General features: G+C 71.4%; 47 protein-coding genes and 1 pseudogene (1 of these 48 only partly in view). 24 read left to right on the forward strand and 24 right to left on the reverse strand.

Translation table 11 applies throughout. The features are described from left to right. A partial coding sequence (locus tag AC0680_RS04045; protein ID WP_478624696.1) for a molybdopterin molybdotransferase MoeA occupies positions 1-1,477 on the forward strand: 1,477 nt, incomplete at its 5' end. A 304-nt stretch (positions 1,478-1,781) separates the two neighbouring features. Beyond that, entirely contained in the window at positions 1,782-2,189 is a 408-nt protein-coding gene (locus tag AC0680_RS04050; RefSeq protein ID WP_478624697.1) for a VOC family protein, read from the forward strand. 52 nt (positions 2,190-2,241) lie between these two features. Here AC0680_RS04050 and AC0680_RS04055 read toward each other — a convergent pair whose 3' ends face one another. Then, complete coding sequence (locus tag AC0680_RS04055; RefSeq protein WP_478624698.1) at positions 2,242-2,652, reverse strand: VOC family protein; 411 nt, start codon at positions 2,650-2,652, stop codon at positions 2,242-2,244. 214 nt (positions 2,653-2,866) lie between these two features. Between AC0680_RS04055 and AC0680_RS04060 the strand changes: the two genes are divergently transcribed. Beyond that, the gene (locus tag AC0680_RS04060; protein ID WP_478624700.1) at positions 2,867-3,913 is read left to right on the forward strand and encodes a helix-turn-helix transcriptional regulator; all 1,047 of its coding nucleotides are present in this window, start codon (positions 2,867-2,869) and stop codon (positions 3,911-3,913) included. Between the two features lie 40 nt (positions 3,914-3,953). On the opposite strand, the gene AC0680_RS04065 is transcribed toward AC0680_RS04060, so the two are convergent. From AC0680_RS04065 to AC0680_RS04075, 3 genes are all read right to left on the reverse strand, one after another. Continuing rightward, positions 3,954-4,277, reverse strand: coding sequence for a TfoX/Sxy family protein (locus AC0680_RS04065; RefSeq protein ID WP_478624702.1), 324 nt, complete (start codon positions 4,275-4,277; stop codon positions 3,954-3,956). Between the two features lie 112 nt (positions 4,278-4,389). After that, positions 4,390-5,508: a potassium channel family protein gene (locus AC0680_RS04070; RefSeq protein WP_478624704.1), complete on the reverse strand. Its 1,119-nt coding sequence runs from the start codon at positions 5,506-5,508 to the stop codon at positions 4,390-4,392. Positions 5,509-5,601: 93 nt separating this feature from the next. Then, positions 5,602-5,796 carry a hypothetical protein gene (locus AC0680_RS04075; protein WP_478625109.1) on the reverse strand — a complete coding sequence of 65 codons (195 nt, stop codon included), beginning with the start codon at positions 5,794-5,796 and terminating at the stop codon, positions 5,602-5,604. 21 nt (positions 5,797-5,817) lie between these two features. Between AC0680_RS04075 and AC0680_RS04080 the strand changes: the two are divergent. The 4 genes and pseudogenes from AC0680_RS04080 to AC0680_RS04095 all read left to right on the forward strand — a co-directional run. Next, positions 5,818-6,558: pseudogene (locus AC0680_RS04080) on the forward strand (potassium channel family protein); the annotation flags it as partial. 92 nt (positions 6,559-6,650) lie between these two features. Continuing rightward, positions 6,651-7,628 (forward strand): NAD(P)H-quinone oxidoreductase, encoded by a 978-nt coding sequence (locus tag AC0680_RS04085; protein WP_384484635.1) that lies wholly within the window; start codon positions 6,651-6,653, stop codon positions 7,626-7,628. A 138-nt stretch (positions 7,629-7,766) separates the two neighbouring features. Then, complete coding sequence (locus AC0680_RS04090; RefSeq protein ID WP_478624705.1) at positions 7,767-8,666, forward strand: hypothetical protein; 900 nt, start codon at positions 7,767-7,769, stop codon at positions 8,664-8,666. Between the two features lie 171 nt (positions 8,667-8,837). Further along, positions 8,838-9,389 carry a bacterial proteasome activator family protein gene (locus AC0680_RS04095; protein WP_478624707.1) on the forward strand — a complete coding sequence of 184 codons (552 nt, stop codon included), beginning with the start codon at positions 8,838-8,840 and terminating at the stop codon, positions 9,387-9,389. A gap of 81 nt (positions 9,390-9,470) precedes the next feature. On the opposite strand, the gene AC0680_RS04100 is transcribed toward AC0680_RS04095, so the two are convergent. Continuing rightward, positions 9,471-11,135 (reverse strand): protein kinase domain-containing protein, encoded by a 1,665-nt coding sequence (locus tag AC0680_RS04100; RefSeq protein WP_478624709.1) that lies wholly within the window; start codon positions 11,133-11,135, stop codon positions 9,471-9,473. A 320-nt stretch (positions 11,136-11,455) separates the two neighbouring features. On the opposite strand from AC0680_RS04100, the gene AC0680_RS04105 reads away from it, so the two are divergent. Continuing rightward, on the forward strand, positions 11,456-13,072 hold the full coding sequence (locus tag AC0680_RS04105) for a protein kinase domain-containing protein (protein ID WP_478624711.1): 1,617 nt from the start codon (positions 11,456-11,458) through the stop codon (positions 13,070-13,072). Between the two features lie 18 nt (positions 13,073-13,090). Here the strand turns inward: AC0680_RS04105 and AC0680_RS04110 are convergent, their stop codons facing one another. The 3 genes from AC0680_RS04110 to AC0680_RS04120 form a co-directional block, all read right to left on the reverse strand. Then, the gene (locus tag AC0680_RS04110) at positions 13,091-14,134 is read right to left on the reverse strand and encodes a phosphotransferase (RefSeq protein WP_384424171.1); all 1,044 of its coding nucleotides are present in this window, start codon (positions 14,132-14,134) and stop codon (positions 13,091-13,093) included. Between the two features lie 52 nt (positions 14,135-14,186). Beyond that, the gene (locus tag AC0680_RS04115) at positions 14,187-14,606 is read right to left on the reverse strand and encodes a pyridoxamine 5'-phosphate oxidase family protein (RefSeq protein ID WP_478624713.1); all 420 of its coding nucleotides are present in this window, start codon (positions 14,604-14,606) and stop codon (positions 14,187-14,189) included. 118 nt (positions 14,607-14,724) lie between these two features. Further along, a complete protein-coding gene (locus AC0680_RS04120; protein WP_384424169.1) occupies positions 14,725-15,384 on the reverse strand; it encodes a response regulator in 660 nt (219 codons plus the stop codon). A gap of 327 nt (positions 15,385-15,711) precedes the next feature. Here AC0680_RS04120 and pdhA point away from each other — a divergent pair, with 327 nt between their 5' ends. Genes pdhA through AC0680_RS04135 form a run of 3 tightly spaced genes read left to right on the forward strand, consistent with a single transcriptional unit; the run spans position 15,712 to position 19,429 of the window. Then, positions 15,712-16,929, forward strand: a complete 1,218-nt coding sequence (gene pdhA / locus AC0680_RS04125; RefSeq protein ID WP_478624715.1) for a pyruvate dehydrogenase (acetyl-transferring) E1 component subunit alpha — start codon at positions 15,712-15,714, stop codon at positions 16,927-16,929. A 2-nt stretch (positions 16,930-16,931) separates the two neighbouring features. Continuing rightward, positions 16,932-17,915, forward strand: a complete 984-nt coding sequence (locus AC0680_RS04130; protein ID WP_478624716.1) for an alpha-ketoacid dehydrogenase subunit beta — start codon at positions 16,932-16,934, stop codon at positions 17,913-17,915. Between the two features lie 23 nt (positions 17,916-17,938). Beyond that, complete coding sequence (locus AC0680_RS04135) at positions 17,939-19,429, forward strand: dihydrolipoamide acetyltransferase family protein (RefSeq protein ID WP_478624717.1); 1,491 nt, start codon at positions 17,939-17,941, stop codon at positions 19,427-19,429. Between the two features lie 121 nt (positions 19,430-19,550). On the opposite strand, the gene AC0680_RS04140 is transcribed toward AC0680_RS04135, so the two are convergent. Then, complete coding sequence (locus AC0680_RS04140; RefSeq protein WP_468976098.1) at positions 19,551-19,727, reverse strand: hypothetical protein; 177 nt, start codon at positions 19,725-19,727, stop codon at positions 19,551-19,553. A gap of 208 nt (positions 19,728-19,935) precedes the next feature. On the opposite strand from AC0680_RS04140, the gene AC0680_RS04145 reads away from it, so the two are divergent. The 3 genes from AC0680_RS04145 (at position 19,936) to AC0680_RS04155 (ending at position 22,981) form a co-directional block, all read left to right on the forward strand. Further along, positions 19,936-20,808 (forward strand): GNAT family N-acetyltransferase, encoded by an 873-nt coding sequence (locus AC0680_RS04145; protein WP_478624719.1) that lies wholly within the window; start codon positions 19,936-19,938, stop codon positions 20,806-20,808. Positions 20,809-20,945: 137 nt separating this feature from the next. Continuing rightward, a complete protein-coding gene (locus tag AC0680_RS04150) occupies positions 20,946-21,629 on the forward strand; it encodes a GntR family transcriptional regulator (RefSeq protein WP_478624721.1) in 684 nt (227 codons plus the stop codon). Between the two features lie 98 nt (positions 21,630-21,727). Beyond that, positions 21,728-22,981 carry an MFS transporter gene (locus AC0680_RS04155; RefSeq protein WP_478625074.1) on the forward strand — a complete coding sequence of 418 codons (1,254 nt, stop codon included), beginning with the start codon at positions 21,728-21,730 and terminating at the stop codon, positions 22,979-22,981. A 70-nt stretch (positions 22,982-23,051) separates the two neighbouring features. Here AC0680_RS04155 and AC0680_RS04160 read toward each other — a convergent pair whose 3' ends face one another. Together AC0680_RS04160 and AC0680_RS04165 are read right to left on the reverse strand one after the other, a co-directional pair. Then, positions 23,052-23,876, reverse strand: coding sequence for a maleylpyruvate isomerase family mycothiol-dependent enzyme (locus AC0680_RS04160; protein ID WP_478624723.1), 825 nt, complete (start codon positions 23,874-23,876; stop codon positions 23,052-23,054). Positions 23,877-24,028: 152 nt separating this feature from the next. After that, entirely contained in the window at positions 24,029-24,559 is a 531-nt protein-coding gene (locus tag AC0680_RS04165; protein ID WP_478624725.1) for an LURP-one-related/scramblase family protein, read from the reverse strand. A gap of 64 nt (positions 24,560-24,623) precedes the next feature. Here AC0680_RS04165 and AC0680_RS04170 point away from each other — a divergent pair, with 64 nt between their 5' ends. Continuing rightward, positions 24,624-26,432 carry an NHL domain-containing thioredoxin family protein gene (locus tag AC0680_RS04170; RefSeq protein WP_478624726.1) on the forward strand — a complete coding sequence of 603 codons (1,809 nt, stop codon included), beginning with the start codon at positions 24,624-24,626 and terminating at the stop codon, positions 26,430-26,432. A 182-nt stretch (positions 26,433-26,614) separates the two neighbouring features. Here the strand turns inward: AC0680_RS04170 and AC0680_RS04175 are convergent, their stop codons facing one another. From AC0680_RS04175 to AC0680_RS04200, 6 genes are all read right to left on the reverse strand, one after another. Then, positions 26,615-27,499, reverse strand: a complete 885-nt coding sequence (locus AC0680_RS04175) for a helix-turn-helix domain-containing protein (protein WP_478624727.1) — start codon at positions 27,497-27,499, stop codon at positions 26,615-26,617. Positions 27,500-27,676: 177 nt separating this feature from the next. Then, complete coding sequence (locus tag AC0680_RS04180) at positions 27,677-28,699, reverse strand: hypothetical protein (RefSeq protein WP_478624729.1); 1,023 nt, start codon at positions 28,697-28,699, stop codon at positions 27,677-27,679. A 312-nt stretch (positions 28,700-29,011) separates the two neighbouring features. Then, positions 29,012-29,797 (reverse strand): DUF4232 domain-containing protein, encoded by a 786-nt coding sequence (locus AC0680_RS04185; protein WP_478624730.1) that lies wholly within the window; start codon positions 29,795-29,797, stop codon positions 29,012-29,014. 128 nt (positions 29,798-29,925) lie between these two features. Beyond that, the gene (locus AC0680_RS04190) at positions 29,926-31,962 is read right to left on the reverse strand and encodes an AfsR/SARP family transcriptional regulator (RefSeq protein ID WP_478624731.1); all 2,037 of its coding nucleotides are present in this window, start codon (positions 31,960-31,962) and stop codon (positions 29,926-29,928) included. A gap of 1 nt (position 31,963) precedes the next feature. Further along, positions 31,964-33,259 (reverse strand): M18 family aminopeptidase, encoded by a 1,296-nt coding sequence (locus AC0680_RS04195; protein ID WP_478624732.1) that lies wholly within the window; start codon positions 33,257-33,259, stop codon positions 31,964-31,966. 279 nt (positions 33,260-33,538) lie between these two features. Beyond that, a complete protein-coding gene (locus tag AC0680_RS04200) occupies positions 33,539-35,365 on the reverse strand; it encodes an acyl-CoA dehydrogenase (RefSeq protein WP_478624734.1) in 1,827 nt (608 codons plus the stop codon). A gap of 167 nt (positions 35,366-35,532) precedes the next feature. Here AC0680_RS04200 and AC0680_RS04205 point away from each other — a divergent pair, with 167 nt between their 5' ends. The 3 genes from AC0680_RS04205 to AC0680_RS04215 all read left to right on the forward strand — a co-directional run bounded on the left by AC0680_RS04205 (position 35,533) and on the right by AC0680_RS04215 (position 38,353). Continuing rightward, positions 35,533-36,006, forward strand: coding sequence for an SseB family protein (locus tag AC0680_RS04205; protein ID WP_030411509.1), 474 nt, complete (start codon positions 35,533-35,535; stop codon positions 36,004-36,006). Positions 36,007-36,135: 129 nt separating this feature from the next. Continuing rightward, positions 36,136-37,089 carry a pirin family protein gene (locus tag AC0680_RS04210; protein ID WP_478624736.1) on the forward strand — a complete coding sequence of 318 codons (954 nt, stop codon included), beginning with the start codon at positions 36,136-36,138 and terminating at the stop codon, positions 37,087-37,089. A gap of 109 nt (positions 37,090-37,198) precedes the next feature. Beyond that, positions 37,199-38,353 (forward strand): AI-2E family transporter, encoded by a 1,155-nt coding sequence (locus tag AC0680_RS04215; RefSeq protein ID WP_478624738.1) that lies wholly within the window; start codon positions 37,199-37,201, stop codon positions 38,351-38,353. Here the strand turns inward: AC0680_RS04215 and AC0680_RS04220 are convergent. Then, positions 38,275-40,446, reverse strand: coding sequence for an ATP-binding SpoIIE family protein phosphatase (locus AC0680_RS04220; protein ID WP_478624739.1), 2,172 nt, complete (start codon positions 40,444-40,446; stop codon positions 38,275-38,277). The two genes, AC0680_RS04215 and AC0680_RS04220, sit on opposite strands and share 79 nt — an antisense overlap. 280 nt (positions 40,447-40,726) lie before the next feature. On the opposite strand from AC0680_RS04220, the gene aspS reads away from it, so the two are divergent. After that, the gene (gene aspS, locus AC0680_RS04225; protein ID WP_478624741.1) at positions 40,727-42,490 is read left to right on the forward strand and encodes an aspartate--tRNA ligase; all 1,764 of its coding nucleotides are present in this window, start codon (positions 40,727-40,729) and stop codon (positions 42,488-42,490) included. A gap of 143 nt (positions 42,491-42,633) precedes the next feature. Beyond that, positions 42,634-44,379, forward strand: coding sequence for a hypothetical protein (locus AC0680_RS04230; RefSeq protein ID WP_478624742.1), 1,746 nt, complete (start codon positions 42,634-42,636; stop codon positions 44,377-44,379). A gap of 141 nt (positions 44,380-44,520) precedes the next feature. Here the strand turns inward: AC0680_RS04230 and metG are convergent, their stop codons facing one another. The 3 genes from metG to AC0680_RS04245 form a co-directional block, all read right to left on the reverse strand. Then, positions 44,521-46,236 carry a methionine--tRNA ligase gene (gene metG, locus AC0680_RS04235; protein WP_478624744.1) on the reverse strand — a complete coding sequence of 572 codons (1,716 nt, stop codon included), beginning with the start codon at positions 46,234-46,236 and terminating at the stop codon, positions 44,521-44,523. A 52-nt stretch (positions 46,237-46,288) separates the two neighbouring features. Next, positions 46,289-47,767 carry an MFS transporter gene (locus AC0680_RS04240; RefSeq protein ID WP_478625077.1) on the reverse strand — a complete coding sequence of 493 codons (1,479 nt, stop codon included), beginning with the start codon at positions 47,765-47,767 and terminating at the stop codon, positions 46,289-46,291. 240 nt (positions 47,768-48,007) lie between these two features. Further along, the gene (locus AC0680_RS04245; RefSeq protein WP_478624746.1) at positions 48,008-49,465 is read right to left on the reverse strand and encodes a vWA domain-containing protein; all 1,458 of its coding nucleotides are present in this window, start codon (positions 49,463-49,465) and stop codon (positions 48,008-48,010) included. 667 nt (positions 49,466-50,132) lie between these two features. On the opposite strand from AC0680_RS04245, the gene AC0680_RS04250 reads away from it, so the two are divergent. Next, positions 50,133-51,422 (forward strand): alpha/beta hydrolase, encoded by a 1,290-nt coding sequence (locus AC0680_RS04250; protein WP_478624748.1) that lies wholly within the window; start codon positions 50,133-50,135, stop codon positions 51,420-51,422. 146 nt (positions 51,423-51,568) lie between these two features. On the opposite strand, the gene AC0680_RS04255 is transcribed toward AC0680_RS04250, so the two are convergent. Then, complete coding sequence (locus AC0680_RS04255) at positions 51,569-52,396, reverse strand: polysaccharide deacetylase family protein (RefSeq protein WP_478624749.1); 828 nt, start codon at positions 52,394-52,396, stop codon at positions 51,569-51,571. Positions 52,397-52,674: 278 nt separating this feature from the next. Between AC0680_RS04255 and AC0680_RS04260 the strand changes: the two genes are divergently transcribed. Genes AC0680_RS04260 through AC0680_RS04270 form a run of 3 tightly spaced genes read left to right on the forward strand, consistent with a single transcriptional unit; the run spans position 52,675 to position 55,051 of the window. Next, the gene (locus AC0680_RS04260) at positions 52,675-53,424 is read left to right on the forward strand and encodes an ABC transporter permease (RefSeq protein WP_478624751.1); all 750 of its coding nucleotides are present in this window, start codon (positions 52,675-52,677) and stop codon (positions 53,422-53,424) included. Then, on the forward strand, positions 53,421-54,095 hold the full coding sequence (locus AC0680_RS04265) for an ABC transporter permease (protein ID WP_478624753.1): 675 nt from the start codon (positions 53,421-53,423) through the stop codon (positions 54,093-54,095). The genes AC0680_RS04260 and AC0680_RS04265 overlap by 4 nt, the downstream gene beginning before the upstream one ends. Further along, a complete protein-coding gene (locus tag AC0680_RS04270) occupies positions 54,092-55,051 on the forward strand; it encodes an ABC transporter substrate-binding protein (RefSeq protein ID WP_478624754.1) in 960 nt (319 codons plus the stop codon). Before AC0680_RS04265 ends, AC0680_RS04270 begins: the two co-directional genes overlap by 4 nt. A gap of 156 nt (positions 55,052-55,207) precedes the next feature. On the opposite strand, the gene AC0680_RS04275 is transcribed toward AC0680_RS04270, so the two are convergent. Both AC0680_RS04275 and AC0680_RS04280 read right to left on the reverse strand, forming a co-directional pair. Then, positions 55,208-56,365, reverse strand: coding sequence for an ABC transporter ATP-binding protein (locus AC0680_RS04275; protein ID WP_478624755.1), 1,158 nt, complete (start codon positions 56,363-56,365; stop codon positions 55,208-55,210). A 411-nt stretch (positions 56,366-56,776) separates the two neighbouring features. Beyond that, positions 56,777-56,803, reverse strand: partial view of a response regulator transcription factor gene (locus AC0680_RS04280; protein ID WP_478624756.1) — the final stretch only. The gene runs 651 nt beyond the window's last position; the window shows 27 of its 678 coding nt (coding positions 652-678); its start codon lies beyond the right edge, outside the window; its stop codon occupies positions 56,777-56,779.

Here is a 56,803-nt window from a genome sequence, read left to right on the forward strand (position 1 = left end):
AAAGGACGTCCACGAAGAGGGGGAACCGAAAGCACGGGCAACCGGCGGATGCGCGGGCACCCCGCCCGACGACGCCCGCGCATCCGCCGCCAAGGGCCGCGGCACCGGCGCAGACCACCACTGCGGCCCGGCCGGCCCCGAGGAGTCGTCACCCCGGCGTACTCCGGGCGACCTGCCCTGGGACACCGCCCGCCGGATCGCGGCGCACGCCGTGTCCGGCCCGCCCCCGCCCACCACGACGGCGCTCGGCGCCGCGCTGGGCCGTACGCTCGCCGCGCCGCTGGCCGCGCTCACCGACCTGCCGTCGTTCGACACCTCGGCGATGGACGGCTGGGCGGTCTCCGGCCCCGGGCCCTGGCGTGTCGACCACCCCGCCGACGAGGCCACAACCGGCCCGCATCACGGAATCCTCGCAGGTCACGCCCCCACCGAGGCGCTTCCCGACGGCCATGCGATCCCGATCGCGACCGGCGCGCGCATCCCGGCCGGAGCCACCGCGGTGTTGCGCAGCGAGCACGGCGAGGTCCGCCGGCTGGGCGACGGCGGGCTGCGGCTGTACGCGCCCCGGCCCGCGCCGCCCGGCCAGGACATCCGCCCCCGAGGCCAGGAGTGCCGCCGCGGCGACCAACTCCTGCCCGCCGGGGCCCTGGTCACTCCGGCCGTCCTCGGCCTGGCCGCGGCCGCCGGCTACGACGAGCTGACCGCCTACCCCCGGCCGCGGGCCGAAGTCCTCGTCCTGGGTGATGAGCTGCTGGAGAGCGGACTGCCCCGGGAGGGCCGGATCCGGGACGCGCTCGGCCCGATGCTCGCCCCCTGGCTGCGTGCGCTGGGCGTCGAGGCGGCCGCGCCGCGCCATCTCGCCGATGACGCCGACGCGCTGTACGCGGCCATCGCCGAGTCCACCGCCGATGTGGTGATCACCACCGGCGGTACCGCGTCCGGCCCGGTCGACCATCTGCACCCCGCGCTGCGCGGCCTGGGCGCCGAGCTGCTGGTGGACGGCGTGGCGGTGCGCCCCGGCCACCCCATGCTGCTCGCCCGGCTCGCCCCGGGGCGGCACCTCGTCGGCCTGCCCGGCAACCCCCTCGCCGCCGTCTCCGGCCTGTGCACGCTCGCCGAGCCGCTGCTGCGGACGCTCTCCGGCCGCCGCCCGGCGGCCACGTACCGCACGCCGGTGAGCGCCGCCGTCCAGGGGCATCCGCGGGACACCCGCCTCGTTCCGGTCGTCTACCGGGACGACGCACACCGGGGCCTGCTGGTGGAGCCGCTGCGTTTCCACGGCCCCGCCATGCTGCGCGGGATCGCCGCCGCCGAGGCGCTGGCCGTCGTCCCACCCGGTGGCGCGGAGCCCGGCACCGAACTCGAACTACTGGAACTTCCCTGGTCGGCGGGCTGGTCGACGGACTGGTCGGCCGACTCGACAACGGACCGGACCGGCCCCGGGGCCCCGCACGAACCCACTGGAGGCGCCGCGTGAAGGTCGGCACCACACTGGAGTGCTGACCGAGCGGACCCGCGAGCAGTGGCGAGGGAAACGCTGGAGCCGAGGCTTCGTGGAGGTACCCCAGCTCCGTGCTGGTAAGGGGTGGGACCGGTCTCGAGGCGGCCCGGCTCCGGCTGCATGACGGTTCGAGCACGTGTCACTGCGCGGAAGACAGCACCCCGCCGAAATCATCCGATCGGCCCTGGTCAGGTTGCCGGGCACCGGTCACTAGACCGACATGGAACACAGCACCCTGACCGGCAATCGGCGGGCCCGATCCATGCGGAGGAGACAGAGCATGCCGTTCGTCCCGTGTCTGAGCGTCAAGGACACCGCTGCCAGTATCGAGTTCTACAAGAGGCTCGGCTTCGTTGTGGATTCCAGCACTTCCCGCCCCGGCGACGACCTCCACATGCTTCTGTACAAGGGCGAGTTCACCGCGATGCTCTACGCCAACGCGGACCTGAAGAACTGGCTTCCTGTCCTGGCCGACACCCCCATCGGCTTCGCCGGCATGTTCTACCTCGGCGTCGACGACTTCGACGCCGTCCACGCCCACATCGCCCAGCACGCCGAGATCGTCAAGGACCCAGTCACCGACCACAACGGCCAACGCGAGTTCTACTTCCGTGACCCCGACGGCTACACCATCGGGATCAACGACAACGTGGCCCTCCGCGCGAGCGACCTGGGCAAATACGCCTAGCAGACCTTCCGGCAGCGGGACGATCGGGGGTCTCGCCCGCTGCCGCGTCGCGCTAGTTGTGCGGCTGCAGGAGTTCGTGGCAGGTCCCGGAGTCGTCGCGGAAGGTCGCGGAGACACCCCACGGCTTCGGCTGCGGCTCCTGGAGGAAGGCCACCCCCCGCGCCGACAGCTCCTTGACGGCCGCCTGGCAGTCCTCGACGGTGAACGTGCAGCCGACGAGCGCACCCTTGGCGAGCAGCGACCTGAGCTGCTCGGCGGACTCCGCATCCTGCGCCGGCGCTCCCGGAACCATCAGGCTGAGCTGCAGCTCCGGCTGGTTCTCGGGGCCGACGGCGACCCAGCGCACGCCCTCGCCGAACGGCACATCCACGCGCGCCTCCAGGCCGAGCTTCTCGGTGAAGAAGGTCTTGGCCGAGTCCTGGTCCAGCACCCAGACCACGGCCGTGTTCACTCCAGTGATCATGTTCTCTCCCGTTGTGCGGGGCACGTCGGATTTCACGCTCGGTGAGGACGTGCGTTCTTCGTCGGCGAGGTGCCGCGGGCTGGGACAGCCGCCGTCCTCTCACAGTGGAGTGGCTGCTGCCGCCCGCCGAGGCGGCCCCTCGACGCTTGGACGTTTTCGACGGTAGAGCCCCTTTAGGACAGCACACGTCACTAACCCCTGGCAGCCTGGAAACATGACCCAGGACCTGCCCGGCCGCATGCTGCGCCTGCTCTCCCTGCTCCAGACGCGCCGCACCTGGACCGGCGACGAACTCGCCGGACGGCTGGGGGTCACTCTGCGCACCATCCGCCGCGACATCGACCGGCTGCGCGCGCTCGGCTATCCCGTCGAGGGCACCACCGGTCAGGCCGGCGGCTACCGCCTCACCTCCGGCGCCGACCTGCCCCCGCTTTTGTTGGACGACGAAGAGGCGGTCGCCATCGCCGTCGCCCTGCGCACCGCCACCAGCGGCGTCGCCGGCATCGAGGAGACCGCCGCGCGCGCCCTGGCCAAGCTGGAACAAGTCCTGCCCGTCCGGCTGCGCCACCAGGTCACCGCGTTCCAGAGCACTGCCGCCCCGCTCCCGTTGCCCTGGAGCACCGGCCCCACCGCCGATCCCTCCACCCTCGCCACCCTGGCCGCTGCCTGCCGCGACCACGAGATCGTCACCTTCACCTACCGCACCAGCAGCGGCGACACCGGGCAGCGCCGTGTGGAGCCGTACGCGCTGGTCGCTGCCGACCCCGTCTGGTACCTCGTCGCCTACGACACCGAACACGAGCAATGGCGACTGTTCCGCGTGGACCGTCTCACCGACCCGGCCCCCACCGGCCACCGCATCACGCCCCGCGAGCTGCCCGCCCCGGACGCCGCCGCGTACGTCGCCGAGCGTCTGGCCGCCGCCCCCGCCCGCTACACCTTCCACGCCACCGTCCCGGCCGACGCCGCCACCGTGCGCGCCCGTACCTGGTCCCTGCCCGGCCGCGTGCACCCGATCGACGACCACACCAGCACCCTCGACCTGGCCGCCGACGACCCCCGCCACATCGCCGAGCAGCTCCTAGGCATCGACCTCGGCTCCGACGACACGATCGACGGCACCCCCGAACTCGCCCCGTACCTGAAGCAGTGGGGCGACCGCCTGCTGCGCGCCGCCCGTGCCCTTACCCGGCAGGAGGACAGCAGCGGCGGTGAGGAGGAGGGGGACGGCGGGAGCGCTGACGGCGCTGGAGGCCGATGAGCACTGGTCCTCGGCGACGCAGGCGCTCGGGCGGGCCGGGCTACTTGGGCGGAAGCTCCGCGGTGACCTCCATCGCCCACTTCAGCCAGTCGTCCAGGACGTCATCGTCGAGGGTTTCCTCCGCCAGGACCACCCAGCCGTTCTGCTCCTTGCCACGGAACACCAGCTGCTTGGTGCCGGGGCGGGACAGGGCCTCATCCATCCCGTCGGGCCCGACGCGCACCATCAGCCCCTCTTCGTACAGGTTCGCCAGCGCGTTGCCGTTCAGGAGGAAGGTGAGCCCGCCGAACATCTTCTTCGCGGTCACCCCCTCCGGCTCCAGCCGCTCCTTGACCCGCTCCGCCAGCACCTCGTCAAAAGCCATGGCCCCACGCTAACCACTGGCCCGCGCCGCCCTGCCTGCCCTCAGGTTCAACTGGCCGACTGTTTAGGGCCGTAAGGCGTAGTGCTGCCCGCCCTCCTGCGATGTCAGGGATTCAGTCCGCGCGCTCCCCGGCCGGTGCCCGCTGAATGGTGATGAGCCGGTCCGTGAGCTGGAGCTTCGCGGCTTCCGGCTCGGTGTAGTCCAGCACCTTGCCCCCGCGTACGACGGCCACGACCAGGTCACTGCATTCACGGGGCGACTTCCCCGCCTCGGCCGCCGACACGGGACGTTCGGTGAGATCCAGGTCGCTGCCGTAGGTCATGAGGCGTTCCAGGACCGCGCCCGCGCTGGGGCTGGCCACCGCCACACCGAGCAGCCGGCCCGCGGAGCTGGAACTCGTGATGACGGCGTCGGCACCGCTCTGTTTCAGCAGGGGGATGTTCTCGTCCTCCCGGACCGCCACCACGATGGAGGCGCGCTTGTTGATCTGGCGCGCGGTGAGCGTCACCAGGGCGGCGGTCTCGTCCCGGTGGGTGGCGACGACCACTTTCGACGCCCGGTGCAGTTCGGCCCTGCGCAGGGTGTCCGAACGCGTCGCATCCCCAAGGATGCCCACGAGCCCGTCATTGCTCGCGGCGTCCAGCGTCTGCTTCTGAGGGTCGACCACGACGATCTTCTGCTTCGAGACGCCCTGGCCGATCAAGCTCTGGGCGGCGTGGCGGCCCTTCGTCCCGTACCCGACGACCACGACGTGATCCCGCATGCGGGACCGCCACCGATGAACCCGTACCTGTTGCCGGGTGCGCTCGGTGAGCACTTCCAGAGTGGTGCCGACCAAGATGATCAGGAACAGGACGCGCAGCGGCGTGATGACGAAGATGTTGGTCAGCCGCGCAGCATCGCTGACCGGGGTGATGTCCCCGTAACCCGTGGTCGAAAGGGTCACTGTCGCGTAGTACGCCGAGTCGAGCAGACCAACGGGCCCGCCGGCGTTGTCGTGATACCCGGCGCGATCGATCCACACGATGAACGTCGTGAACGCCAGCACCAGAAGGGCCATGACGAGCCGGCGCAGAACTTGTTGAAGTGGCGGCCTCACGCCTTGTACGGGCATGACGACGGACCGGCCGTCCTCGGCGTCCTCCCTGGTCTGGGCGCGTGAACGCGACCACAGCGAGCGGAGGATGGAGACCTTTCCGGGCCTGCGGGGCGGCCGCTGCTCTTCGCTCATGAGGTCGGCCCCTCTTGTGCCGCCAGCGCTGTAGACGTCCGTGCGTAAGGCATACGGCCATCCTCGGGGATCAGGCTTTTGTTTATGTCCCGGTCAGGGAGTGTCGCGGCCCTTGACATCCCGTCCGGTCATGGGGCGGAAGGCGGGCCTGGCCTCTGTGTTGTCGGTAGCGTCGTTCTCGGTAGTGGTGGGCACCTCGTCGGCCTCGAAGGACAGACGGACGAGGCCGGCCCAGTTCTGTCCCTTGAGAGCACCCCAACGGGCCCGCTGTACAAGCTCGTTGTCCATGGACTCAGGTTACGTTCGTCAAAAAGCTGGAGAAACGCCTTGCGCGACCACACCGTCATCGTCGGCTTCGGGACCAAGGGCCGCTCCGCCGTCCAGACCCTTCGTGCGACGGGGCTGAGCCGCGACCGCATCGTCATCGTCGACCCCAGCTCCAAGGTGATCGAGGCGGCGGTGGCCGAGGGCTTCGCCGGGGTGGTCGGCGACGCGACCCGCAGCGATGTGCTGATGCGGGCCGAGATCCAGCGCGCGCACCAGGTCGTCATCGCCACCCAGCGCGATGACACCGCCGTGCTGGTGTCCTTGACCGCGCGTCAGCTCAACAAGAAGGCCAATATCGTCGCGGCGGTGCGGGAGGAGGAGAACGCCCCGCTGCTGCGCCAGTCCGGCGCCGACGCCGTGATCACCTCGGCCAGCGCGGCCGGCCGGCTGCTGGGCCTGTCCGTCCACAGCCCCAGCGCGGGCACCGTCATGGAGGACCTGATCCAGCAGGGCAGCGGCCTCGACCTGGTCGAACGCCCCGTGGTGAAGGCCGAGGTCGGCAAGTCGGTACGGGAGACCGACGACCTCGTCGTGTCCGTACTGCGCGGCCACCGGCTCCTGGGCTACGACGATCCGGAGGCCAGCCCGCTGCAGAGCACGGACCGCCTGATCACCATCGTCCGCGCGGCGCCGACGGAGGAGCCGGACCTGCCCGGCAAGCAGACCATGAAGCCGACGCTCCCCGGCACCAGCGTCTCCCCGATGCGCCGGGCGGATGAATAACCGGACTCCGTGGGCGGGGGAGGCCGCCCCGGCCGTAGCCGGCGGCCCCCGCACCGTCGCTCCGCGCGCGGACGGCGAGTAGCCTCGCGCCCATGCGAGCGATCACTATCCCGGAGCCCGGTGGCCCCGAAGCACTTGTCTGGGCGGAAGTTCCCGATCCGCTGCCCGCCGAGGGCGAGGTCCTGATCGAGGTCGCGGCCAGCGCCGTGAACCGTGCCGATCTGCTGCAGCGTCAGGGCTTCTACGATCCGCCACCCGGCTCCTCCCCGTACCCCGGGCTGGAGTGCTCGGGGCGGATCGTCGCGATCGGCCCCGGCGTGCACGGCTGGGCCGTCGGCGACGAGGTGTGCGCGCTGCTGGCGGGCGGCGGCTACGCGGAGAAGGTCGCCGTCCCGGCCGGCCAGGTGCTGCCGCTGCCGACCGGCCTGGACCTGGTCACCGCCGCCGCGCTGCCCGAGGTGACCTGCACGGTCTGGTCGAACGTCTTCATGATCGCCCACCTGCGGCCCGGTGAGACGCTGCTGGTCCATGGCGGCGCCAGCGGCATCGGCACGATGGCGATCCAGCTCGCCAAGGCGGTCGGAGCGCGGGTCGCGGTCACCGCCGGCGGCCCCGAGAAGCTCGCCCGCTGCGCCGAGCTGGGCGCGGACATCCTCATCGACTACCGCGAGCAGGACTTCGTCCAGGAGATCCGCAAGGCCACCGACGGCAAGGGCGCGGACGTCATCCTCGACATCATCGGCGCGAAGTATTTGCAGCGGAACGTCAAGGCACTGGCCGTCAGCGGACGACTGGCGATCATCGGGCTGCAGGGCGGGGTGAAGGCGGAGCTGAATCTCGCCGCGCTGATGGCCAAGCGCGCCGCGATCACCGGCGCCGGATTGCGGGCCCGCCCGCTGAACGAGAAGGCGGCCATCGTCGCCGCCGTGCGTGAGCATGTCTGGCCGCTGATCGGCAACGGCCAGGTCCGCGCGATCGTCGACCGGACGCTTCCGATGGCGGAGGCCGCCGAGGCGCACCGCGTCGTGGACGCGAGCGTGCACGTGGGGAAGGTCGTGCTGACGGTCTGAGCCGTCGCCGCCCGCCGCCTGCGCCCGCCCCTCCCGCACGGCGGCGGCTCCCCCCCGCCGACAGTCTCGAGATGCCGTGAATCTGATCACATGTGACGCTGGGCAGGTCACCCGACGGCTCGGCACGGGAGGGGCACTGTGGTCGCTCCAGGTTTCCGATCGCGCATCGCCACCGGTCTGTTGGTCGCCGCCGTCGTCCTGCCCGTCCCGGCGGGGACCACTCCCGCGGCGGCCTCGGACCGGCAGGCCACACCGGCCGACCACCCCCCGAAGCTCGCTCACCCGGGCGATCTGCCCGACGACTACGTACCTGAGATCCTCGGCCCCGAGGATTTCGCACCCGAGGATTTCGGGCCCGGCGACCACTTGAGCGATCTCTCGTTGTCCCACGGGAGGAGCGGAGCGAGCCGTGGCCACGCCGGTCACCCGGGGGCCGCGATGCGCTTTCCCGAGCTGCCGGACGACTTCCCCCGTCTGCCGGACTTCCTGGCGGCGCTGCCGCACCTGCCGTCGCACCACCACTTCGGGTACGGACGGTGGCGTCACCACCTGCATCACCCGTTCGGGCCCGGTTTCGTGGTACCGGACCTGCCGCGCTTCGCGACCGTACGCGGCGACGAAGAGTCCCCGCGCTCCGGCGGCCACCGGTCCGCGCGACCGGCGGGCCCGCGGGGCAGCGACCGTGCCCACGCCCGCCCCGGCCGGCACGCCCCGTCGCCGAAGCGCCGTGCGCGTTCGGGGGCCGAACCCCGTGCCGGCTCCCCCTCGGCCCGGCCCTCGCCCCCGCGGCGCAAGACCCCGGAGCGGCCGAGCGAGCGCCGATACGAGGCGTTCTCGCCGCATCCCAAGCCGACCGCCCGGCAGAAGAACGGGACTCCCATGCCGGGAAGCACGGATGACGAGTCGGCCGCGACGGCGAATCCGTACGCGCTGGAGGCCCCGCAGGAACCGGTGGAGCGGGTTCTCCCGATGGGCGCCGGCCTTGCGCTGACCGGCCTGGGCCTGGCCTTTCTCGGCCTGCGACTGCGCCGGCGCTGATCTTGCTCCGTTTCACGTGAAACAGAGCGCCCCTTCGGAACGTTTCACGTGAAACGGCGGGAAAACCGTGGTTTCACGTGAAACAGCGGCTGTCGGAATCGTGGGGAGTGGTGGATCACCTTCTCCCGGGGGCACCACCGTTCATAAGCCTCCGTACGAGAGAATGGCGGCATGGATATGCCGATGAACGAACGGTCGCAGGAGAACCCACACGTCCTGGTTGTCGGCCCGGACGGCATGGCCCTCGGCGCTGCCGGCTCCGACGGCGAGGAGCCCCGCGAGGTCCCGGTGACGGACATGGTCGAACAGCCTGCGAAGGTCATGCGCATCGGCAGCATGATCAAGCAGCTGTTGGAGGAGGTGAAGGCCGCTCCTCTGGACGAGGCCAGCCGGGTCCGGCTCAAGGAGATCCACGCCAGCTCGGTCAAGGAGCTGGAGGACGGGCTGGCGCCCGAGCTCGTCGAGGAGCTGGAGCGGCTGTCGCTGCCGTTCACCGATGAGTCGGTGCCGACGGAGGCGGAGCTGCGGATCGCCCAGGCTCAGCTGGTGGGTTGGCTGGAGGGCCTCTTCCACGGCATTCAGACCGCACTGTTCGCCCAGCAGATGGCGGCCCGTGCCCAGCTGGAGCAGATGCGCCGTGCGCTGCCGCCCGGTGTAGCACCCCTGGAGGGCGATGACGGCAAGCCCGGTCACGGCGGCGCCCGCTCGGGCCCGTACCTCTGATCAACGGCCGAAGGGGCCGGCACGCAGTCCGCGTGCCGGCCCCTTCGGTTTGTCTGTCCGCGGGCCGTGAGCCCCGTGGCGTCAGCCGCTGCGACCGGTCGAGATGGTCAGCTCGATGGTGTCGTCCTTGCTGGGGTACCACCAGCTGATGGCGTCCGGCTTCTGCTGCGTGACGGTGTTCTTGCCCCAGATCGAGCTGTCCTCCTGCCCGACGATCTTCCACTTCCAGCCGGCGGCCTCGATGCACTTCTTCACCGAGTCCAGGTTCTTGAAGCGGAACGAGGGGATGAGGATCTTGTTCTTGTCCGAGTAGCTCTTGGTCGGGCTGGTGCACTGGGACGTCAGGATCGTCGCCGTCTTGTCCTCGGGCCGGACGCTCTCGCTGGGCGAGGGGGTGTAGGAGTACGGCGTGTAGGTCGACGTCGGGGAGTCACCGCCGTTGTCGTCACTGGAGCCGGCGCTCAGACCGATGCCGATCGCTATCGCGGTGACGACGATCACACCGACGATCGCCGAGACCACGATCACCGGGGTGTTGTTCTTCCGGTTGGCGGGGTTGCCGGCCGTCGGCATCGAGGCCGTCACGGGCGGCGGGGTGTAGGGCGGCGGGGCCTGGAAGCCGCCGGCGTTGAACGGCGCCGGGGCGGGGCCGGGCGCCGGGGTCGGGTAGGCGTTGTTCGGCGCCGGCGGGGGCGTCGACGGACCAAAGCCGGCCGCCTGCGTCGGCTGGTAGGGCTGCTGGACGCTCGGCGGCACCGGGGTCTGGGGATTGCCGGACGCCGTGGGGAACACCGCGGAGGACACCGACGAGCCGCTGGTGCGCGCCCGCGGGCCCTCGCCGATGATCAGCGGCGTCGCGCCGGACTGCCCCGAGCCGGCGATCCGCAGGCACTCGTCCCGCATCGCCTCGGCGGTGGGGAAGCGTTCGTTGGGGTTCTTCTTCAGTGCCCGGGCGACCAGCGCGTCCACGGCCGGCGGCAGCGAGCGGTTGATGCTCGACGGGACCGGCGGCTCTTCCTGGACATGGGCGTAGGCGATGGCCAGCGGGGAGTCCGCGTCGAACGGCAGCTGGCCGGTCAGCAGCTCGAAGAGCATGATGCCGACGGAGTAGAGGTCGGAGCGGGCGTCCACGCCGCGGCCCAGCGCCTGCTCGGGCGACAGGTACTGCGGGGTGCCGACGACCATGCCGGTCTGCGTCATGGACGTCACGCCGGACTGCATGGCGCGGGCGATGCCGAAGTCCATGACCTTGACGACGCCCCGCTTGTTCAGCATCACGTTGCCGGGCTTGATGTCGCGGTGGACCAGGCCCATCTCGTGGCTGACCTCGAGCGCCGCCAGCACATCGGCCGTGATCTTCAGGGCTTTTTCCGTCGGCATCGCGCCATGCTGGGCGATGTCGGAGTCCAGGTCGGAGCGCAGCGGCTGACCCGCGACGTACTCCATGACGATGTACGGCACCATGCCGCCGTCGAGCTCGTCCTCACCGGAGTCGAAGACCGAGACGATATTGGTGTGCGTGAGCTTCGCCACGGACTGTGCCTCGCGACGGAAGCGCTCGCGGAAGGCCTGCTCGCGACCGAGCTCGGTGTGCAGGGTCTTGATCGCGACGTCGCGGTCGAGCACCGTGTCATGTGCGAGGTGCACGGATGCCATTCCGCCGGCCCCGAGAAGATCACGAAGCTGGTAACGTCCTCCGCCGACCGAACGGCCCTCGAATTGGCCCTGAGCGCCGTCCTGGCTCATCGTTCCGCTTCCCCCTAGGCGCACGGCCCACTACCCGCACGTGTAGCGATCAAAATCTGGAATTCCGCAGCCAAGTCTGCCCCAGGGCCCGGACACGTCAAGCCGTGTGCCCGTTCCGTGACCAGATGTGCAAGATCCCGTCACGACGGTGAGACGTTTGCACCCTTGGTGACCTCGGGTGAACTTGCGATTTCAGGCATTCGGCAGGTTTGATGGCCGGTCCACGGCGGACCGTCGGGTGCCGCGGAGCCTGTAGCGTGCTCTAGCGAAGACCGATGACCTTACCGCTCTCATGCGGATCGATTCGACGGCGAGGACCGATGGCACCGACGCAGAGCCCCCAGGGCCCGTCCGATCCTGAGGCCACCGGCTCCAATATCCCCGACGCACCGGAGATGTGGGGCAACGGCGGGCTGGTCGGCGACGGCCGCTACCGGCTCACGCGACGGCTGGGTCGCGGTGGCATGGCAGAGGTGTTCGCGGCGGAGGACGTACGTCTCGGCCGTACCGTCGCCGTGAAGCTGCTGCGCGCCGACCTCGCAGAGGACCCGGTGTCCAAGGCCCGCTTCACGCGTGAGGCGCAGTCCGTGGCCGGACTGAACCACCACGCGGTGGTGGCGGTCTACGACTCCGGCGAGGACCTGGTCGGCGGCAACACCGTGCCGTACATCGTGATGGAGCTGGTCGAGGGCCGCACCATCCGCGATCTGCTGCTCAACGCCGACGCCCCGCCGCCGGACCAGGCGCTGATCATCGTCTCCGGGGTGCTGGAAGCGCTGGCCTACAGCCACCAGCACGGCATCGTGCACCGTGACATCAAGCCCGCCAACGTGATCATCACGAACAGCGGCGCCGTGAAGGTCATGGACTTCGGCATCGCCCGCGCCCTGCACGGCGCCCAGTCCACGATGACCCAGACCGGCATGGTCATGGGTACGCCCCAGTACCTCTCCCCGGAGCAGGCCCTCGGCAAGACCGTCGACACCCGCTCCGACCTCTACGCCACCGGCTGCCTGCTCTACGAACTCCTCACGCTGCGGCCGCCGTTCACCGGCGAGACCCCGCTCTCGGTGGTCTACCAGCACGTCCAGGACATGCCGGTACCGGCCTCCGAGGTGGCCGACGCGGTGCCGCCGGAGCTGGACGGTCTGGTCATGCGCTCGCTGGCCAAGGACCCCGACGACCGGTTCCAGACCGCCGAGGAGATGCGCGGCCTGGTCCAGTACTCCCTGCAGATGCTGCAGGAGCAGGGCGGGCACACCGGCACCTGGAACACCGGCCCGGTCGCGCTGCACGAGGGCGGTCTCGCCCCGTCCATGGGCAACGCCGCCACCACCGCGCTGCCGCACCCCGACGCCGGGCAGACCACGGCCCAGCCGATCCTGTCGTCCCGTATGCGCGAGGACGACGGCGGGTTCGAGGGCGGGCACCGGCCGGCCAAGGGCGGCCGCGGCAAGGTCTGGCTGATCGCGGCGCTCGCGGTGATCGCCATCGCGGTGGGCGTGGCCTTCGCGCTGCAGAACACCAAGGAGCCGGACTCCAAGCACAACACCCCCACCACGCAGTCGCCGTCGCCGTCGAAGGACGAGGAGACGACCGAGCCGCCGACGGACGAGCCGACCACCCCGCAGACCGAGCCCGGTGGCACCGGCGGCGACGGCGGTACGTACACCCAGCCGGAGACGGAGGAGCCGACCACGGCTCCGACGACCGAGGAGCCCACCACGGCGCCGCCGACGACCGACGAGCCCACGACCGAGCCGCCCACCGACACCACCGGCGGGACCACGGACGGCGGGACCACGGACGGTGGCACCACCGACGGCGGCACCGCGGACGGTGGCACCGCCGACGGCGGGACGACCGCCGGCACGGACGGCGGGAGCACCGCCGGCAGTGGCACGGACGGCGGCGCCACGCTCGGTACGACCGGCTGACCTGCCCCGTCGCCCGCTTCAGCGGGTGAACGCGTCCCGTACGGCGCGGTATTCGCGGGTCCACCACACGGCCAGTGCGGCCGCCGCCGGGAACTGCGGGTCGGTGCGGCGGTCGCCGAGCTGGTAGCGCCAGGTGAGCATCCAGAAGTCGTTCAGCCGCTCCCACCACACCCGGTGGACGGCCGCGGCCAGCTCGTCGGCGTCGGCCCCGCAGGCGCTGCGGTAGGCGCCCGCGTAGGCCGCGACCTTGGCCAGGTCCAGCGTGCCGCAGGGGCGTACGAAGAAGATCGCGGCGGCGCGTACCGCCTCCTCGGCGCGCGGCTGGACGCTCAGCCGGTCCCAGTCGACGATCGCGGTCGGCTCCGGGCCGCGGTAGAGCACATTGAGCGGGTGGAAGTCGCCGTGCACCCAGCCGGCGGCCGGTTCCGCGCCGGGGGCCGGGCGGCGGTGCGCCTGCCGCTCCAGCAGCGCCCGGCGTTCCAGCAGGCGGTGCTCGGCGAGTTCGTCGAAGCTGGTGCGCGGGCGGGCGCCGCGGGCCAGGGCCAGCAGTTCGTCGATCATCTCGAAGGTCCGCGCGGGGTCGGCCCCGGCGTCCGCGCAGGGCGGCCGCGCGGGGTGCGGTTCGTCCGCCATGACCTGCTCCAGCGCGGTGTGCACGAGTCCGAGCAGGGCGCCGAGCCGGCGGGACTGGCCGCAGGTCAGCGCGGCGCCGTCGAGGTGCCGGCCCTCGACCCAGGGGTGCAGGGCGTAGCAGCGGCCGTCGAGGACGGTGACCGTGCGGCCGTCCGCGTCGGCGACGGGCGGGGCGACCGGCAGGCCGAGCGCGGCGAGCCGGCGGGTGGCGCGGTGCTGGCGGTTGATGGCGGCCTGGTCGCCGTCGAGGTGGTGCTTGAGGAAGTAGCGGCCGCCGGTGGTGGCGAGGAAGTAGCCGTGGTTGAGCAGGCCTTCGGCGACGGGCTCGCAGGACAGCGGCGCGCCGGCGCCGGTGTAGTGGCGGAGCAGGGATCCGAGGGTGTCTCTGGCGGGCGTCGCCGCCGGCCGGACTACAGATGAGCGCAGCACGCGCCAGATGTTAGATCAAGTGCACCCGTCTGAGTGGCTGTGCCGGAAAGCCTTACGCAGAGTGCGCGTGCCGGAAGGCGGGCACATCGGTGAGGTGGTGCATGGTCACGAACTCCGGCTCGATGCGCAGGAAGACCGGGTCGAAGGGCACGCCGTCGGCCAGCCGGGGCGTGGGGCCGAAGAGCGCGCGTTCGGCGGGGGTGGGGTCGACGACCCGGGCGGTGCCGGTGAACTGGACCGACCAGGTGTCCGGCGCACCGCTGTTGATGTTGTCGGCCTCGTACGCGACCACGCTGCCGTCCAGCGCCTGGTGGTAGTCGTAGCCGCGGTGCAGCCGCAGCATCAGGCGTCCGTCGTCGAGGACGAGATGCCGGGTGACGGTGGTGAAGGGCAGCGCCCGCCGACTGGCCGAGACCCGCCCGTAGGGGGTGCGGTCCAGCAGCTCGACGGCACGGAAGTTGTCGGTGGGCATGTCACCACCTTGCCGTTCGGGCCGGGCCGGCCAGTAGGGCCCAGCAGCCCGAGGAAACGGGACGATGGTCCCGAACCGTCATGAGCCGGGCGGGTGCCGGCGGGGCGCTCCCGTCGGGTCAGTGCCGCTCCGCCTGCCTCCGCGCGACGTAGGCGGCAGCCTGGGAGCGGCGCTCCATGCCGAGCTTGGACAGCAGGCTGGAGACATAGTTCTTGATCGTCTTCTCGGCGAGGTGGAGCCGCTCGCCGATCGCGCGGTTGGTCAGCCCCTCGCCGATCAGGTCGAGGATCCTGCGCTCCTGTTCGGTGAGGTTCGCCAGCCTGTCGTCGCCCTTGGCGGCGCTGCCGTCGCGCAGCCGCTCCAGGACGCGGGCGGTGGCCACGGGGTCGAGCAGCGACTTGCCGGCCGCCACGTCGCGTACCGCGGAGAGCAGTTCATTGCCCCGAATGGCCTTGAGGACATAACCGGCCGCACCGGCCATGATCGCATCGAAAAGGGCCTCGTCATCAGCGAACGAGGTGAGCATCAGGCATTTGATGTCCTCGTTCTGCGAGCGGATCTCGCGGCAGACCTCGACACCGCTCCCGTCCGGCAGCCGGACATCGAGCACCGCCACGTCGGGACGCGTCGCAGGGATCCTGACCAGGGCGTCTGCGGCGGTGCCGGCCTCGCCGACCACCTCGATGTCCGCCTCGGTCGCGAGCATTTCGTGGACACCGCGCCGGACGACCTCATGGTCGTCGAGCAGGAATACCGTGATTTTTCCGTCTTCGCTCACCGAGCCAGTCTCACACATCAAGTCTTCCCGTGCTCCAGGTCACCGATATAACGTGCCGTTGTCCCGGCGGCCTGCAACGCTGTGACCAGGAGTTGTTCCTTACCTTCGCGATTTACTTGGAAATCCAAGCAAAATCGCAGGTCAGCGCCGTTTCCACTTCGGCTTTGACAATGGGTAACGTGCAATGAGCAGGCCACCTTCCGGGAGCTTTGTTCCACCCGGATCCGGCCGCGATCGCACACACCCCGTGCGCCGTATCGGATACCGGGTGAGCCGCAATACGGCCACCGGCGGACCCCGGGGGCCGGACAGACGGAGGAGCAGCACGTGACCGTGGAAGGCACTGCGCAGCGGAAAAACGCCCGCGGCAGCAGCAAGCGCACCACCGCCAAGAAGGCGGCGCCGGCGAAGAAGGCGTCCCCGGCCAAGGCCCGCACGACCGGCCGGCCCGAGCAGGCGGAGCAGGATCAGCTCGTACAACTGCTGACCCCCGAAGGGGAGCGGGTCGAGCACCCGGACTACGCCATCGACCTGTCCCCCGAGGAACTGCGCGGCCTGTACCGCGACATGGTGCTGACGCGGAAGTTCGACGCCGAGGCGACCACCCTCCAGCGCCAGGGCGAGCTGGGCCTGTGGGCCTCGCTGCTGGGCCAGGAGGCCGCCCAGATCGGCTCCGGCCGCGCGCTGCGCGACGACGACTACGTCTTCCCGACCTACCGCGAGCACGGTGTGGCGTGGTGCCGTGGAGTCGACCCGACGAACCTGCTGGGCATGTTCCGCGGCGTCAACCACGGCGGCTGGGACCCCAACAGCAACAACTTCCACCTCTACACCATCGTCATCGGCTCGCAGACGCTGCATGCGACCGGTTATGCGATGGGCGTGCAGAAGGACGGCGCGGATTCCGCGGTCATCGCGTATTTCGGTGACGGCGCCTCCAGCCAGGGAGACGTCGCGGAATCCTTCACCTTCTCCGCGGTCTACAACGCCCCGGTCGTGTTCTTCTGCCAGAACAACCAGTGGGCGATTTCCGAGCCCACCGAGAAGCAGACCCGGGTGCCGCTCTACCAGCGCGCCCGCGGCTTCGGATTCCCCGGCGTACGGGTCGACGGCAACGACGTACTGGCGTGTCTGGCGGTGACCAAGGCGGCGCTGGAGCGGGCCCGCACCGGCCAGGGCCCGATGCTCATCGAGGCCTTCACCTACCGCATGGGCGCGCACACCACGTCCGACGACCCGACGCGATACCGGGCCGACGAGGAGCGGGCGGCCTGGGAGGCCAAGGACCCGATCCGCCGGCTGAAGGCGTATCTGCAGGCCGAGGGCATGGTCGACGACGCCTACCTCGCATCGATCGAGGAGGAGAGCGAGACCCTGGGCAAGCGGGTCCGCGATGCCGTACGCGCCATGCCCGATCCGGACCACATGGCGATCTTTGAGAACGTCTATGCCGACGGGCACGCGCTCGTCGATGAGGAGCGCGCGCAGTTCGCCGCGTACCAGGCGTCGTTCGCCGACGCCGATGCCGTCGCGGAGGGGAACTGACCATGGCCGTCTTCGAGAAGATCACCATCGCCAAGGCGATCAACGAATCGCTCCGCGCCTCCATGGAGGCCGACCCCAAGGTCCTCGTCATGGGCGAGGACGTCGGCAAGCTCGGCGGCGTCTTCCGTGTCACCGACGGCCTGCAGAAGGACTTCGGCGAGGACCGGGTCATCGACACCCCGCTCGCCGAGTCCGGCATCGTCGGTACCGCCATCGGCCTGGCGCTGCGCGGCTACCGCCCGGTCGTCGAGATCCAGTTCGACGGCTTCGTCTTCCCCGCCTACGACCAGATCGTCACCCAGCTCGCGAAGATGCACGCCCGCGCGCTGGGCAAGGTCAAGGTGCCGGTCGTCATCCGCATCCCGTACGCGGGCGGAATCGGCGCGGTCGAGCACCACTCCGAGTCCCCCGAGGCGTTGTTCGCGCATGTCGCGGGCCTCAAGATCGTCTCTCCCTCGAATTCCTCCGACGCCTACTGGATGCTCCAGCAGGCCATCGCCGGCGACGACCCGGTGATCTACTTCGAGCCCAAGCGCCGCTACCACGACAAGTCGCGGCTGGACACCGAGTCGATCCCCGATCCGCTGCACAAGGCCCGGATCGCGCAGAGCGGCTCGGACCTCACCCTGGCCGCCTACGGCCCGATGGTGAAGGTCTGCCTGGACGTGGCCAAGGTCGCGGCCGAGGAGGGCAAGTCCGTCGAGGTCGTCGACCTGCGCTCGCTCTCCCCGATCGACTTCGACACCGTGCAGTCGTCGGTGGAGAAGACCGGCCGGCTGGTCGTCGTCCACGAGGCACCGGTCTTCTTCGGCTCCGGCGCGGAGATCGCCGCCCGGATCACCGAGCGGTGCTTCTACCAGCTGGAGGCACCGGTCCTGCGGGTCGGCGGCTTCCACTCCCCGTACCCGCCCTCCCGGCTGGAGGACGAGTACCTGCCGGGGCTGGACCGGGTGCTCGACGCCGTCGATCGCGCGTTGGCGTACTGAGGGTTTGAGGAGAGTTCGTGACCATGACTGCAGGTACCGCCAACGCACAGCGCTTCCGCGAGTTCAAGATGCCCGACGTGGGCGAGGGGCTCACCGAGGCCGAGATCCTCAAGTGGTACGTCCAGGCGGGCGACACCGTCACCGACGGCCAGGTCGTCTGTGAGGTCGAGACCGCCAAGGCCGCCGTCGAACTGCCCATCCCCTACGACGGCGTGGTGCACGAGCTGCGCTTCGGCGAGGGCGTCACCGTCGACGTCGGCACCGTCATCATCTCCGTGGACACCGACCCCGGAGCCGGACCCGCCGAGGCACCGGCCGCGGGCGGCGCCGCGCCGGCCGCCGCGGCGCCCGACGAGGAGGACGCCGAGCCGCAGGGCCGCCAGGCCGTGCTGGTCGGCTACGGCGCCGCGCCGTCCTCGACCAAGCGCCGGGCCCGCAAGCCGCAGCCCGGCGTGCCGTCCCAGCCGGTGGCCGCGACCGCCGGGCTGCAGGCGGAGCTGAACGGGCGGTCCGCACCGGCACCGCTGGCTGCCCCGGTGGCTCCGGCCGCTCCGGCCGCCCCCGCCGTTCCGGCCGCGAGCGCCGCGCCCGCGGTCTCCGCCGGGCGGCCGCTGGCCAAGCCGCCGGTGCGCAAGCTCGCCAAGGATCTCGGCATCGACCTGGCGACCGTCGCACCGACCGGGCCGGGCGGCATCATCACCCGCGAGGACGTGCACGCGGCCGCCGCCCCGGCAGCGGCCCCGGCGGTATCCGCCGAGGTCCCCGTGCCGACGGCGGTCGTCCCGGCCGAGCCCGGCATCGTCGACCTCGCCGCCCGCGAGCGGCGGGTACCGGTCAAGGGCGTACGCAAGGCCACCGCGCAGGCGATGGTCGCCAGCGCCTTCACCGCGCCGCACGTCACGGAGTTCATCACCGTCGACGTGACCCGCACGATGAAGCTCGTCCAGGAGCTGAAGCAGGACCCGGACATGGCAGGGCTGCGGGTCAACCCCCTGCTGCTCGTCGCCAAGGCCTTCCTGGTCGCCATCAAGCGACACCCGGATGTCAACGCGTCCTGGGACGAGGCGAATCAGGAGATCGTCTACAAGGACTACGTCAACCTCGGCATCGCGGCGGCCACGCCGCGCGGGCTGATCGTCCCGAACATCAAGGACGCCGGAGTCAAGACGCTTCCCCAACTCGCCGCGGAACTCGGTGATCTGGTCGCCACCGCTCGTGAGGGCAAGACCTCCCCGGCGGCGATGACCGGTGGCACGGTCACCATCACCAACGTCGGCGTCTTCGGCGTCGACACCGGTACACCGATCCTCAACCCGGGGGAGTCGGCGATCCTCGCCTTCGGTGCGGTCAAGCTCCAGCCGTGGGTCCACAAGGGCAAGGTGAAGGCGCGCCAGGTCACCACGCTCGCGCTGTCCTTCGACCACCGGCTGATCGACGGTGAACTGGGCTCCAAGCTGCTCGCGGATGTCGCGGCGGTGCTGGAGCGGCCGAAGCGGCTGATCACCTGGGGGTGATCCGGGACGCGGTATCGGCTGGGCCGGGCGTCGTTTCACGTGAAACGACGCCCGGCCCAGTTTCACGTGAAACGGTGCCTGAGGCCGGCTCGGCGGCTCGCTCCGGCGTTGTCCGGGGTGGTCAGCCCCGGATGAGCTCCACGGCGCGGCTGAAGTGCGCCACCGGGCCGGTCGGGCCGGACTCGTCGGCGTGCGCGGCGCCTCGGCTCAGCGTGAAGCCCGCCCACAGGCTGGCGACGATCAATGCCAGTACGACGGTGTTCCGCGTCCGGCGGCCGGCGTTCGTCCTGGGCTGCATGGTCAACTCCCCTTGAGTGTCGGAGCCTCCCCGGCTCCATGCCTCCATTCACCCATGGGATTCGGGCCGATCCGTACGCGCCAGGTACGGACTCGCGTCAGACTTTAGGTGGACCCTACGTCCCCCTCCGGTCCCCCTTTCGAGGAGGGCGGGCCGCGGTGCCGTAAAGGGTTTGCCGCTGCCGACCGGGCTGTCTACGGTCGGCGAAATGACCAACGACATGATCATCCGGCGCTATCGGGCCTCCGACCAGGACGTTGTCACCGATCTGTGGTCGCGGGCCGCACGGCAGGCGCACCCCTTCATCGAGGGGGAGGGTGCGGGCGAACGGGCCCGGGTCCTCCGCGAGGTGTACCTCGTCCAGGCGGAGAACTGGGTGGCCGAGCGTGACGGCACCGTCATCGGCCTCCTCGGGCTCCTGCCGAGCGGGCGCGGGGAGCGCACGGAGGCCGGGCCCGGCGCCGAGGTCGGCGGGCTGTTCGTGGCTCCGGAGACCCAAGGCCGCGGCATCGGGCGACAGTTGATCGAGCATGCGGCGGCCCGGCACGGTGCGCTGGCCCTGGAGGTCTTCGAGGGCAACGCCCGCGCCCGCCGCTTCTACGCGCACCTCGGTTTCACCGAGCGGGGGCGGCGGGTGGACGAGGAGACCGGCCATCGGCTGATCGCCCTGGAGCGGGTCGCGCCGCTGCGGTCGGTGGGCTGGCTGCATCTGCGCGAGGGGCGGCTGCTGAGCGTGCGGACGCGGGGGAACGACACGTTCTACCTCCCGGGCGGCAAGTACGAGCCCGGGGAGACCGCCCGTGAGGCGCTGTCGCGTGAGCTCTCCGAGGAGCTCGGTCTGGTGGTGCCCGTCGAGGAGCTGTCGGAGGCCTTCGTCGTCCACGACGTCGCGCACGGCAAGAACGGTCGCCGGCTGCACATGACCTGTTTCACCGGAGGGCCCCAGGACATCGCACCGGTCCCGGGCCGGGAGATCGTCGAGTACGCCTGGTTCGACCGCCGGGAGGCGCGTGAGCGCTGTGCTCCCGCCCATTCGCAGGTGGTGGACCGGCTGGTCGCGCAGGGGCGGATGCCGGGCTGACGAACGCGGTCCGACCCCGGCCGACCAGCTGCCGCACAGGGGTTCAATAGGTCCGCTACCTGGACAAATGCCCTGGTGATCGTCCGCATCGCGGAACCGGGTGCCGGACGCATACCTGTTGTATCTATCCTGTGCGCATGCCCTCCGCGTCCGCACCCGCCGCCCCCGCCACCGAGCCCGCCGCCAAGCAGCCGCCCGCCGCCGAGCGGGTCTATGCGCACATCAAGGACGCCGTCCTGGACCGCCGCTACGAGGGCGGGATGCTGCTCACCGAAGGTGAGCTGGCCGACGCGGTGGGGGTCTCGCGCACACCTGTGCGCGAGGCGCTGCTGCGCCTGGAGGTCGAGGGGCTGATCAGGCTCTATCCGAAGAAGGGCGCGCTGGTGCTCCCGGTCTCCGCGCAGGAGATCGCCGATGTCGTCGAGACCCGGCTGCTGGTGGAGAAACACGCCGCGGCCAAGGCGGTGCCGGCCGGCGAGCCGTTGCTCGGTGAGCTGACCGAGCTGCTGGAGACGATGCGGGAGCAGGCCGCGGCCGGGGATCTGGCCGCCGTCTCCGTCACCGACCGCGCCTTCCACGCCGCCATCGTGCGCAGCGCCGGCAACCAGATCCTGGACCGGCTCTACGAGCAGCTGCGCGACCGCCAGCTGCGGATGGGCGTCGCGGTGATGCACGCCCACCCCGACCGGATCGCCAAGAACATCGCCGAGCACGCGGAGATCCTCCAGGCGCTGCGCGCCGGTGACGCGGCCGCCGCGACCGACGCCGTGCACCGCCACGTCAGCTGGGTCCGCAACCTCGCACAGGGAGACGTGCGATGAGCGGCGGCACCGGCGAACCGGAGAGCACCGGCGGCTCCGGCATAGGCGGCGGCCCCGTCCGTCCGCTGCTCCCGGACCCGCCCGGCGGCCGTAAGGCCATGGCGGTCTGGGGCATCGGCGTCGCGGTCTACTTCGTCGCGATCACCTACCGCACGAGCCTCGGCGTGGCCGGTCTGGACGCCGCCCAGCGCTTCCACATCAACGCCTCGGCGCTGTCGACGTTCTCCATCCTCCAGCTGCTGGTGTACGCGGGGATGCAGATACCCGTCGGCCTGATGGTCGACCGGCTCGGCGCCAAGAAGGTGCTGACCCTCGGCGTCGTGCTCTACACCGTCGGCCAGTTCGGCTTCGCGCTCTCCGCGTCGTATCCCATGGCGCTGGGCTCGCGTGCGCTGCTCGGCTGCGGTGACGCGATGACCTTCATCAGTGTGCTGCGGCTGGGAGCCCGCTGGTTCCCGTCCCGCCGGGGCCCGATGATCGCGCAGATCGCCGCGCTGGTCGGGATGGCGGGCAACCTGGTCTCCACGCTCGTCCTCGCCCGCTTCCTGCACACCTTCGGCTGGACCCCGACGTTCGCCGCCAGTGCGGCCGGCGGCGTCCTCGTGCTGATCCTGCTGCTGCTCTTCCTCAAGGACCACCCGGAGGGCTTCGAGCCGCCGCCGGCGCCCGCCGAGCACACCGGCGCGGGGTTCGTGCGCCGGCAGATCGCGGACGCCTGGCGGGAGCCGGGCACCCGGCTGGGCATGTGGGTGCACTTCACCACCCAGTTCCCCGCGATGGTGTTTCTGCTGCTGTGGGGTCTGCCGTTCCTCGTCGAGGCGCAGGGCCTGTCGCGTGGCACCGCCGGTGAACTGCTCACCCTCGTGGTGCTCTCCAACATGGCGGTGGGGCTGGTCTACGGCCAGGTCATCGCCCGTCACCACGCCGCCCGCATGCCGCTCGCCCTGGGCACCGTCGGTGCCACCGCCCTGATGTGGGCGATCGTGCTGTCCTGGCCGGCCGATCATGCGCCGATGTGGCTGCTGATCGTGCTGTGCGCGGTGCTGGGGGCCTGCGGTCCGGCCTCGATGATCGGTTTTGACTTCGCCCGGCCCGCCAACCCGCCCGAGCGCCAGGGCACCGCCTCCGGCATCGTCAACATGGGCGGCTTCACCGCGTCGATGACGACGCTGCTGGCCGTCGGCGTCCTGCTGGACGCGACCGGTGACAACTACCGGATCGCCCTCGCCTCGATCTTCGTCCTGGAGGCGGTGGGCCTCTGCCAGATCCTTCGGCTGCGCGGCAGTGCGGCGCGGCGCGAGCGCGAACGGTTGGTCGTCAGCCGGGTCGAGGCGGTCCACGTCCCGGCGTGAGGTGGTTGGCGGGGGCTGTTTCACGTGAAACGTCACCGCCGGGACGCCCCCGCCCGTCTCCCGGTCCGCGCTACGGCGTGACCGCGAGGTTGTTCAGGATCGCCTCGGCCAGCTCATCGTCACCGTCGATCTTGACCTGCTCGGCGACGGCCGCCGGCCGGACCCGGCCGCAGGCCAGCTGGTGGAAGGTGTCCCAGTCCAGGGCGAACGTCACGGTCGGGCCGAGGGAGACGCTGCCGTCGATGGTGGCCTTGCCCTCGGCGTCGACGCGGACCGTGCGCAGGAACTCCAGCGGTCCGCTGACGTCGAAGACCACCGCCGAATCGGCGGGCGCCTGGGCCCTCTTGGCGACGACGCCGGGCAGCACCTTCACCAGCAGATCGCGCGTGACATGCGCGCCGGGGGAGTCGAGGTTGCCGGGCTTGCCGAGCGCCCGGCGCAGGTCCTGCTCATGGACCCAGACGTCGAACGCACGCTGCTGGAGCACGAATTCCAGCGACCGCTCCTCACCGAGGGGGCTGCGCACCACGGCGTCCGGCTGGCGGGACTCGTTGCGCAGCTGCCGGGACCGGCGGATCACGGTGTATTCGAGTTCGCTGACCATCTCGGGGCCGGTGTGGTGCCGGCGGACGTCGACCTGCACCTCCATGCGGCGCGCCGACTCGCTGCGCACGTGGTAGAGGTCCCGCGGCAGCGTGTGGATCGGCCGAGGGTCGCCCAGCATCTCGCATTCCAGGCCGATGATGTGGGAGACCACATCGCGAACGGACCACCCTGGGAGGCACGTCGCCCTGTTCCACTCGCCCTCGACGAGCGGGGTCACCAGCTCGGTTATCGCTTCTATGGAGTGAGTCCAGGCATCGATGGAGGACTGAAGGCTGGGATGGACGGTCACGGGACCCCTCGGACGGTTCGTACGCGGGCATGCTGTCTGTGCAGTTAAGTTACGCTGCGCACGGGCACCCCGGCAGTGCTTTCGGGGGACCATCGTAGGCCGATGTGCCACGGCCGTTGAGGGCTGCGGCCCACGGTTTCGGCGCCCACCGTTCAGTCCTCGCCGCGCTCCCGCTCCGCCAGCCGGATCACACAGACCGCGATGGCGATCAGCAGCGCGGGGTCCGCGTCGTCCCGTACGACATTGACCGCATATGTGTCGCGCACGGTCAGCCAGCGCCGCGAGATCTCGGCGAGCAGCTCGCCGTCGTACTCGATCGCGAACTCCCGGTCCAGGACCTTGCCGCTGACGTCCAGCTGGGTGCCGTCCACCAGCTCGACGCGGTAGTGGTTGCGCAGCAGCGAGAGCCGCTTGCGTCGGATGGTGGCCAGCGCCGTGTCGTCCCGCTCGATCGTCATGGTGTCGCGCAGGGCCAGCATCTTCTTGCGGATGGTGATCAGCACCCGCCGCTCGGGGTCCTTCAGCTCGAAGGTCTCCCGCAGTCGCAGTGCCTTGCCGTCCACGAGGAAGGCGTGCCGCCCGTGCTCGTCCTCGATCCAGTAGTCGTCGCCGATGCCGAAGATCCGGTCGCGTACGAGGTACTTACGGGAGCGCGGGGGCTCGGCCCCGGGGGATGGCTGCATGGCTGAGGTGTTCCCCGGTGCCCCTGCGGAATGTGCGGGCACCGGAGTGACGTTGAATGTCCACATGGCTTCACGTGCGCGCGTCCGGGCCCCCGAGCTGATCGGCAAGGGCGGCTGGCTGAACACCGGAAACAACGAACTGACCCTCTCCGACCTGCGAGGACGCATAGTCGTCCTGGATTTCTGGACGTTCTGCTGTGTGAACTGTCTGCATGTCCTGGACGAGCTGCGGGAGCTGGAGGAGCGGCACCGCGACACGCTGGTGATCATCGGTGTGCACTCCCCGAAGTTCGTGCACGAGGCCGAGCACCAGGCGGTGGTGGACGCCGTCGAGCGCTACGGCGTCGAGCATCCGGTGCTGGACGACCCCGAGCTCGCCACCTGGAAGCAGTACGCGGTCCGGGCCTGGCCGACGCTCGTGGTGATCGACCCCGAGGGGTATGTCGTCGCCCAGCACGCCGGCGAGGGCCATGCGCACGCCCTCGCCAAGCTCGTCGAGGAGCTGGAGGCCGAGCACGAGGCGAAGGGCACGCTGCGGCGCGGCGACGGCCCCTATGTGCCGCCGGAGCCGGTCGCCACCGATCTGCGCTTCCCCGGCAAGGCGGTGCGGCTGCCCGGCGGCGGCTTCCTGGTCTCGGACACCACCCGCCACCAGCTGGTGGAGCTGGCGGCGGACGGCGAGCGGGTACTGCGCCGGATCGGCAGCGGCGAACGCGGTCTGACGCCGGACTCCTTCAACGAGCCGCAGGGTCTGGCGCTGCTGCCCGACGGGCGGGTGGCCGTTGCGGACACCGTCAACCACGCCATCCGCGTCCTCGATCCCGCAACCGGTGCGCTGGAGACCGTGGCCGGCACCGGCAAGCAGTGGTGGCAGGGCTCACCGACCTCGGGGCCGGCCCGCGAGGTGGCGCTCTCCTCGCCCTGGGACATCGCCTGGTGGCAGGACCGGCTGTGGATCGCGATGGCCGGGGTGCACCAGCTGTGGACGTACGACCCGGCCACCGGCACGGTCGAGGTCGCGGCCGGCACGACCAACGAGGGCCTGGTGGACGGCCCGGCGGCCGAGGCCTGGTTCGCCCAGCCGTCCGGGCTCGCGGCGGCCGGCGACCGGCTGTGGATCGCGGACTCGGAGACCAGCGCGGTCCGCTGGGCGGAGCCCGCCGAAGACGGTGCCGGCTACGTCATCCGTACGGCCGTCGGCACCGGCCTGTTCGACTTCGGGCACCGCGACGGTGCCGCCGGTCAGGCGCTGCTGCAGCATCCGCTGGGCGTGACCGCGCTGCCCGACGGTTCGGTCGCCGTCGCGGACACCTACAACCACGCCTTGCGCCGCTACGATCCCGCGAGCGGCGAGGTCACGACGCTGGCGACGGATCTGCGCGAGCCGTCCGCCGCGGTCCTCGTCGACGACGACATCGTCGTGGTGGAGTCGGCGCGGCACCGGCTGACCCGGCTGAGGCTGCCCGAGGAGGCGGTACGCGTCGAGTCGGTGGCGCATCGCACCCAGCGCGCGGCCACCGCGGTCGCCCCGGGCGCGCTGCGGCTGGAGGTGGTCTTCCAGGCCCCCGCGGGCCAGAAGCTCGACACCCGCTACGGCCCCTCGACCCGGCTGCTGGTGAGCGCGACACCGCCGGAGCTGCTCGCCGGGGGCGCGGGCGCGGGCACCGACCTCGCGCGGGATCTGGTGCTCGCGGAGGGTGTGCCCGAGGGAGTGCTGCACGTCTCGGCGATGGCGGCGTCCTGCGACGACGCCCCGGACATCGAGTACCCCGCCTGCCATGTGCACCAGCAGGACTGGGGCGTTCCGGTCGAGGTCGCCGAGGACGGGGTGGCCCGGCTGGGGCTCGTCCTGGCGGGGCTGGACGCCGAGTAGCCGGCGGCGCGGCCGCACCGCCACCGATGATCTTGCGCTGCTTGCTCTTGGCGGACGAGCGATCGATGCGGCGTGTCCGTCATGGCACGGTCGCGATGTCGATTGCGGTCCGGTACGCCAGGGCGGGTTCGTCCGGCGGGGCAGTGGTGCGGCGTCGCCGCAGGTCAGAGGACTGAGAAGGCTCAAGATCCGTTCGGGCAGCCGGGGAGCGGGGTGTTTTCGAGCTGTTCGGGACGGATGCGGATGCCGGGCACCCACATCTGCTTCCCGGCGTGATCCACCCGGAACCAGATGCTGCTGTGCCCGCCCACCTCGTCGGTGACCGTGACCCCGTTGGCGACCCGGCACAGCGCGCGCAGCACATCGCCGTGCCAGACGTGGCCCACGACGTTGGAGCGCCGGTAGACCCGGTAGGGGTCGCGGGCCAGGGCGAGTGCGCAGTTCTCGGTGCGCTGGTGCTGACAGGCGCGTTCGACGTTGTGGACGGTGATCTCGGCGGATGCGGTGCCCTTCGCCCCGGCCCGCGCGCCCGGCGCACCGGTGCCGCCGGCGTCCGGTGAGTCGCCGGACGAGGTCAGTGCCGGCACCGCCAGGGCCGCGGCGGCGAGTACGGCGGCGGTCCCGAGGGCGGCGAGGACCAGCCGCAGCCGGCGCCGGCCGGCCGTCGGCGCGGCCTCGGCTCCGGCCGGGTGCTCCGTGTCGGAGGTCCCGTCGGGCTCCTGCGCGCAGGGGGCACCCTGCTCGCCCGCGTCCGCGGCTTCCTGGGCCCGGTGCAGCAGCTCGACGAGGGCGGGCAGTCGGTCCTCGCCGGTGAAGGAGAGCTTGCACCACTGCACCAGCAGCCGTTCGTCGGGCAGGCTCTGGCCGCGCAGATAGCGCGACAGGGACGAGCGGCTGGCGGGCAGCCGGCCCTCCAACTCCTTGAGGCTGTAGCCGAGTTCACCGTGCATACGGCGCAGGGCGGCGACGAACTCTCGCACCGGACCGGAGAGTTCGTCGGGAAGGGGGGCCAGGGGCTTGCGGCGGGAGTTGGCGGCGTGGTTCTGATGGCCGGGCACGTCCCGCATTCCAGCACAGCGGACATGCGCGCGCGAGGGGTACTTCCGCTCCCCTGTGGCGGAAGTACCCCTCGTTACACGATCCGGATCCGACCCGGATCGGTTGGTGACGTTTCACGTAAAAACCCCGCAGGTTTCACGTGAAACAGCGCCCGGTCTTCCGGCGGACCGCACGTCCGGACCGGGTCAGTCGCCGAACTTCACGGGACGGTAGGGCTTGAACTCGGCGTCACCGCCGGGAAGTCCATAGGTCAGCGTCCGGTGGTCGGTGCCGTGGCCGCCGCGCTGTTCGAAGGCGGTGTACGAGGAGCGCGCGTCGTTGTTCCACTTCTCGAAGATCACCACATGCCGGTTGTTGTTGTCGCCGGCCGCGTCGATGAGCAGGTCACCGGGCTTGAGTTCCCCCAGCGAGACGGGCCGGGTGAGGCTGCGGTCGGTGGCCAGGCCCACGGTGTTGGTGCCCGGCGTCGGCAGTCCGAGTGCCATGGACGCATAGCCGGAGCAGTCCTGCCGGTAGCCGTCCTTCCAGACCTCGGACTGGCTGTAGGGGACCTGGGCGCCGTTGTCGGCGGTCAGCCAGGTGGCGGCGCGGTTGAGCGCCTCCTGGCGGGAGCCGCCCGGCTGCGGATGCCCGCCACCGCCCTGGACCGGTACGCCCGGCAGCCGGTCCTGCGGGATGTCCACCGCGACCACGCTCAGGAAGCCGGTGACCGGACCGGTGACGTGCGCCATGAACGTCGAGCAGGCGTTGCCCTCGCAGACCTTGCGGCCGGTGTCGACCTGGTAGTCCGCGGTGATCCGGTCCTGCCCCGGCGCGGTCTTGTTGATCATCCCGACCGACGGGGAGTCGACGTCCGCGTTGGCGTGGACGACCCAACGGGTGCCCCAGGTGGGGAAGTCGGCGGCGGCCGCGGTCTGCCGTACCGAGCCGGCGTCCGCGGCGCGAGCGGTGCGGGCGGAGCCTACGGCGGACGTGGCGGCGGTGTCGCGGGAGAGCTCGGTGCCGGCCGCGGCAGGGCCGGCTTCGCTGCCGTGGGCGAAGCCCGCGAACCCGGCGACGCCGATGCCGGCCGCGGCGATGGCGGGCAGGGCCCTGCGCAGCACGGTCCGTCGGAACGGGGACCCGCCGCCCGTGCCACCGCCACCGGCGGCCGTGCGGTCCGCGGGGGTCGTGGAGTCTGCCGGGTGTGTGCTGCTGTGCTCGTACATGCCGATTCCCCTCCGTATGCGGCCGGTTGACCTGGTGGCCGCCGGCCGATGGTGAGCCGCCGGGCAGTCCGTTCGCGGCGACGGGGACCATCGTGGAGCGGGGGGTGGCGGCCGGCCGGAGGTTCTTCGTCCCATGGGACGTCCCGGGCCTGAGAGCGGCTGTGACCTGCGAAGACGTCAACGTCATGGGATATGCCGGGCCGTTGTGCGAGACATGACGGGACAGGCGGGCAGGCGAAAGGGCGCCCGCTGGGGGATGCGGGCGCCCTGGCTTTGGGGGTTCTCGCCGGAAGGCGGCTCTGCGGAGCCGACTCACCAAGCGGTCGCCTCGCGCGGGTCCGCCTGCCAGTACGTCACCCACGCACTGTCGTCGACGTACACCGAGCCGCCCGGGAGCGCCACCTGCGCGGCGCCGCCGATGCTGCCCTTGCCGTCGCGGCCGGGGAGGCTGACGGACAGGCCGGTCACCGTCCGGCCGCCGCGGCCCGAACCGTCGGCGGAGGAGGTCAGCACACCGGCGTAGCCGGACTCGCCGGGCGCGAGGACGACCAGGCGCTGCGGCTTGCTGTCCGGCAGCTCGGGGAGCGGGGACTGCGCCTGGCCGAACCGCAGGTTCGGGGCGAAGTAGAGGTCGCAGGTGGCGCCGGAGGTGTTGGTGGCGACCAGCAGCAGATGGTTGACCGGCTCCTCGAGCGGCTGGGCGACGATCCGCACCGCGGCGGCGTCGCAGGCGGGGTGCCGGACGGTGTCGGCACGGCCGCTCCTGCCCGCACCGCCGGTCCCGGCGCCCGCCCCGGTGCCGCCGCGCCCCGCGGAGGCCTGCTCCGCGATGCCGCCGTCAGGCCGGGCACCGCCCTGCGCGGAGCCGTCCCCCTTCGCCGCCGGGACCTCGCCCGCCTTGGCTGCCAGATCCTCGGCGGTCCTCGGCGCCGGGTTGAACGGCTTGGCCGCGCTGGTCTGGAGCGGGTTGTCCTGGCCACCGCAGGCGGTGAGGGTGAGCGCGGCGACGGCGGTCAGGCCGGCCGCGGCGATCCGGAGCGTACGACGGCGGACGCCACGGGACGAGCGCGGGCTGCTGAGGTGGTCCTGGCTGCGCATTGTCGGTCTCCCCCGGCGGTGGTCTGATGCGGTCGGTCCTGCGAGCTGTCCATCAGGTTGCCGTCCGCCGCTGCCGTGCCACTAACGTGCGCCTAACGTCCCCGCACGTGAGGCGGGGTGCGCACCGCTCAGCGGTGCCCGTCCCCCTCGTCGCCGGCGACGCCGCGGCCCTCCGCACCGCCCTTGCCGCCCTCCCCGCGCTCATCCCGCGCGAAGAGCTGGGTCAGCGTGCTGATCGTGTAGACGTCGGTGGCTTCCTCGTCCACCAGATGCATCTCGGCGAGCCGGTCCAGACCGTCCTGGGTGCGCTCCTGGTCATACCCGGCCAGGGCCGCCGCCACCGAGGCGTTGAGATGCCCGTCGGCGCTGGTCGCCAGCGCACTGAGCAGCCGTGCGTCGTCCGCCGAGAGCCGGGCGACGGACATCCGCAGCGCCGCCGCCATCCCGGTGTCCTCCGCCGACAGCAGGGCCAGCCGCCGCTGTTCGTCGCGCAGGGCCGCGGCGAGTCGGGCCAGCCGCCAGCGGGGCCTGGCGGTGAGCTGGGCGGCCGCGGCCCGCAGCGCCAGCGGCAGACCGTCGCACAGGTCGACCAGCTCGCGGGCGGCGGCCGGGTCCTCGGCCACTCGCTCCGGGCCGAGCATGGCGCCGAGCAGCGCCGCGCCTTCCTCGTGTCCCAGTGCCTGGAGTCCGACCGGCCGGGCCCAGTCCGTGGCGACCAGGCCGTCGAGCCGGCTGCGGCTGGTGACGACCGTGGCGCAGTGCGGGCCCCCGGGCAGCAGCGGCCGTACCTGCGCCGAGCTGCGCGCGTTGTCCAGGACGACCAGCAGCCGGCGCTCGGCGACCAGCGACCGGAACAGCGCCGAGGCGGCCTGTGCCGAGCCGGGCACCCGCTCGGCAGGGGTGCCGAGCGCCAGCAGGAAGTCGCGCAGGATCTCGGCCGGCGGTGCCTCGTCGCCCTCGCCGAAGCCGCGCAGGTCGGCGAAGAGCTGGCCGTCGGGGAAGGCGCTGGCGTACAGATGCGCCCACTGCACGGCGCAGGCCGTCTTACCGACGCCGGCCGGCCCCGCGACCACGGCGAGCGGACTCTCGCCGGTCGTACGGTCCGTCAGCACCTCGGTAAGCGTGCTCAGTTGTGCCTCGCGGCCGAGGAACCGGGCCGGTGCCCGGGGCAGCAGCCGCGGAGCCGCACCGGCCCGCCCCGAGCCGGCCCCCGGGTCCGAGCCGGACCGCGCACCGTCCGCGGCATCGCCGGCCGAGTCCGCGGATGTGCTCTTCGTGTCGGACCCACCGGCCGTGCCGGTGCTCTGCGCGGGCAGCGGCCCGCCGGGGCCGTGTTTCACGTGAAACGCCGGTGCGCCCGTGGAGTCGTCACCGGTCCTGTGTGCGCCCGCCGCAGGCCGGGCAGGCGTACGCCCTCCACCCGCCGCCTCTGCCCGCAGGATTTCCTCGTACGCTCCGCGCAGCCGCTCGCCCGGGTCGACGCCCAGCTCTTCGTTGAGCAGCCGCCGGGTGCGGTGGAACCACTCCAGCGCGTCGGACTGCCGGCCCGTGCGGAACAGTGCCCGCATCAGCTCGGCGATCAGCCCTTCCCGCAAGGGGTGGTTGACGGCCGCGGAGTAGAGGATGGCGGCGGCCTGCTCGTGCTCACCGAGCGCGCCGTGGGCCCGTCCCAGCGCCTCCACCGCCGTCAGCCGGCGCTCCTCCAGAGCGTGCGCCGCGGCCGCGAACGGCGGGCTGGTGACCGTGCCGGTCAGCGCGGGCCCGCGCCACAGCCCCAGCGCCTCGCGCAGCAGCGGTACGGCATCGGCCGGCGCCGCCTCGGGGCGCGCCAGCGTCACCAGCTCACCGAACCGGTGGGCGTCGATCAGTTCCTCCGGCAGCCGCAGCAGATAGGCCGAGCCATGCGTGGTGAGCTCGATGCCGAAGGTCTGCGCCCCGCCCTCGGCGAGCGTGGCGCGCAGCCGCGAGACATGCCCCTGGACGACCGTACGGGCATGCTCGGGCGGCTCGTCCTCCCACAGGGAGTCGATCAACTGCTCCAGTGGAACGGTGGTGTTGGGTTGCAGCAAGAGCAGCGCCAGCACACTGCGCCGTTTGGCGGGCCCGAGCGACAGCTCCCCGGAGCCGGTCGTCACGGCGATCGGGCCGAGCAGTGAGAATTCCAACTCAGCCCTCCAGGAAGGCCGTCAGGGCGTTCGCCAGCAGGTAGGGGTCCTCGGCGCCGCACAGTTCGCGCGCCGAGTGCATGGACAGGATCGCCACGCCGATGTCGACCGTCGCGATGCCGTGCCGGGCCGCGGTGATGGGCCCGATCGTGGTGCCGCACGGCATCGAGTTGTTGGAGACGAAGCTCTGCCACGGCACACCGGCGCGCTCGCAGGCGGCCGCGAAGACCGCCCGCCCGCTGCCGTCCGTCGCATAGCGCTGATTGACGTTCACCTTCAGGATCGGCCCGCCGTTGGGCATCGGGTGGTGCCCGGGCTCATGCCGTTCGCTGTAGTTGGGGTGCACGGCGTGACCGGTGTCCGACGACAGGCAGATCGTGCCGGCGAAGGCGCGTGCCCGGTCCTCGTACGACCCGCCGCGGGCGAACACCGAGCGCTCCAGGACCGTGCCGAGCAGCGGGCCGTCCGCGCCGGTGTCGGACTGGCTGCCGTTCTCCTCGTGGTCGAAGGCGGCCAGCACCGGGATGCCGGTCAGTGCGTCGCCGGCGGCGGCCGCGGCGGTCAGTGCGGCCGTACCGGCGTGCACGGACAGCAGGTTGTCCATCCGCGGTCCGGCGACCAGCTCGCGGTCGCGGCCCAGGTAGGACGGTGGCTCGATGCTGTGCACCATCAGGTCCCAGCCCTTGATGTCCTCGGCCGGTACGCCGGTCTCCTCGGCGACGAACGCGACCAGATCGCCCTCGGCCACCTCGCCCAGGCCCCAGATCGGCGTCATATGGCGCTGCTTGTCCAGCTTGAGGCCTTCGGAGTTCACCGAGCGGTCGAGGTGCACCGCCAACTGGGGCACCCGCAGCAACGCCCGGTCGACATTGACCAGCCGGTTGCTGCCGTCCCGCAGCGTCACCCGCCCGCTGAGCCCCAGGTCGCGGTCGAGCCAGGTGTTGAGCAGGGTGCCGCCGTAGATCTCCACGGCGATCTGCCGCCAGCCGCGGGCGCCGGTGTCGGGAATCGGTTTGACCCGCAAATTGGGAGAGTCGGTGTGAGCCCCGACAATTCGGTACGGAGTCGCGGCGCTCGCGCCCTCCGGCACGTACCAGGCGATGATCGCGCCGCCGCGCAGCACGTACTTCCCGCCGCTCTCGCCGTCCCATGCGTCGACCTCCGCGACCTGCCGGAAACCGGCCTTCTCCAGCCGCTCCGCCGCGTTGGCGACCGCGTGGTAGGGCGACGGGCTGGCGGCTAGGAAGGACATCAAGTCGTCGGTGTGGCCGCGATCGAAGCGGGCGGAGTTGGTCATGGATTCAGCATAAGGAGCAAGGCCCCGCATTCCCCGTGCGCGTGCGACGTGACTCCGCTCCCTTCCGGCCAGGATTTCCGCGTCGCGCGCCGAAAACCCCCTGGAGTGAACGATTCCGGCCGTCCGGGCGGCCGCACCCGCGGTCCGGGCGGCGTGGCGGGCACCCGCCGGACATGACGGAGCCCGCCTCTCCGGGGGAAGAGAGGCGGGCTCCGTCAGTCTGAACGGCGAATCTGAGAGACCTCTAAGAACGCCGCGGACCGGTCGCGGACGACGCTCTTAGAACGCGGCCTCGTCGAGCTCCATCAGCGACTGGTCGACGGACTCGGCCAGCTGCCGCTGCACGGCGACGCCCGGCAGGACGTTGTGTGCGTAGAACTTCGCCGCGGCGATCTTGCCGGCGTAGAACGCCTTGTCCTTGGAGGAGGCGTCCGCCAGCTTGGCGCTCGCCACCGCCGCGCCCTTGAGCAGCAGGTAGCCGATGACGACATCGCCCGAGGCCAGCAGCAGGCGCGAGGTGTTCAGGCCGACCTTGTAGATGGACTTGACGTCCTTCTCCGTGGCGGCGAGGTCGGTCAGCATGGCGCCGACGATCGCCTCCAGGTCGGCGGCGGCCTTGCCCAGCTCGCCGCGGGCCTGCTCCAGCTCCGCGCCGCCGGTGCCCTCGGCCAGGAACTTCTTGATCTCCTCGGCGAGGGTGTTCAGCGCCTGGCCCTGGTTGCGGACGATCTTCCGGAAGAAGTAGTCCTGGCCCTGGATGGCGGTGGTGCCCTCGTAGAGGGTGTCGATCTTGGCGTCCCGGATGTACTGCTCGATCGGGTACTCCTGCAGGTAGCCGGAGCCACCGAAGGTCTGCAGGGACTGCGCCAGCTGCTCGTAGGACTTCTCCGAGCCGTAGCCCTTGACGATGGGCAGCAGCAGGTCGTTGAGCGCGTTCAGCTCCGAGGAGTCCTCGCCCGCGGCCTCCTTGAGCGCGATCGAGTCCTGGACGGAGGCGGTGTACAGCACCAGGGCGCGCATGCCCTCCGCGTACGCCTTCTGCGTCATCAGCGAGCGGCGCACGTCGGGGTGGTGGGTGATGGTGACCTTCGGCGCGGTCTTGTCCATGAAGTTCGCCAGGTCCGGACCCTGGACGCGCTCCTTGGCGTACTCAAGGGCGTTGAGGTAGCCGGTCGACAGCGTCGCGATGGCCTTCGTGCCGACCATCATCCGGGCGAACTCGATGATGCGGAACATCTGGCGGATGCCGTCGTGCTTGTCGCCGATCAGCCAGCCCTTGGCGGGGTGCTGGTCGCCGAACGTCATCTCGCAGGTGTTGGAGGCCTTCAGGCCCATCTTGTGCTCGACGTTCGTCGCGTACACGCCGTTGCGCTCGCCCAGCTCGCCGGTCTCCCAGTCGAAGTGGTACTTCGGCACGAGGAAGAGGGACAGGCCCTTGGTGCCCGGACCGGCACCCTCGGGGCGGGCGAGGACGTAGTGGAGGATGTTCTCCGACATGTCGTGCTCACCGGAGGTGATGAAGCGCTTGACGCCCTCGATGTGCCAGGAGCCGTCCTCCTGCTCCACGGCCTTGGTGCGGCCGGCGCCCACGTCCGAGCCGGCGTCCGGCTCGGTGAGGACCATGGTGGAGCCCCACTGCTTCTCGACGGCGATCTGGGCGACCTTCTTCTGCGCCTCGTTGCCCTCGGAGTACAGGATGCCGGCGAAGGCGGGGCCGGAGGAGTACATCCACACGGCCGGGTTCGAGCCGAGGATCAGCTCCGCGTAGGACCAGATCAGTGTGGCCGGAGCGGTGGTGCCGCCGATCTCCTCGGGCAGGCCCAGACGCCAGTACTCGGAGTCCATGAAGGCCTGGTAGCTCTTCTTGAAGGAGTCCGGGATCGGCGCGGTGTTGGTCTCGGGGTCGAAGACCGGGGGGTTGCGGTCGGCGTCGACGAAGGACTCGGCCAGCTCGTTCTCGGCGAGGCGGGCGAGCTCGGACAGCACGCTCTTGGCGGTGTCGGCATCCATCTCCGCGAACGGTCCGGTGCCGTACACGCTGTCACGGCCCAGTACCTCGAAGAGGTTGAACTCGATGTCGCGGAGATTCGACTTGTAGTGGCCCATGGGTACGGCTCCGTAAGGGTTCGGGAGAGGGCCCCAAGGGAGGGACCTCAGACGCAATACCGGCTAGTAGTTAAATGATGCTACCCGCGGGTAATAAGAATCAACCCCTTCCGCCCATCTGTGACGAGCGTCCCCCGGCGAATCGCCGACTCAGTACGCTGTGGCGCATGTACGGCTACGACCAGAACGCGGGTGCCGGGCAGCAGTACGGTGCGCCACCGCCCCCGCCGCAGCAACCGGCCCCCGGGGGCTATGGCGAGCAGCCGCTGTATCCCGAGCCGTCGCCGCCCTCGCTCGCCGACGCGGTGCGGGCCTTCACCACCGGCTCGATGTCGGCCGAGGACTTCCAGGGCATCTTCTCCACGTCCAAGGTCTATTGTCCGCGCGGTGACAACCCCGGCTTCCTGGCGCTGCACAACACCCAGCAGCCGGTGATCCCGATGTTCACCTCGCTCAAGGAGCTGCGACGGTACGCGGGCAAGGAGTCCAAGTACTTCGTGATCACCGGCGCCGAGGTGCTCGACCTGCTGCCGACCGGTTACGGGTTCGTCCTCGACATGGAGGGCGACCACCGGATGGTCTTCGACGCGAAGGCCGTGGAGCAGATGGTCGACTTCGCGATGCGGCGGATGTACGGCTGACGGCGGCCGCCGAAGGCCGGTCGATCCTCTTTCATTCCAGCTTCCACCTGCGCAAACGCGGGTGGAATGCCGCATGCCTTGCAGGTTGTTCAGGATTCAACTAAGTTGTGAGCGACCGAGGAGGCCGTCATGCCCGCTGTGACCGTAGAGAACCCGCTGACCCTGCCGCGTGTGGCGGCACCCGCCGAGGCGCACACCCGTCCCGTGCTGGCCGTCGCCACCGCTCCGAGCGGGTTCGAGGGCGAGGGCTTCCCGGTGCGCCGGGCCTTCGCCGGCATCGACTACAAGCACCTCGACCCGTTCATCATGATGGACCAGATGGGCGAGGTGGAGTACGCGCCCGGAGAGCCCAAGGGCACGCCCTGGCACCCGCACCGCGGCTTCGAGACCGTCACGTATTTGATCGACGGCACCTTCGTGCACCGTGACTCCCACGGTGGCGGCGGGGTCATCAACGACGGCGACACCCAGTGGATGACGGCCGGCTCCGGCCTGCTGCACATCGAGGCGCCGCCGGAGTCGCTGGTGATGTCCGGTGGCCTCTTCCACGGCCTGCAGCTGTGGGTGAACCTGCCGAAGAGCGACAAGATGATGGCCCCCCGCTACCAGGACATCGGCGGCGGCCAGGTCAAACTGCTGACCTCCGGCGACGGCGGTGCGCTGCTGCGGCTGATCGCCGGCGACCTCGACGGGCACCAGGGGCCGGGCATCACCCACACCCCGATCACGATGATGCATGTGACGGTGAACCCGGGCGCCGAGCTGACCCTGCCCTGGCGCAAGGACTTCAACGCCCTCGCCTACGGCCTCGCCGGCCGCGGCTCAGCCGGCGCGGAGGGCCGCCCGTTCCGTATGGGGCAGGCGGTCGTGTTCGGGACCGGAGACTCGATCACGATCCGGGCGGACGAGTCCCAGGAGTCGCGCAGCCCGAACTTCGAGGTGGTGCTGCTGGGCGGGCGGCCGATCCGCGAGCCGATGATGCATTACGGCCCGTTCGTGATGAACACCCACGCCGAGCTGGCCCAGGCCTTCGAGGACTTCCAGGCCGGGCGGCTCGGAACGATCCCGGCGGGCGAGCACTGACGCCCCGTCGGAACCGATGAGGGGCCGGGGGTGGTGTTTCACGTGAAACACCACCCCCGGCCCGTTCCACCCCCCGCTCTGGGGCCGTTCGCCGTGGTGGACTGTCCGGGTGCGAAACGACTCGGATCAAGACTCGCGCGGCGCCGAGGGCGAACGGCCGCCGTCCGGCAGGCCGTTGCTGCCGATCGAGGCCCGCCGCGCCGCGGCCTGGTGCGGGGTGCTGCTGCTGATCGTGGCCGTGCTGGCCCTGGGGGTGTGGCTGTGCGTGGTCCTGAGCGCCGCGGTCACGCCCGTGCTGCTGGCACTGCTCGGCAGCGCGCTGCTCGGGCCGCTCTACCGACGGCTGGTGGCGATGAAACTCAACCGCTCGCTGGCGGCCGGGCTGACCTGCGCGGTCCTGGTGGTGGTGGTCGGCGGTGCCGGATACATCGTCGTCAGCGCGCTGGTGGACACCGGCGACCAGATCATCGCCTCCCTCAAGGACGCCGCCAAGGGCCTCTCCCAGCACTTCGGTACGGCCGGCACCTCACTGGACGACCTCGCCTCCAACGCCAAGGGGCTGGTCACCAAGTTCGGTGGCACCGCGGCCTCCGGGGTATTGGCGGGCGTCAGCATCGTCGGCCAGTTCATCGCCGCCTCGGTGCTCGCCCTGCTGCTGACCTTCTTCTTCCTGCGCGACTCCGACAAGGCCGTACGCGCCCTGCACGACTGGGCGCCCGGCAAGTCCGCACCCCAGCTGGAGCGGATGGCCCGTCGCGGCTTCCAGTCCATCGAGGGCTTCATGCGCGGCACCACCTTCATCGCGCTGATCGACGCCATCTGCATCACCGTCGGACTGCTGATCCTCCAGGTGCCGGGCGCGGTCGGGCTGGGCGCGCTGGTCTTCGTCGGTGCCTACATCCCCTACCTCGGTGCGTTCATCTCGGGGGCGGTGGCGATCCTGGTGGCGTTCGCGGACCGCGGCTTCGTGATCGCGCTGTGGGCGCTCGGCGTCGTGCTGGCGGTGCAGGTGCTGGAGGGCCATGTGCTGCAGCCGATGATCCAGAGCCGCACGGTCCAGATGCACCCGGCGAGCGTGATGCTGGCGATCACCGCGGGCGCCAGCGTCGGCGGCATCCTCGGCATGCTGCTGTCCGTCCCGCTGACCGCGGCCGCCACCGGCGTGCTGCACGAGCTGCGCAAGCACTACGCGGCGGGCTCGGACTCCGACGCAGGCGCGGGCCCCGGCGACACCGGGCCGGCCGCCTCCCCCGCGTCCTCGTAGAGCTCGAACCACGTCGACTTGCCGTCCCCGCGCGGGTCCACGCCCCAGGCCCCGGCCAGCAGCTCCAGCAGCACCAGCCCGCGTCCCGAGGACGCCAGCTCGCCGGGGCTGCGGCGGTGCGGCAGCTCATCGCTGCTGTCGGAGACGTCGACGCGGATCCGCCGGGCGCCACGGGGGCCGGAGATCTCGGCGACCAGCAGCGCGTCGCCGTCGGTGTGCATCAGCACATTGGTGACGACCTCGGAGACCATCAGCACCGCCGAGTCGACCTGGTCGGCGTCGGCCCAGTCGTGGAGTACGTCGCGGACCTGCCGGCGCGCCTCGGCTATCCGCTGCGGCTCGGCCTGGGCGACGGCGAGCACGGTGCGCCGTACGGGCTGCTGGGCCAGTGGGCCGCCGGTGCCCACCCCGCAGCTGGCGGCCTCGCGGCTCAGCAGCAGTACGGCGATGTCGTCCTCGCGGCGGTCCACCAGCGGTCCGGTGGTGTGGTGCGAGGACGGGCCGTGCACGGCCTGGACCAGGGCGTCGGCCAGCCGTTCCAGGCTCTTGTCGTCCTCGCCGACCTCATGCGCCTCGATGATGCCGCGCAGCCGGGCCCAGCCGGTCTCCAGATCATGGCCGCCGGTCTCGATCAGCCCGTCGGTGCACACCACCATGGTCTCGCCGGGCTCCAGGACGAGCCGGGTGGTGGGGTAGTCGGTGTCCGGGACGATGCCCAGCGGCAGCCCGCCCGCGGTGGGCCGGACCAGCATCGTGCCGTCGCCCAGGCGGATCGCCGGATCGGGGTGGCCGGCCCGCGCGATGTCCAGCAGCCCGGTCGCCGGATCCACCTCGATGTACAGGCAGGTCGCGAAGCGCTGGTCCTCGCCGTTGCCGCGCAGCGCGGTCTCGTTGATCCCGGCCAGAAAGCGGGAGGCGCGCGAGAGCACCGCATCGGGGTGGTGGCCCTCGGAGGCGTAGGCGCGCAGGGCGATCCGCAGCTGCCCCATCAGGCCCGCGGCCCGTACGTCGTGGCCCTGGACGTCGCCGATGACCAGCGCGATCCGCCCGGAGGGCAGCGGGATCATGTCGTACCAGTCACCGCCGACCTCCAGCCCGCCGCCGGTCGGTACGTAGCGGGCGGCGACCGTCATCCCGGGGATGTCGGGCTGCACCGTCGGCATCATGCTGCGCTGCAGCCCCAGCGCCAGCTCCTGCTGCTCCTCCTGCACGCCGGCCCTGGCCAGCGCCTGGGCCAGCATCCGGGCCACGGTGGTCAGCACCGAGCGCTCGTCGGGCGTGAAGGCGACCGGCTGGGCGAACCCCGCCATCCAGGCGCCGATCGTCCGGCCCGCGTTGACCAGGGGCAGAAACGCCCACGACGTACGGCCGAAGCGGGCGGCCAGCGGCCAGGTGGCCGGGTAGCGGCGGCTGTACTCCTCCGGCGTGGGCAGATAGATGGCCCGACCGGTGCGGATGACCTCGGCGGCCGGGTAGTCGGTCTCCAGCGCCATGTCGAGGAAGGGCTTCTCGTCGCCGGGGCGGTGGCCGTGGTGGCCGATGACCGAGATCCGGTCGCCCTCGATGCCGAAGACCGCCAGGCCGTTGGGCATGAACCCGGGCATCGACAGCCCGGCCGCCACCCGCAGCACCTCGGCCGTGGACCGCGCCTCGGCCAGTGCCCGCCCCGCGTCCAGCAGAAAGGCCTCGCGGGAGCGGCGCCAGTCGCCGGTTATCGGGGTGATCGGTGCGGAGGTGCCGGGCTGCGGCTCGGGCACCTCCTGGAGCGTGCCGACCAGTTCGAGGCCGCCGTCGACGACCCGGGGGCGGGCGCGGGTGCGGACGATGCGCTGCACCCGCCCGCGCTCGTCCACGATGCGCAGCCGGGCCTCGGCGAGGGTCTCCTCGGACACCGCGAGCTGGATCACCCCGTTGATCTCGGCGAAGTCGACGGGATGAAAACGGGAGCGTACGGCGGCCTCGCTCAGCTCCGTCGGCTCTTCGGGGAGCCCGAGCAGCCGGGCCGCCTCGGCATCGAGGGTCACCCGTCCCGATGCGTCGTCCCAGCGCCACAGGCCGGTCGCGAGGGCGGCCAGGAGGTCCTTGGTGCGCATTGCATCACTTTATGTGTGTTTGGCGGAGGCCGACCAGCGAGCGGAACGTGACCGTCCTCCCAGCCGGGGCGCCCGCCTCGGCCCGGCGAAGCGCTGATGCGTATATGTCAACGAAGGGGCGGGGGTCGGGACGGTAACCTGGAGCGGTTATGTCAATCCTGGGGTGGCCTTTCGGGTGACCGCCGGGGAGAGCGACCGGGCGTGCGCGCCCGTTTTCCGATCCCTCTCCTCCGCTCCCGTCAACTCCTCACCTCGACACTCGCGACGACTTGGATGAGCGATGCACCGGTACCGGTCCCATAACTGCGGCGAGCTCCGAGCCGCGGACGTCGACACGGACGTCCGCCTCAGCGGCTGGCTGCACAATCGTCGTGACCTGGGCGGCATCCTCTTCATCGATCTGCGCGACCACTACGGTCTCGTGCAGCTCGTCGCCCGCCCCGGCACCCAGGCCGCCGAGGCGCTGGACAAGCTGACGAAGGAGACGGTCGTCCGCGTCGACGGCAAGGTCGTCTCGCGCGGCGCCGAGAACGTCAATCCGGAGCTGCCCACCGGCGAGATCGAGATCGAGGCCACCGAGGTCGAGGTCCTGGGCGCGGCTCAGCAGATCCCCTTCACGATCAACGCCGACGACGGCGTCAACGAGGAGCGGCGCCTGGAGTACCGCTTCCTCGACCTGCGCCGCGAGCGGATGCACCGCAACATCATGCTGCGCTCGGCGGTCATCGCGTCCATCCGCCACAAGATGACGACGCTCGGCTTCAACGAGATGGCGACGCCGATCCTCAGCGCCACGTCTCCGGAGGGCGCACGCGACTTCGTGGTGCCCTCCCGTCTCCACCCGGGCAAGTTCTACGCGCTGCCGCAGGCCCCCCAGCAGTTCAAGCAGCTGCTGATGATCTCGGGCTTCGACCGCTACTTCCAGATCGCCCCGTGCTTCCGGGACGAGGACGCCCGTGCGGACCGCTCGCCGGGCGAGTTCTACCAGCTCGACATCGAGATGTCCTTCGTCGAGCAGGAGGACGTCTTCCAGCCCGTCGAGAAGCTGATGACCGAGCTCTTCGAGGAGTTCGGCAACGGGCGCCACGTCACCTCCCCCTTCCCGCGCATCCCGTTCCGCGAGGCGATGCTCAAGTACGGCTCCGACAAGCCGGACCTGCGCGCCCAGCTGGAACTGGTCGACATCACCGACGTCTTCGCGGACTCGGCGTTCAAGGCCTTCGCCGGCAAGCACGTCCGTGCGCTGCCGGTGCCGGCCGTGCAGGACCAGCCGCGCAAGTTCTTCGACCAGCTCGGCGAGTACGCGATCCAGCACGGCGCCAAGGGCCTGGCCTGGGTGCGCGTCGGTGCGGACGGCGCGCTGACCGGCCCGATCGCCAAGTTCCTGACCGAGGAGAACGTCAAGGTGCTCACCGAGCGCCTCGGCCTGGAGGCGGGCCACGCGGTCTTCTTCGGCGCCGGCGACTTCGACGAGGTCTCGAAGATCATGGGCGCGGTGCGCGTCGAGGCCGCGAAGCGGGCCGGCCACTTCGAGGAGAACGTCTTCCGCTTCTGCTGGATCGTCGACTTCCCGATGTACGAGCGGGACGAGGAGACCGGCAAGATCGACTTCTCCCACAACCCCTTCTCCATGCCGCAGGGCGGCATGAAGGACCTGGAGGAGAAGGACCCGCTGGACATCCTGGGCTGGCAGTACGACATCGTCTGCAACGGTGTCGAGCTGTCCTCCGGCGCGATCCGGAACCACGAGCCGGACATCATGATCAAGGCCTTCGAGATCGCGGGCTACGACCGTGAGACCGTCGAGGAGAAGTTCGCGGGCATGCTGCGCGCCTTCCGCTTCGGCGCCCCGCCGCACGGCGGTATCGCCCCCGGCGTCGACCGCATCGTCATGCTGCTCGCGGACGAGCCGAACATCCGCGAGACCATCGCCTTCCCGCTGAACGGCAACGCGCAGGACCTGATGATGGGTGCGCCGACGGAGCTGGAAGAGGTACGGCTCAAGGAGCTGCACCTGAACGTCCGCAAGCCGCAGGTGAAGTAGGCGTCACCGGCGAGGCCGGGCCTCGAACAACCCGCTGAGGGCGGTGTTTCACGTGAAACACCGCCCTCAGCGCGTGTGAGCCGGGTGCTCCAACCGCACCACACGTGTGGCCGGGTTCTTGCACCGCACGCAGGGTGGTGCTCATGCAGCAAGCCAGCCTCCTCCCCCGTGCGCCCGGCCTCGTCTCACGGCCTCGTACGGCGCACTTCGCCCAGGTCCGCGACCTGCCCTGGCTCATCGCCCTGGCCGTCGTCTTCACCGCCGGCCAGCTCTACCTCGCCCTCACCACGCCCGGCCTGGGATGGGACGAGACGGTCTATGTCAGCCAGGTCGACGCCCACGCCCCGGCCGCGTTCTTCAGTGCCCCGCGCGCCCGCGGCGTCACCCTCCTCCTCGCCCCGGCCGCCGTCCTGACGACATCGGCCACCGCCCTGCACTGCTACCTCGCGGTGCTCTCCGGCGCCGCGTTCCTGCTCACCCTGTGCATCTGGCGGCGTCTGCTGCCCGCTCCCGTGCCGGCCCTGGGCGGCGCGTTGTTCGCCGGTCTGTGGGTCACGCTCTTCTACGGACCGCAGGTGATGCCCAACCTGTGGACCGGCTACGCCGCACTCGTCGCCACCGGCTGCTTCCTGCTGGCCGTACGTCAGCCGTCGGCGCAGCTGGCTCCCCAGGCCGGGCGGGGCGCGGCGGTGGGCCTCGCCGCCGCGGTGGCCCTGGCCGCGCTGATGCGCCCCCTCGACGGGGTGTGGCTGGCCCTGCCGCTGTTCGCCGCGGCGGTGTGTGTGCCGGCCTGGCGGCGCTCGACCGTACTGCTGGCGATCCCGGCCGGTCTGGCCCTCGGGTGCGCCGAATGGGTCGTGGAGGCGTATGTGTCCTACGGCGGGCTCATGGAGCGGCTGCGCCAGGCCGGGGGGATCCAGGGCGGCCTGGGCTGGCACCCGTCCTTCGGCGACCACGCACGGGCGCTGCAGGGCAAGACGCTGTGCCGCCCCTGCGACCTGGACTGGACGTACCCGGTGACGGCGGGCTGGTGGTTCGCGCTGCCGCTGGCGGTCGCCGGGGCCGTGTGGGCGTCGGCCCGCGCCCGCGAGCCCGGCGGCACGCTGCACCGGTACGGGCCGGTCTGGCCGACGCCGCGCGGCCGCGAGCCCGGCGGTCGTCGCGAACTGGGACTGGAGCCCGTGCGGATGGACACCTTCGGGCTGCATCCCCTCCGGGCGGTCGGCCTCGGGCTCGACGGCGCGCTGCAGCCGCATGCGCCGGTCTGGCCGCCGAGCCTGCGCGACCCCGGCGGCGCGCGACACCGCTACGGGCCGGGCCCCATCGCCCTGCCGGCACTGGTCGGCCTCTGCCTCGCCGCCCCCTACCTGCTGACGGTGGACTACGCCGCGCCGCGTTTCCTGCTGCCCGCCTACGCGCTGCTGTTGCTGCCCGCCGCGTGGTTCCTGTACTGGATGACGCTGCTGCCCCGCCGCCGGCACGCCTGGGCGGTGGCCGTGCTGGTCATCGCGCTGCTCGGCCACGAGGCGATCCAGCTGGCGATCCTGCACAAGATGCAGCGGGGAACCGTACGCGCGCAGTCCGACATCGGCCGGATCGGCGACACGCTGCGCGCCGCCGGCGTACGGCCGCCGTGCGCGGTGAGCGGCCAGGAGGCGGTACGGGTGGCGTACCAGCTCGGCTGCGCCTCCCGGCAGCCCGGCGGGCACGACGCCAGCATCACCCCCGCCGCTCTGACCCGGCTGGGCGCCCGCAGCCCCGCCGCCGTCGTCCTGACCGCAGGCGAGGCGCTGCCGGGCTACGCCCGCGGCTGGCGCCCGGTCCGTCTCCCCCCGACGCCGGGCCTGAAGCCGCTGAATGCCTACGTGTCCCCGGCGGCCCGGCCCTGAGCGGGCGCCGCGCCTCCGGCGGGCCCCCATACGCGCGCGCCCGCCCGGCCCCAGGGACCGGACGGGCGCGCGTAGGCCGTACTCGTCCATGCCGACCACACGGCCGGACTGTCGCAGGCCGTGCTCAGTGCACCGCCGTGCCTACTGCTCCGCGCCGCCGAAGCGCTCGCGGTAGGACTCCAGGTCCTCTTCGGTGATCTTCGCGAAGAGCACCGGCGGCACCGTGAACGGGACCCCGGCCGGCACCGAGGCCAGCGCCTTCGCCTCGTCCTGCGAGACCCACACCGCGGTGTCGTTCTCCAGCGCGAACGCGCCCCGCATCGCCTTCGCCGTCGCCGGAATGAAGGGCTCGGAGACCACCGCGTACAGATGGATCAGGTTCATCGCCGTGCGCAGCGTCAGCGCCGCCGCGTCCTTGTCGGTCTTGATCTCCAGCCACGGGGCCTTCTCCTCCAGGTAGGAGTTGCCCGCGCTCCACAGGGCGCGCAGCGAGGCGGCCGCCTTGCGGAACTGCAGGGCCTCCATGTGGCCCTCGTACTCCGCCAGCAGCCCGGCGATCTCCTCGCCCAGCTTCTGCTCCGCGGCCCCGGCCTCGGCGCCCGCGGGCACCTCGTCGCCGAAGCGCTTCCGGGAGAACGACAGCACCCGGTTGACGAAGTTGCCGAGCGTGTCCGCCAGGTCCTTGTTGACGGAGGACGCGAAGAGCTCCCAGGTGAAGGAGGTGTCGTCCGACTCGGGGGCGTTGGCGATCAGGAAGTAGCGCCAGTAGTCGGCCGGCAGCAGCTCCAGCGCCGCGTCCGTGAAGATGCCGCGCCGCTGGGAGGTGGAGAACTTCCCGCCGTAGTAGTTGAGCCAGTTGAAGGCCTTGAGGAAGTCGACCTTCTTCCAGGGCTCGCGGGTCCCCAGCTGCGTCGCCGGGAACATCACGGAGTGGAAGGGGACGTTGTCCTTGGCCATGAACTCCGTGTAGCGGACGTCGTCGGCCTCGTACCACCACGACTTCCAGTCGCGCTCCTCGGGCGCGACGTCCGCCCACTCCTTCGTCGAGCCGATGTACTCGATCGGGGCGTCGAACCAGACGTAGAAGACCTTGCCCTCGGCCGCCAGCTCCGGCCACACATCGGCCGGCACCGGAACGCCCCAGTCCAGGTCACGGGTGATCGCCCGGTCCTGGAGGCCCTCCGTCAGCCACTTGTGCGCGATGGAGGAGGCGAGCGTCGGCCACTCCTTGCTGCCGTTGCCCTCCAGCCAGCCCTCGACCTCGTGCTGCAGCTTCGACTGGAGCAGGAAGAGGTGCTTGGTCTCCCGCACCTCGAGATCACCGCTGCCGCTGATCGCCGAGCGGGCGTCGATCAGGTCGGTCGGGTCCAGCACCCGGGTGCAGTTCTCGCACTGGTCGCCGCGCGCCTTGTCGTAGCCGCAGTGCGGGCAGGTGCCGACGATGTAGCGGTCGGGCAGGAAGCGGTCGTCGGTGACCGAGAAGACCTGGCGGATCGCCCGCTCCTCGATGAAGCCGTTCTCGTGCAGCTTGCGCGCGAAGTGCTGGGTCAGCTCGACGTTCTCCGGCGACGAGCTGCGCCCGAAGTGGTCGAATTCCAGGCCGAAGCCCTCGTAGATCGCCTTCTGCTTGTCGTGCTGCTCCGCGCAGAAGGCGTCGACGGACTGGCCCGCCTCCTTGGCCGCGAGCTCGGCGGGCGTCCCGTGCTCGTCGGTCGCGCAGATGTAGAGCACGTCGTGCCCGCGCTGCCGCAGATACCGGGAGTAGACGTCCGCCGGGAGCATGGACCCCACCATGTTGCCCAGGTGCTTGATCCCGTTGATATACGGAAGGGCGCTGGTGATGAGGTGTCGAGCCATTGCCGGCTGCTCCCAAGTCGCTACGGTGAGTGAGGATTTGCTTTACGGAACGTCAATATCGTACTGGACGGGTCGGGGGCTCCGGTGCGGGCTTTTCCGGGAGCGCGGAGGCGGTGCCGGGCGTCTTCACCATCGTCCCGGCGACCAGGGCGGCGACCAGCATGATCACCGATCCGGTCCCGATGGCCGCGGTGAATCCGTGCACCACCCCCTCCTTGACCAGGCCCTCCCGGACCGCCGGGGGGAGCTGCCGCCCCGCGCTCCGGCGGGCCGCCTCGGCCAGCCGGTCCGCGAGATACGTCGCACTCGCCGACGTGGCGATCGTGTTCAGCAGCGCGGTACCGATCGAACCCCCGACCTGCTGTGCCGTGTTGACCGTCGCGGACGTGACGCCGGAGTCCTGCCGCGCGACCCCGGTCGTGGCCGTCGCCATCACCGGCATGAACGTCAGCCCCATCCCCAGCCCGACGAGGAGTTCCGCCGGCAGGACATGGGAGACATACGCGGGCCGGGCCGTCAGGAACGTCAGCGTGAACAGCCCCGCGGCGGCGAGCAGCGCACCCGGAACCATCAGGAACCGCGGCGGGACGCGATGCAGCAGCCGCGCCGATATCTGCGTCGACCCGACCACGATCGCCGCCACCATCGGCAGGAAGGCCAGTCCGGCCCTGACCGGCGAATATCCGAGCACGGTCTGGAAGTAATAGGTGAGGAAGAGGAACATCCCGAACATCGCGATCACCACCAGCGCCATGGTCAGGAAGGCGCCGCCGCGATCGGTGTCCCGCACGATGTGCAGCGGCAGCAGGGGATGCCGCGCCCGCGTCTGCCACCACGCGAAGACGGCCAGCAGCGCCGCGCCCCCCGCCAGCATCCCCACCACCAGTCCGTCGCCCCACCCCCGCGGCTGCGCCTCGCCGCACCCGTAGACGATCGCCACCAGGCCGCCGCACCCCAGCACGGCACCCGGTACGTCCAGGAAGACCCGCTTCCGCTCCGGCCGGTCCCGCAGAAACACCGCAGCTCCCGTGAGGGCCACCAGGGCGACCGGCACATTCACATAAAGACACCAGCGCCAGTCCAGGTACTCGGTCAGCAGCCCACCCGCGATCAGCCCGATGGCCGCGCCGCCACCCGCGATGGCCCCGTATATCCCGAAGGCCTTGCTGCGCTCCTTGCCCCGCGGGAACGTCGTCGTCAGCAGCGACAACGCGGACGGCGCCAGCAGCGCGGCGAACGCCCCCTGCAGCGCCCGCGCCCCGAACAGCAGCCCGGAGCCGGTGGCCGCCCCGCCCAGCCCCGACGCGACGGCGAACCCCACCAGCCCGATCATGAACGTGCGCTTGCGCCCCACGAGATCGGCGATCCGCCCGCCGAGCAGCAGCAGCCCGCCGAACGCGAGGGTGTAGGCGGTGATCACCCACTGCCGGTTGGCGTCCGACATCCCCAGGGCCCGCTGGGCGGACGGCAGCGCGATGTTCACGATGGTCGCGTCCAGCACCACCATCAACTGCGCCGTGGAGATCACCACCAGCGCCCACCAGCGCCGGGGGTCGGGCTCCGCCGACGCGGCCCACCGAGGCGTACCGGATCCGGGAGGCGGCGCGGCACCTCCCGCTCCGCGCAGGTGCTTCACGCATTCAGCCTAGGGAGCGGGGACACGGCTCGCCTGCTGTGCCCGCCGCGGCCGTGGGCCCGGGGAAGGCGGCGGCCGCGGCGGGCCGTGGGGCCCGGCCGCGGCCGGTGGGGTGCTGGTGCTGGTGCCCGCGGGTCAGTTGTCCTTGAGGACGCCGGCGGTGCGGGCCTCGGTGAGCCACTCGGGGAACTCGACCATCAGCTGCTGGTAGAGCTCGTCGTGGGAGAGGCTGCGCGGGTCGCGGCCGGCGTGGAAGAAGCCGGCGTTGTCGACGGCGCGCTTCTCCGGGACGGCCAGGTCGTCGAGCTTGCGGAGGAAGTCGAAGCCCTTGGCTTCCGGGTCGCCGAAGCCGATGAACTGCCAGAAGATGGGGAGTTCGGCGGCCTCGCACAGGGCCCGCTCGGCGGCCGGCTTGGAGGTCGGGGCGCCGTCGGTCTGGAAGATGACGAAGGCCGGGGCGGTGCTGCCGGACTTCTTGTAGTGCTCGACGACGGCGTTGACGGCCCAGTGGTAGTTGGTGCGGCCCATGTGGCCGAGGCCGGCGTGCAACTCCTCGATGCGGCCCTCGTAGTTGGTGAGGTCGATCTCGGCGGTGCCGTCGACGTCGGTGGAGAAGAAGACGACGGGGACGGTGGCGTCGTCGTCGAAGTGGGCGGCGAGGCCGAGGGCCTGTTCGGCGAGGTTCTGGACCGTGCCGTCCTTGTAGTAGTTGCGCATCGAGCCGGAGCGGTCGAGGACCAGGTAGACGGCGGCGCGCTGGGTGCCGAGGCCGTGCTTCTCCAGCGTGCTGCCGGCGGCCTTGTAGAGGCTGACCAGGGCGGGCGCGGTGGCGGCCAGGGTGCTCTCGGTGCCCTTGGCGTCCGAGGGGCTCTCGACGGCCTCGCTGGTCTCGGTGTCCGCGTCCTCGGCGGGCGCGGCCTCGGCCTGCGGCTCGGGCTGCGGCTCCGGCTGGGGCTCCGGCTCCGGGGCGGCCTCGGCGGTCGGCTCCTCCGCCGGGGCGGCCTCGGCGGTCGGCTCGTCCTCGGCCGCGGCGGGGGCCGCGGCGGGGGCCTCAGCGTCCTCCTTCGCCTCGGGCTCCGCCTCGTCCTTGGCCGGTGCGGACTCCGTGGCGGACTCGGTGGGCGCCGGCGCTGCCGGGTTCGGGTTGTCGAAGGCCCGGCTCACGAGTTCGGAGACGGTGTCGGCCTTGTCCGCGGGAGCGGTCTTGGGCTCGTCGCCGGCCGCGTCCGCCGTGGGCTCCTCGTCGGCCTTGGCCGGCCCGGTCGCGGTGGGCTCGTCGCCGGCGGACTCCTCGCGTACGGACGGCGTCTCGGTCCGTACGGGCTTCTCCGCGCGGTCCACCGGGCTGCTCTGGGCCGGCAGGGTCGCGGTCGTCGGCGCCGGGCTCGGGGCCGCGTCCGGGGTCTCCGGGGGCGCGGTGCGGGCGGCGGGGACTTCGGCCTCCGGGGCGGGGGCCGGGGTGGCTTCCTCGCGGGCCTCGGGGATGGTCGCGGACTCCGGCTTGTCGGCCGTGCCGCTCGGGGCCGCGCCGGATTCTTCACGGGTCGCCTTGGAGCGACCGAAAGCGTTGCGCAGCAGACTCCGAATGCCCATCGGCGAACCTCTCTTGCGTGTGGTGGGTGCGGCGTATGTCCGTGAAGCACGGACATGTCCCTGACCAGGACGGATACGTAAGCGTAGCGGCCGGGACCGGCCTCATCGTGGGACCCCGCGCCTCGCGTGGTGGGCTATCCGGGGGGTATCGCGGGGGAGGGGGTTTCAGCCAGGCCGCCGGTGTCCTGGCTGTGGTGCATCCGCCCTGCGTACGGGGCTGAACGGTGTTCCGTGGAGGGTCCCGTACGGCGTGCCGGGCGGCCGCTCGCCGAGGTCTGCCGCGGCTCCGGATTCACTGCCTGTTCATGTGTGCCGTCTCGCGGCGGTCGGATGGGGCTGCGGGGGACGGGGATACGGAGGTGGCGAATGGGGGGCATGTTGGCCGAGTTGGGGGATTTGCGGAAGTTAGTGAAGTTAGGGGAGTTGGTAGAAGTGGTGGGAGGTAGGGGAGTTGGCCGGAGTGGGGAGAGTGCACCTTCGCGCGACGCCCTCACATCACGCCCCGGAAACGAAGTGGCAAGAGCTGGGTAAGAACTGAGTCGTTCAGGTATCCGATGCGCAGGTGTGCCCGTCTCCTCCGGTGACCATTGTCCTGAGCCGCCCGTTGTGCCTAGGCGGCCAATAAGAAGGCAAGAACCCTTCCGAGGGTGACGGGAGATGTGGGCGCATGGGGCTGACCAGTCAGTCGCTCGAATACACGGTGGTCGTGCTGGCGGTGGCCTGTGTGGCCGCCACGGTGTGGCTCTGGCCCCGGCTGGCCAAGCGCGGGATCCGTGCCGTACTGGGCAGGCTGGGCGCCATCGTGGTCACCCAGGTGTCGATCGTGTGCGCGCTCGCCCTCGCCGTGAATGCGAACTTCGAGTTCTACGGCAACTGGGACGAGCTGCTGGGCAACAACGAAGAGGCACCGGTGTCCGTGAGCCAGGGCGGCGGCCAGTACGCCGCGGTCGGCAACCTCAAGGGCGGGCTGGTCCAACCGGCGGGCCCGCAGGGTCTCGATCGGGTGACCGGTCTGCCCAAGGGGCCGGCCGACAAGGTGGGCAAGGTCGAGTCCGTACGGATCGTCGGGCGCCGCACCCGGGCCATCAACCCGGGCTTCATCTACCTGCCGCCGCAGTACTTCCAGGAGCAGTTCCGCCGGCAGCGGTTCCCCGTGATGGTCGTCATCAGCGGCTACCCCGGCGGGATCATGAACCTCGCGCAGCACCTCCAGGTGCCGCAGAACGCGGGCCGGCTGATCGCCCAGGGCAAGATGCAGCCGACGGTGATCGTGATGGTGCGGCCGACGATCGCGCCGCCGCGGGACACCGAGTGCGTGGACGTGCCGGGCGGTCCGCAGGCCGAGACCTTCTTCACCAAGGACCTGCCGGACGCCATGAAGTCGGCCTACCGGGTGGGCCGTGACCCCAGCGCCTGGGGCGCGTTCGGCTACTCGTCCGGTGGTACCTGCTCGCTGCAGCTGGCGATGCGCAACCCGAAGGTGTACACCTCGGCGGTCTCGCTCTCCGGGGACTACGCCATCAAGGACGACCTGACCACCGGCAGCCTCTTCGGCGCCGGCCCGGCGGGCGCCCAGCGGGAGCGCGAGCACGATCTGCTGTGGCGCCTGAAGAACCTGCCCGCGCCGCAGGTCTCCGCGCTGGTGGCCAGCAGCCGCAAGGGTGAGGCGAACTACGGCCCCACCATGAAGTTCCTGCATGCGGCCAAGTCGCCGATGACGGTCGACTCGATCATCCTGCCGCAGGGCAGCCACCAGTTCGCCACCTGGCGGCGGGAGGTCGTACCGGCCCTGGAGTGGCAGAGCCAGCAGCTGACGTTCCCGCAGGACACCGAGGCCATCGTCCCGCCGCGCAAGCAGGGGGCCAAGCCGGGGCAGGGCGGCGCGCCGGGCCAGGCGCCGACGACGTCCGAGGAGAGCGGCCGCCGCCGCGTGGAGGCGGAGCGCCCGCAGGGCTGACCGCCCTCCCTGAAGTCGAACGCGGTCAGCGAGGCCGCGCGCGACCGCCGGATGTTCACGAGCCCGGCCCACGTCCCCTGTGCGTGGGCCGGGCTCGCGCGTATCCGCTTGTGGCCCCGGCGGTCCGGGGCCGGTGGGCCCCGTCGTCACTCCGGCCGGTAGACCATTCCCGGCTCCGGCTTCGCCGGGGAGAGCAGCTGGGAGACCGTGACGACCGTGTAGCCGCGCTTCTTCAGCTCCTTGAGGATGCCCGGGACGGCCGGCACGGTGCCCTTGTAGATGTCGTGCAGCAGGATGACGCCGTCGCGCTCGGTCTGTTCGAGCACCCGCTTGGTGATCAGGGCCGAGTCGTTGGTCTGGTAGTCCTTGGCGGTCACGCTCCACAGGACCTGCGCCAGCCCGAGGTCCTTGCTGATCTTGGAGACCTCCCCGTCGGTCCTGCCCTGCGGCGGCCGCATCAGCCGGGGCGTCTTGCCGGTGATCTTGCGGACCGCGTCCTGGAGTCGGGAGAGCTCCCGCTTCGCCTCGTCGGGCGCTATCTCGGTCAGGATCTGGTGCGACCAGGTGTGGTTGGCCAGCTCATGGCCCTCGGCGTCGATCCGCTTCACCTCGGCCGGGCGCTTGGCGACATGGTTCTTGCCGAGCATGAAGAAGGTCGCGTGCACCTTCTCCTTCTTGAGGATGTCCAGCAGGCGGTCGGTGTTCTCGCTGGGGCCCGCGTCGAAGGTGAGCGCGACGCACTTGGCCTTGGCGCAGTCGACGCCGCCGGCCTCCGTGGCCTTTGTGCCGCCCGCCTTTGCGTCGTTCGCCTTGTCGTCCGCCGCCTTCCCCTCCGCCGCCGAGGCCTCGGCGCGGGCGTCGGCCGGCGCGGTGACGTCGTATGTGGCGCAGCCGCTGAGGGCCAGGACCAGGGACGTGGCGGCCAGCAGCCCGGCGGTGGACAGGCTGCGGGCCGTGGACTTCTGCTTCGGCATGCGGGTCTCTCTTCGGGCGCGGGGTGGTCGGCAAGGAGTCCGTGACCTGCGCTTTCGGGCATGGCGAGGCCGGCGCGCACAGGGGCGTGCCCTGCCGCGCCGACCGCCGGTCGCACCGGTCCCATGGACTCCCGGGAACTATACATAGGTAGTACACACTGCGTGTATACGTGGGGTGTCTACATCGGGTGCGCAGGTCTGTGCGGGGCGGGCGGAGGGGGAGCCCGATCGGACGCGTCCGCCGCGACACCCCGCCCCCGCCGGGGTGGACTCGTACCGTGACCGCACCGCCGCCGGACGACTGCCTGGCCCGTAACGACTGGATCTGCGGCGACTACCTGAGCACCCGCCGGCAGATCCTGCTCGACGCGGTCGTCCAGCACATCCAGCTGACGGTGGTCTCGGTGGCGCTGGGGCTGGTGATCGCGGTCCCGCTGGCCGTGCTGGCCCGCCGCCGGCGGTGGACGGCCGGGCCGGTGCTCGGCATCACCACGGTCCTCTACACGATTCCGTCGCTGGCGATGTTCTCGCTGCTGCTGCCGGTCTACGGGCTCTCCGCCACCCTCGTCGTGGTCGGCCTCGCCCTCTACTCGCTCACCCTGCTCGTGCGGAACATCCTGGCCGGGCTGAACGGCGTCCCCGCCGAGGCCACGGAAGCCGCCCGCGGCATGGGCTACGGACCGCTGCGCCAACTGCTGACCGTGGAGTTCCCACTGGCCGTACCCGCCGCGATGGCCGGGCTGCGGATCGCCACCGTCTCGGCCGTCGCCCTCACCACGGTCGGTGCGATCGTCGGCTACGGCGGGCTGGGCAACCTCATCTACGCCGGGATGAACGGGTTCTTCAAGGCACAGGTGCTCACCGCGTCCGTGCTGTGCGTGATCATCGCGGTCGTCTTCGATCTGCTGCTGCTCGGCGCGGAACGGCTGCTCACCCCCTGGCGGCGGGCCGGCCGGCGGGCGCGGGTGCGGATCCGGGCCGGCGCGGGCCTTAGGCGGCCGGCCGTGGCTCCCGGGCGGCGGGCATGAACACCCTCTCCGAGGTATGGACATGGCTGACCACCGGCGCCAACTGGTCCGGTGAGAACGGCGTCTGGCACCGCCTCGAACAGCATCTCGTCCTCACCTTCGCCTGCCTGGTCATCAGCGCCCTGATCGCGCTGCCGATCGCGCTGACCCTCGGCCACCTCGGACGCGGCGGCGCGCTGGCGGTCAACCTCGCCAACGTCGGGCGCGCGGTGCCGACCTTCGCCGTACTGGTCCTGCTGCTGCTCACCCCCCTCGGGCGGCACGGGCAGTGGCCGACGATCATCGCGCTGGTGCTGTTCGCCGTCCCGCCGCTGCTGACCAATGCGTACGTCGGGATGCGCGAGGTGGACCGGAGCGTGGTGCGGGCCGCGCGGGGCATGGGGATGACCGGGACGCAGCTGGTGTGGCGGGTGGAGGTGCCGCTGGCCTTTCCGCTGGTGCTGACCGGCATCCGGATCGCCGCGGTCCAGCTCGTGGCCACCGCCACGCTCGCCGCGCTGGTCGGCGGCGGGGGCCTGGGCCGGATCATCACCGCGGGGTTCAACCTGGCCAGCACCCCGCAGGTGGTCGCCGGTGCGGTGCTGGTCGCGGTGTTCGCGCTGCTGATGGAGGCCGCCTTCGAGCTCGTGGAGCGGTTCGCGCCGGGGCGGGCGCGGGGGCGGGCCGGATGAGGGGCGCCGGCGCGGTCCGCACGGCCGTCGCGGCCCTGGCGGTCGTCGGGCTCACCGGATGCGCCTCCGGCCCCTCCCTGGAGACCCGCTCCGCGATCACCGCCCCGCCCGGAGACAGCAGCGAACTGGCCATCGGCTCGGCCGGCTTCACCGAGAGCGAACTGCTCGCCCGGATGTATGCGGCGCTGCTCGACCACGCCGGCTACCGGACCCATGTCCTGACCGTCGGCAACCGCGAGCTGTACGAGCCCGCGCTGGAGGCCGGGCAGATCGATGTCGTCCCCGAGTACGCCGCGACCTTCGCGGACTGGCTCAACGCCAAGGACAAGGGCTCCAAGGCGCCCCCCGTCGCCTCGCCCGACCTCGGCACCACCATGGCCGTGCTGCGCCGGCTCGCCGCCCGCCGCGGCCTGACCGTGCTCCCGCCCGGTCGGGCCGTCGACCAGAACGCCTTCGCGGTGAGCGCCGCATACGCCCGCAAGCACCACCTCAAGACGCTCAGTGATCTGGGCCGCGCCAAGCTGCCGGTGCGGCTCGCGGCGGGCGACGAGTGCGTCCAACGACCCTTCTGCGCACCGGGGTTGCGGAAGAAGTACGGGATCGACATCACCGCCATCGACCCGAAGGGGGTCGGCACCACGCCCGCCAAGCAGGCCGTGCAGAACGGACAGGACCAGCTGGTGCTGACCACCAGCACGGACGCCACCCTCGACCAGTTCGGGCTGGTGCTGCTCGCCGACGACAAGAAGCTGCAGAACGCCGACTACGTACTCCCCGTCGTCAACCGCGCCCGCGCGGGCGGCCCGCGCGCCGCCGCCGCGCTCAATCGCCTCAACACGGTCCTGACCACCGCCGATCTGGCGCACCTCAACGAACAGGTGGACAGCTGGCGGCGGCTCCCGGCGGACGTGGCACGCAACTACCTCGTGGCGAAGGGGCTGCTGCCGAGGAGCTGAGCCGCGTCCGTCGAGCGGTCCGGCGTCGCACGCGCATCGCCCACCGGCGAGCGGGCCCGCTGTTTCACGTGAAACAGCACGCAGGCAAGCACAGTGGACGTTTCACGTGAAACACGCGCCGGGCGCCTGCGCGCACAGCCTTCCCTCCCCTCCCCCTCAATCCGTGGGTACCGAGTCCACCCGCGCCCGCTCCCGCGGCACCCCCCGCTCGTCGGAGTCGATGGTGCGGCGCAGCGCCTCATGGAGCTTGGTCGGGGTGAGGACGCCCAGGAAGCGCGGGCCGTCCAGGACCGCGATCCAGCCGGCATCGTGCTTGAGCATCTCGCTGAAGGCGGCCTTGAGGGTGCCGGTGACCGGCACCCAGGCCTCCATGCGGCGGGCGTGTCCGGCGACCGTGCCGACGGCACCGGCCAGCTCCTCCGTGCCCACCCAGCCGTGCAGTTCGCCGTCCTCGTCCAGTACCACCGCCCAGCGCGCACCCTCGGCCCGTAGCCGTCCCGCCGCCTGTGCCGCCGGCTCACCGAGCCGGGCGAACGGCGGGCGTTCGAGGTCGCCGCGGTCGATGCCGGTCACGGACAGCTGCTTCAACGCCCGGTCGGTGCCCACGAATTCGGCGACGTACGGCGTCGCCGGGGCGCCGAGGACGCTCGCGGGGGTGTCGTACTGCTCGATGCGCCCGGCCCCGTAGACCGCGATCCGGTCGCCGAGCCGGATGGCCTCCTCGATGTCATGGGTGACGAGCAGCACCGTCTTGTGGAGGGTGGACTGCAGCCGCAGGAACTCCTTCTGGAGCCGGTCGCGCACGACCGGGTCGACCGCTCCGAAGGGCTCGTCCATCAGCAGCACGGGCGGGTCGGCAGCCAGCGCGCGGGCCACGCCGACGCGCTGGCGCTGACCACCGGAGAGCTGCTCGGGATAGCGCGCGCCGTAGACGGCCGGGTCCAGTCCGACCAGGTCCAGCAGTTCGGCCGCCCGCTCGCGGGCCGCCGCCTTCTTCCAGCCGGTCAGAACGGGCACGGTGGCCGTGTTGTCGAGGACCGTGCGGTGCGGGAAGAGGCCGGTCTGCTGGATGACATAGCCGATGCGGCGGCGCAGCCGGACCGGGTCGACGCCGGCGATGTCCGCACCGTCGACGTAGATCCGCCCCTGAGTGGGGTCGATGAGCCGGTTGACCATCATCATGGTCGTCGTCTTGCCGCAGCCGGACGGTCCGACGAGGGTCACCAGCTCCCCCTCGCCGACCTCGAAGGAGAGGTCGTCGACAGCGGTGGTCCCGTCGGGGTAGCGCTTGGTGACGGACTCGAACCGGATCATTGAGTCATTGAATCCCGCCACCCGCGACGGGTCCCGTCATGCGGGCAATCGGGTGTGGAGTGCTCCACGGGCCGTCAGCCGCCCGCGGCGGAAAGGTGACGCGGACCGTCAGACCGCCGTCGGGATTGGGGTGCGTACTCGGCGGCGACGGACTCGGCGAGCGGGGTGCGCAGCTCATGGGCGGCGTTGGCGGCGAACCGCTGCTGGGCGGAGAGGGCGGGCGCGGACCCGGCGGCGTACGGCCCCGACCGCGTGGTGCGGCGGTGGTGACGGCGGTGCTCAGGCCGGAGTAGAGGCCCTGCCGTACGAGGACGTAGACCAGGCCGATGAGCATGGCGCCGGCCGGCACCAGCAGCCCGCCGCGGAGCGCGGTGAGCCGGCCCCGTTCGCTGCCGGGCAGCCAGGCGCGTTTCACCGTCGCTCGCCCGGCCCGTCTCC

This window comes from Streptomyces sp. NPDC043738, from assembly GCF_056436545.1.

What these genes read in the sequence shown, in the direction of transcription:
- AC0680_RS04050 (WP_478624697.1), top strand. Translation starts at nt 1,782, where the DNA reads ATGCCGTTCGTCCCGTGTCTGAGCGTCAAGGACACCGCTGCCAGTATC.
- AC0680_RS04055 (WP_478624698.1), bottom strand. Translation starts at nt 2,652, where the DNA reads ATGATCACTGGAGTGAACACGGCCGTGGTCTGGGTGCTGGACCAGGAC.
- AC0680_RS04060 (WP_478624700.1), top strand. Translation starts at nt 2,867, where the DNA reads ATGACCCAGGACCTGCCCGGCCGCATGCTGCGCCTGCTCTCCCTGCTC.
- AC0680_RS04065 (WP_478624702.1), bottom strand. Translation starts at nt 4,277, where the DNA reads ATGGCTTTTGACGAGGTGCTGGCGGAGCGGGTCAAGGAGCGGCTGGAG.
- AC0680_RS04070 (WP_478624704.1), bottom strand. Translation starts at nt 5,508, where the DNA reads ATGAGCGAAGAGCAGCGGCCGCCCCGCAGGCCCGGAAAGGTCTCCATC.
- AC0680_RS04075 (WP_478625109.1), bottom strand. Translation starts at nt 5,796, where the DNA reads ATGGACAACGAGCTTGTACAGCGGGCCCGTTGGGGTGCTCTCAAGGGA.
- AC0680_RS04085 (WP_384484635.1), top strand. Translation starts at nt 6,651, where the DNA reads ATGCGAGCGATCACTATCCCGGAGCCCGGTGGCCCCGAAGCACTTGTC.
- AC0680_RS04095 (WP_478624707.1), top strand. Translation starts at nt 8,838, where the DNA reads ATGGATATGCCGATGAACGAACGGTCGCAGGAGAACCCACACGTCCTG.
- AC0680_RS04100 (WP_478624709.1), bottom strand. Translation starts at nt 11,135, where the DNA reads ATGAGCCAGGACGGCGCTCAGGGCCAATTCGAGGGCCGTTCGGTCGGC.
- AC0680_RS04105 (WP_478624711.1), top strand. Translation starts at nt 11,456, where the DNA reads ATGGCACCGACGCAGAGCCCCCAGGGCCCGTCCGATCCTGAGGCCACC.
- AC0680_RS04115 (WP_478624713.1), bottom strand. Translation starts at nt 14,606, where the DNA reads ATGCCCACCGACAACTTCCGTGCCGTCGAGCTGCTGGACCGCACCCCC.
- AC0680_RS04130 (WP_478624716.1), top strand. Translation starts at nt 16,932, where the DNA reads ATGGCCGTCTTCGAGAAGATCACCATCGCCAAGGCGATCAACGAATCG.
- AC0680_RS04135 (WP_478624717.1), top strand. Translation starts at nt 17,939, where the DNA reads ATGACTGCAGGTACCGCCAACGCACAGCGCTTCCGCGAGTTCAAGATG.
- AC0680_RS04140 (WP_468976098.1), bottom strand. Translation starts at nt 19,727, where the DNA reads ATGCAGCCCAGGACGAACGCCGGCCGCCGGACGCGGAACACCGTCGTA.
- AC0680_RS04145 (WP_478624719.1), top strand. Translation starts at nt 19,936, where the DNA reads ATGACCAACGACATGATCATCCGGCGCTATCGGGCCTCCGACCAGGAC.
- AC0680_RS04150 (WP_478624721.1), top strand. Translation starts at nt 20,946, where the DNA reads ATGCCCTCCGCGTCCGCACCCGCCGCCCCCGCCACCGAGCCCGCCGCC.
- AC0680_RS04155 (WP_478625074.1), top strand. Translation starts at nt 21,728, where the DNA reads ATGGCGGTCTGGGGCATCGGCGTCGCGGTCTACTTCGTCGCGATCACC.
- AC0680_RS04165 (WP_478624725.1), bottom strand. Translation starts at nt 24,559, where the DNA reads ATGCAGCCATCCCCCGGGGCCGAGCCCCCGCGCTCCCGTAAGTACCTC.
- AC0680_RS04170 (WP_478624726.1), top strand. Translation starts at nt 24,624, where the DNA reads ATGGCTTCACGTGCGCGCGTCCGGGCCCCCGAGCTGATCGGCAAGGGC.
- AC0680_RS04175 (WP_478624727.1), bottom strand. Translation starts at nt 27,499, where the DNA reads ATGCGGGACGTGCCCGGCCATCAGAACCACGCCGCCAACTCCCGCCGC.
- AC0680_RS04180 (WP_478624729.1), bottom strand. Translation starts at nt 28,699, where the DNA reads ATGTACGAGCACAGCAGCACACACCCGGCAGACTCCACGACCCCCGCG.
- AC0680_RS04185 (WP_478624730.1), bottom strand. Translation starts at nt 29,797, where the DNA reads ATGCGCAGCCAGGACCACCTCAGCAGCCCGCGCTCGTCCCGTGGCGTC.
- AC0680_RS04195 (WP_478624732.1), bottom strand. Translation starts at nt 33,259, where the DNA reads ATGACCAACTCCGCCCGCTTCGATCGCGGCCACACCGACGACTTGATG.
- AC0680_RS04200 (WP_478624734.1), bottom strand. Translation starts at nt 35,365, where the DNA reads ATGGGCCACTACAAGTCGAATCTCCGCGACATCGAGTTCAACCTCTTC.
- AC0680_RS04205 (WP_030411509.1), top strand. Translation starts at nt 35,533, where the DNA reads ATGTACGGCTACGACCAGAACGCGGGTGCCGGGCAGCAGTACGGTGCG.
- AC0680_RS04210 (WP_478624736.1), top strand. Translation starts at nt 36,136, where the DNA reads ATGCCCGCTGTGACCGTAGAGAACCCGCTGACCCTGCCGCGTGTGGCG.
- AC0680_RS04220 (WP_478624739.1), bottom strand. Translation starts at nt 40,446, where the DNA reads ATGCGCACCAAGGACCTCCTGGCCGCCCTCGCGACCGGCCTGTGGCGC.
- aspS (WP_478624741.1), top strand. Translation starts at nt 40,727, where the DNA reads ATGCACCGGTACCGGTCCCATAACTGCGGCGAGCTCCGAGCCGCGGAC.
- AC0680_RS04230 (WP_478624742.1), top strand. Translation starts at nt 42,634, where the DNA reads ATGCAGCAAGCCAGCCTCCTCCCCCGTGCGCCCGGCCTCGTCTCACGG.
- metG (WP_478624744.1), bottom strand. Translation starts at nt 46,236, where the DNA reads ATGGCTCGACACCTCATCACCAGCGCCCTTCCGTATATCAACGGGATC.
- AC0680_RS04245 (WP_478624746.1), bottom strand. Translation starts at nt 49,465, where the DNA reads ATGGGCATTCGGAGTCTGCTGCGCAACGCTTTCGGTCGCTCCAAGGCG.
- AC0680_RS04250 (WP_478624748.1), top strand. Translation starts at nt 50,133, where the DNA reads ATGGGGCTGACCAGTCAGTCGCTCGAATACACGGTGGTCGTGCTGGCG.
- AC0680_RS04255 (WP_478624749.1), bottom strand. Translation starts at nt 52,396, where the DNA reads ATGCCGAAGCAGAAGTCCACGGCCCGCAGCCTGTCCACCGCCGGGCTG.
- AC0680_RS04265 (WP_478624753.1), top strand. Translation starts at nt 53,421, where the DNA reads ATGAACACCCTCTCCGAGGTATGGACATGGCTGACCACCGGCGCCAAC.
- AC0680_RS04270 (WP_478624754.1), top strand. Translation starts at nt 54,092, where the DNA reads ATGAGGGGCGCCGGCGCGGTCCGCACGGCCGTCGCGGCCCTGGCGGTC.
- AC0680_RS04275 (WP_478624755.1), bottom strand. Translation starts at nt 56,365, where the DNA reads ATGATCCGGTTCGAGTCCGTCACCAAGCGCTACCCCGACGGGACCACC.